Origin of the sequence: Candidatus Accumulibacter sp. ACC005, assembly GCF_907163215.1 — a bacterium.
Lineage (GTDB): Bacteria > Pseudomonadota > Gammaproteobacteria > Burkholderiales > Rhodocyclaceae > Accumulibacter > Accumulibacter regalis.
This window is the reverse complement of record NZ_CAJQUB010000019.1, coordinates 1-51,053: the sequence shown is the minus strand read 5'-3', so window position 1 is coordinate 51,053 and position 51,053 is coordinate 1. Positions and strand designations below refer to the sequence as shown.

Annotated in this window: 45 protein-coding genes and 6 pseudogenes; 18 read left to right on the top strand and 33 right to left on the bottom strand. The window is 62.9% G+C overall.

The window, feature by feature from the left end:
* Nucleotides 1-286 precede the first annotated feature (286 nt).
* Nucleotides 287-1,120 (top strand): annotated as a pseudogene (locus QZ613_RS21000) (FAD-dependent oxidoreductase); the annotation flags it as partial.
* 70 nt (nucleotides 1,121-1,190) lie between these two features.
* On the opposite strand, the gene QZ613_RS20995 reads toward QZ613_RS21000, so the two are convergent.
* Entirely contained in the window at nucleotides 1,191-2,510 is a 1,320-nt protein-coding gene (locus QZ613_RS20995) for a sigma-54-dependent Fis family transcriptional regulator (protein ID WP_291983966.1), read from the bottom strand.
* A gap of 251 nt (nucleotides 2,511-2,761) precedes the next feature.
* On the opposite strand from QZ613_RS20995, the gene petA reads away from it, so the two are divergent.
* The 3 genes from petA (at nucleotide 2,762) to QZ613_RS20980 (ending at nucleotide 4,808) form a co-directional block, all read left to right on the top strand.
* Nucleotides 2,762-3,382, top strand: a complete 621-nt coding sequence (gene petA / locus QZ613_RS20990; RefSeq protein ID WP_291983963.1) for a ubiquinol-cytochrome c reductase iron-sulfur subunit — start codon at nucleotides 2,762-2,764, stop codon at nucleotides 3,380-3,382.
* 83 nt (nucleotides 3,383-3,465) lie between these two features.
* Nucleotides 3,466-3,846, top strand: coding sequence for a NifB/NifX family molybdenum-iron cluster-binding protein (locus QZ613_RS20985; RefSeq protein WP_043564974.1), 381 nt, complete (start codon nucleotides 3,466-3,468; stop codon nucleotides 3,844-3,846).
* A gap of 5 nt (nucleotides 3,847-3,851) precedes the next feature.
* Nucleotides 3,852-4,808, top strand: a complete 957-nt coding sequence (locus tag QZ613_RS20980) for an MBL fold metallo-hydrolase (protein ID WP_291983961.1) — start codon at nucleotides 3,852-3,854, stop codon at nucleotides 4,806-4,808.
* 74 nt (nucleotides 4,809-4,882) lie between these two features.
* Here QZ613_RS20980 and QZ613_RS20975 read toward each other — a convergent pair whose 3' ends face one another.
* Nucleotides 4,883-5,443, bottom strand: coding sequence for a hypothetical protein (locus QZ613_RS20975; protein ID WP_291983959.1), 561 nt, complete (start codon nucleotides 5,441-5,443; stop codon nucleotides 4,883-4,885).
* Between the two features lie 239 nt (nucleotides 5,444-5,682).
* On the opposite strand from QZ613_RS20975, the gene QZ613_RS20970 reads away from it, so the two are divergent.
* From QZ613_RS20970 to QZ613_RS20960, 3 genes are all read left to right on the top strand, one after another.
* A complete protein-coding gene (locus QZ613_RS20970) occupies nucleotides 5,683-6,498 on the top strand; it encodes an alpha/beta fold hydrolase (protein WP_291983957.1) in 816 nt (271 codons plus the stop codon).
* 86 nt (nucleotides 6,499-6,584) lie between these two features.
* Nucleotides 6,585-7,259 carry a ZIP family metal transporter gene (locus tag QZ613_RS20965; protein ID WP_366144481.1) on the top strand — a complete coding sequence of 225 codons (675 nt, stop codon included), beginning with the start codon at nucleotides 6,585-6,587 and terminating at the stop codon, nucleotides 7,257-7,259.
* Nucleotides 7,260-7,262: 3 nt separating this feature from the next.
* The gene (locus QZ613_RS20960) at nucleotides 7,263-7,754 is read left to right on the top strand and encodes a DUF2202 domain-containing protein (RefSeq protein WP_291983953.1); all 492 of its coding nucleotides are present in this window, start codon (nucleotides 7,263-7,265) and stop codon (nucleotides 7,752-7,754) included.
* Here QZ613_RS20960 and QZ613_RS20955 read toward each other — a convergent pair.
* From QZ613_RS20955 to QZ613_RS20935, 5 genes are all read right to left on the bottom strand, one after another.
* Entirely contained in the window at nucleotides 7,706-9,409 is a 1,704-nt protein-coding gene (locus tag QZ613_RS20955; protein WP_291983952.1) for an IS66 family transposase, read from the bottom strand. The two genes, QZ613_RS20960 and QZ613_RS20955, sit on opposite strands and share 49 nt — an antisense overlap.
* A complete protein-coding gene (locus QZ613_RS20950; RefSeq protein ID WP_291983949.1) occupies nucleotides 9,406-10,284 on the bottom strand; it encodes a DUF4338 domain-containing protein in 879 nt (292 codons plus the stop codon). The genes QZ613_RS20955 and QZ613_RS20950 overlap by 4 nt, the downstream gene beginning before the upstream one ends.
* 39 nt (nucleotides 10,285-10,323) lie before the next feature.
* On the bottom strand, nucleotides 10,324-10,671 hold the full coding sequence (gene tnpB, locus QZ613_RS20945; protein ID WP_291983946.1) for an IS66 family insertion sequence element accessory protein TnpB: 348 nt from the start codon (nucleotides 10,669-10,671) through the stop codon (nucleotides 10,324-10,326).
* Nucleotides 10,668-11,087, bottom strand: coding sequence for a hypothetical protein (locus QZ613_RS20940; RefSeq protein WP_291983944.1), 420 nt, complete (start codon nucleotides 11,085-11,087; stop codon nucleotides 10,668-10,670). Before QZ613_RS20940 ends, tnpB begins: the two co-directional genes overlap by 4 nt.
* 385 nt (nucleotides 11,088-11,472) lie before the next feature.
* Nucleotides 11,473-11,760 (bottom strand): ferritin-like domain-containing protein, encoded by a 288-nt coding sequence (locus tag QZ613_RS20935; protein WP_291983942.1) that lies wholly within the window; start codon nucleotides 11,758-11,760, stop codon nucleotides 11,473-11,475.
* Between the two features lie 89 nt (nucleotides 11,761-11,849).
* Here QZ613_RS20935 and QZ613_RS20930 point away from each other — a divergent pair.
* The 4 genes and pseudogenes from QZ613_RS20930 to QZ613_RS20915 all read left to right on the top strand — a co-directional run.
* Nucleotides 11,850-12,067: pseudogene (locus tag QZ613_RS20930) on the top strand (ISAs1 family transposase); the annotation flags it as partial.
* 115 nt (nucleotides 12,068-12,182) lie between these two features.
* Nucleotides 12,183-13,406 (top strand): IS4 family transposase, encoded by a 1,224-nt coding sequence (locus QZ613_RS20925; RefSeq protein WP_366144410.1) that lies wholly within the window; start codon nucleotides 12,183-12,185, stop codon nucleotides 13,404-13,406.
* Between the two features lie 296 nt (nucleotides 13,407-13,702).
* Nucleotides 13,703-14,170, top strand: coding sequence for a DsrE family protein (locus QZ613_RS20920; protein WP_291983940.1), 468 nt, complete (start codon nucleotides 13,703-13,705; stop codon nucleotides 14,168-14,170).
* A gap of 192 nt (nucleotides 14,171-14,362) precedes the next feature.
* A complete protein-coding gene (locus tag QZ613_RS20915) occupies nucleotides 14,363-15,661 on the top strand; it encodes a thioredoxin family protein (protein ID WP_291983938.1) in 1,299 nt (432 codons plus the stop codon).
* Nucleotides 15,662-15,696: 35 nt separating this feature from the next.
* On the opposite strand, the gene QZ613_RS20910 is transcribed toward QZ613_RS20915, so the two are convergent.
* The 20 genes and pseudogenes from QZ613_RS20910 to QZ613_RS20815 all read right to left on the bottom strand — a co-directional run bounded on the left by QZ613_RS20910 (nucleotide 15,697) and on the right by QZ613_RS20815 (nucleotide 30,505).
* Nucleotides 15,697-16,218: a GNAT family N-acetyltransferase gene (locus QZ613_RS20910; RefSeq protein WP_291983936.1), complete on the bottom strand. Its 522-nt coding sequence runs from the start codon at nucleotides 16,216-16,218 to the stop codon at nucleotides 15,697-15,699.
* The gene (locus QZ613_RS20905; RefSeq protein WP_291983934.1) at nucleotides 16,215-16,496 is read right to left on the bottom strand and encodes a DUF1778 domain-containing protein; all 282 of its coding nucleotides are present in this window, start codon (nucleotides 16,494-16,496) and stop codon (nucleotides 16,215-16,217) included. Before QZ613_RS20905 ends, QZ613_RS20910 begins: the two co-directional genes overlap by 4 nt.
* Before the next feature lie 187 nt (nucleotides 16,497-16,683).
* Nucleotides 16,684-16,878, bottom strand: a pseudogene (locus QZ613_RS20900) (MBL fold metallo-hydrolase); the annotation flags it as partial.
* Nucleotides 16,875-17,606 carry a type 1 glutamine amidotransferase gene (locus QZ613_RS20895; protein ID WP_291983932.1) on the bottom strand — a complete coding sequence of 244 codons (732 nt, stop codon included), beginning with the start codon at nucleotides 17,604-17,606 and terminating at the stop codon, nucleotides 16,875-16,877. The pseudogene QZ613_RS20900 and the gene QZ613_RS20895, both read right to left, overlap by 4 nt.
* Nucleotides 17,607-17,954: 348 nt before the next feature.
* Nucleotides 17,955-18,120: pseudogene (locus QZ613_RS20890) on the bottom strand (SAM-dependent methyltransferase); the annotation flags it as partial.
* A 140-nt stretch (nucleotides 18,121-18,260) separates the two neighbouring features.
* On the bottom strand, nucleotides 18,261-18,503 hold the full coding sequence (locus tag QZ613_RS20885; protein ID WP_291983930.1) for a hypothetical protein: 243 nt from the start codon (nucleotides 18,501-18,503) through the stop codon (nucleotides 18,261-18,263).
* A gap of 167 nt (nucleotides 18,504-18,670) precedes the next feature.
* On the bottom strand, nucleotides 18,671-18,883 hold the full coding sequence (locus QZ613_RS20880) for a hypothetical protein (RefSeq protein WP_043568696.1): 213 nt from the start codon (nucleotides 18,881-18,883) through the stop codon (nucleotides 18,671-18,673).
* The gene (istB, locus tag QZ613_RS20875; protein ID WP_043568698.1) at nucleotides 18,880-19,632 is read right to left on the bottom strand and encodes an IS21-like element helper ATPase IstB; all 753 of its coding nucleotides are present in this window, start codon (nucleotides 19,630-19,632) and stop codon (nucleotides 18,880-18,882) included. The genes QZ613_RS20880 and istB overlap by 4 nt, the downstream gene beginning before the upstream one ends.
* Nucleotides 19,622-21,121, bottom strand: a complete 1,500-nt coding sequence (istA, locus tag QZ613_RS20870) for an IS21 family transposase (protein WP_043568703.1) — start codon at nucleotides 21,119-21,121, stop codon at nucleotides 19,622-19,624. The genes istB and istA overlap by 11 nt, the downstream gene beginning before the upstream one ends.
* An 820-nt stretch (nucleotides 21,122-21,941) precedes the next feature.
* The gene (locus QZ613_RS20865) at nucleotides 21,942-22,112 is read right to left on the bottom strand and encodes a hypothetical protein (protein WP_291983928.1); all 171 of its coding nucleotides are present in this window, start codon (nucleotides 22,110-22,112) and stop codon (nucleotides 21,942-21,944) included.
* Nucleotides 22,109-23,044, bottom strand: a complete 936-nt coding sequence (locus QZ613_RS20860) for an alpha/beta fold hydrolase (protein WP_291983926.1) — start codon at nucleotides 23,042-23,044, stop codon at nucleotides 22,109-22,111. The genes QZ613_RS20865 and QZ613_RS20860 overlap by 4 nt, the downstream gene beginning before the upstream one ends.
* A gap of 131 nt (nucleotides 23,045-23,175) precedes the next feature.
* Nucleotides 23,176-24,656 (bottom strand): annotated as a pseudogene (locus QZ613_RS20855) (IS3 family transposase).
* Between the two features lie 362 nt (nucleotides 24,657-25,018).
* Nucleotides 25,019-25,480: an SRPBCC domain-containing protein gene (locus tag QZ613_RS20850; RefSeq protein ID WP_291983924.1), complete on the bottom strand. Its 462-nt coding sequence runs from the start codon at nucleotides 25,478-25,480 to the stop codon at nucleotides 25,019-25,021.
* Between the two features lie 23 nt (nucleotides 25,481-25,503).
* A complete protein-coding gene (locus QZ613_RS20845) occupies nucleotides 25,504-25,983 on the bottom strand; it encodes a VOC family protein (RefSeq protein ID WP_034910380.1) in 480 nt (159 codons plus the stop codon).
* 130 nt (nucleotides 25,984-26,113) lie between these two features.
* Complete coding sequence (locus QZ613_RS20840) at nucleotides 26,114-26,524, bottom strand: YciI family protein (protein WP_034910378.1); 411 nt, start codon at nucleotides 26,522-26,524, stop codon at nucleotides 26,114-26,116.
* Between the two features lies 1 nt (nucleotide 26,525).
* Complete coding sequence (locus QZ613_RS20835; RefSeq protein ID WP_034910377.1) at nucleotides 26,526-26,969, bottom strand: VOC family protein; 444 nt, start codon at nucleotides 26,967-26,969, stop codon at nucleotides 26,526-26,528.
* Between the two features lie 19 nt (nucleotides 26,970-26,988).
* Entirely contained in the window at nucleotides 26,989-27,432 is a 444-nt protein-coding gene (locus tag QZ613_RS20830; protein WP_034910375.1) for an SgcJ/EcaC family oxidoreductase, read from the bottom strand.
* A gap of 86 nt (nucleotides 27,433-27,518) precedes the next feature.
* Nucleotides 27,519-27,911: a YciI family protein gene (locus QZ613_RS20825; protein WP_034910373.1), complete on the bottom strand. Its 393-nt coding sequence runs from the start codon at nucleotides 27,909-27,911 to the stop codon at nucleotides 27,519-27,521.
* Between the two features lie 95 nt (nucleotides 27,912-28,006).
* Nucleotides 28,007-29,294: pseudogene (locus QZ613_RS20820) on the bottom strand (RNA polymerase sigma factor).
* A gap of 596 nt (nucleotides 29,295-29,890) precedes the next feature.
* Entirely contained in the window at nucleotides 29,891-30,505 is a 615-nt protein-coding gene (locus QZ613_RS20815) for a tyrosine-type recombinase/integrase (RefSeq protein ID WP_291983915.1), read from the bottom strand.
* Nucleotides 30,506-30,609: 104 nt separating this feature from the next.
* Between QZ613_RS20815 and QZ613_RS20810 the strand changes: the two genes are divergently transcribed.
* Both QZ613_RS20810 and QZ613_RS20805 read left to right on the top strand, forming a co-directional pair.
* The gene (locus QZ613_RS20810) at nucleotides 30,610-30,867 is read left to right on the top strand and encodes a toxin HicA (RefSeq protein WP_291983913.1); all 258 of its coding nucleotides are present in this window, start codon (nucleotides 30,610-30,612) and stop codon (nucleotides 30,865-30,867) included.
* Entirely contained in the window at nucleotides 30,857-31,180 is a 324-nt protein-coding gene (locus tag QZ613_RS20805; RefSeq protein WP_291983911.1) for a type II toxin-antitoxin system HicB family antitoxin, read from the top strand. Before QZ613_RS20810 ends, QZ613_RS20805 begins: the two co-directional genes overlap by 11 nt.
* Nucleotides 31,181-31,732: 552 nt before the next feature.
* Here QZ613_RS20805 and QZ613_RS20800 read toward each other — a convergent pair.
* Entirely contained in the window at nucleotides 31,733-32,107 is a 375-nt protein-coding gene (locus QZ613_RS20800; protein ID WP_291983909.1) for a hypothetical protein, read from the bottom strand.
* A 390-nt stretch (nucleotides 32,108-32,497) separates the two neighbouring features.
* Between QZ613_RS20800 and QZ613_RS20795 the strand changes: the two genes are divergently transcribed.
* The 4 genes from QZ613_RS20795 to QZ613_RS20780 all read left to right on the top strand — a co-directional run bounded on the left by QZ613_RS20795 (nucleotide 32,498) and on the right by QZ613_RS20780 (nucleotide 36,068).
* The gene (locus QZ613_RS20795) at nucleotides 32,498-33,730 is read left to right on the top strand and encodes a 2Fe-2S iron-sulfur cluster-binding protein (protein ID WP_291983907.1); all 1,233 of its coding nucleotides are present in this window, start codon (nucleotides 32,498-32,500) and stop codon (nucleotides 33,728-33,730) included.
* Between the two features lie 3 nt (nucleotides 33,731-33,733).
* Nucleotides 33,734-34,309, top strand: a complete 576-nt coding sequence (locus QZ613_RS20790) for a hypothetical protein (protein ID WP_291983905.1) — start codon at nucleotides 33,734-33,736, stop codon at nucleotides 34,307-34,309.
* Nucleotides 34,306-35,067, top strand: a complete 762-nt coding sequence (locus QZ613_RS20785; protein ID WP_291983903.1) for a class III cytochrome C family protein — start codon at nucleotides 34,306-34,308, stop codon at nucleotides 35,065-35,067. Before QZ613_RS20790 ends, QZ613_RS20785 begins: the two co-directional genes overlap by 4 nt.
* A gap of 77 nt (nucleotides 35,068-35,144) precedes the next feature.
* Nucleotides 35,145-36,068, top strand: coding sequence for a cation diffusion facilitator family transporter (locus tag QZ613_RS20780; protein ID WP_291983901.1), 924 nt, complete (start codon nucleotides 35,145-35,147; stop codon nucleotides 36,066-36,068).
* A gap of 198 nt (nucleotides 36,069-36,266) precedes the next feature.
* Here QZ613_RS20780 and QZ613_RS20775 read toward each other — a convergent pair whose 3' ends face one another.
* The 3 genes from QZ613_RS20775 to QZ613_RS21255 are packed head-to-tail and all read right to left on the bottom strand — an operon-like array spanning nucleotide 36,267 to nucleotide 37,173.
* Entirely contained in the window at nucleotides 36,267-36,626 is a 360-nt protein-coding gene (locus QZ613_RS20775; RefSeq protein ID WP_291983899.1) for a hypothetical protein, read from the bottom strand.
* Nucleotides 36,626-37,015: a zinc-binding dehydrogenase gene (locus QZ613_RS21260; RefSeq protein ID WP_366144483.1), complete on the bottom strand. Its 390-nt coding sequence runs from the start codon at nucleotides 37,013-37,015 to the stop codon at nucleotides 36,626-36,628. Before QZ613_RS21260 ends, QZ613_RS20775 begins: the two co-directional genes overlap by 1 nt.
* Nucleotides 37,016-37,047: 32 nt before the next feature.
* A complete protein-coding gene (locus tag QZ613_RS21255; protein ID WP_366144482.1) occupies nucleotides 37,048-37,173 on the bottom strand; it encodes a hypothetical protein in 126 nt (41 codons plus the stop codon).
* Nucleotides 37,174-37,692: 519 nt separating this feature from the next.
* Between QZ613_RS21255 and QZ613_RS20765 the strand changes: the two genes are divergently transcribed.
* Nucleotides 37,693-38,199, top strand: coding sequence for an Hsp20/alpha crystallin family protein (locus QZ613_RS20765; RefSeq protein ID WP_291983895.1), 507 nt, complete (start codon nucleotides 37,693-37,695; stop codon nucleotides 38,197-38,199).
* Between the two features lie 107 nt (nucleotides 38,200-38,306).
* Here the strand turns inward: QZ613_RS20765 and QZ613_RS20760 are convergent, their stop codons facing one another.
* Both QZ613_RS20760 and QZ613_RS20755 read right to left on the bottom strand, forming a co-directional pair.
* Nucleotides 38,307-38,726: an Hsp20 family protein gene (locus QZ613_RS20760; protein WP_291983893.1), complete on the bottom strand. Its 420-nt coding sequence runs from the start codon at nucleotides 38,724-38,726 to the stop codon at nucleotides 38,307-38,309.
* A 400-nt stretch (nucleotides 38,727-39,126) separates the two neighbouring features.
* A complete protein-coding gene (locus QZ613_RS20755) occupies nucleotides 39,127-50,385 on the bottom strand; it encodes an Ig-like domain-containing protein (protein WP_291983891.1) in 11,259 nt (3,752 codons plus the stop codon).
* Nucleotides 50,386-51,053: the final 668 nt, after the last annotated feature.

Sequence of the window (51,053 nt, the reverse complement as noted above, 5' to 3'; positions counted from 1 at the left end):
GTGCTTGAAAATCCGCCGCCGCGATGCCAAGTACGAGATCAACATGAGCGCAACGCGCGCAGAATGCAAGACCTCCCGCTAGTCATCGGATTATGCGGCTGCGAACGCGGCGAAACAGTCGAGTCGTGTGGGCCGTTGGCCAAATCGTCAAGCGCATGACAGGTGCGACACGTACGGCGCGAGTGGAGGGCCTACGGAACGACGGTGGATCGTGTGGGATGTCGAGACCACGGATGAGGGTAATTATGGGGACATGGCGGTCGGCACCCCCCCCCCCCTCGATGCGCTCGTGATCGCCAGCGGCGGGCGCTTCATCAAGAAGCTGCCAGGTATCGAGCACGCCATCACACCCTGCGAAGGGATTGCTGCGGCCGAAAAGATCCGTGACCGCCTGCGCGCCATGCCAGGCGGCACCATCGCAGTGGGTTTTGGCGGCAACCCCAACGAACCCGGAGCGGTGCGCGGCGGCCCGATGTTCGAGTTCCTCTTCGGCATCGACGAGCAGCTCAAGCGCGAAGGCCGGCGGGAGAGGTTCGAGCTCGTGTTTTTCAATCCGTCGATGGAACCGGGCCAGCGCCTCGGCCCGAAAGCAGTGAAGTACCTGCTGGCGGAAATGGAGAAGCGCGGCATTCGCACCCACCTCGGCCACAAGATGCAGCGCTTCGAGGCCGGCCGGGTGGTCACCGAAGGCGGCGAGTTCGCGGCCGACCTAATCCTCTTCATGCCCGGTATGACCGGGAACCACTGGTTCGATCAGACCGAGCTGGCGCGTTCGCCCGGTGGCCTGCTGCAGGCCGATGCGCAGTGCCGCGTCGTCGGCACGCAGAATATCTATGTGGTCGGCGATTCCGGCAGTTTTCCTGGCCCCGAGTGGATGCCCAAGCAGGCCCACATGGCCGACCTGCAGGCTGCCGCTGCGGCCGAAAACCTGCTCGCCGGCCTGCGCGGACAGACGCCCAGCGCCACCTTCAAGGTCGAACTGATCTGCATCATCGACGCCATCGACCGCGGTACGCTAGTGTTTCGCAATCCCCGGCGCCAGATCATCCTGCCCTCGTCGCGGCTGTTCCATTGGGCCAAGCGCTTCTTCGAAGGTCTGTACCTGAGGAGATACCGATGAACAATCAGAGGAGCGCGATCGCCGTCACACCATGCAGCCCAGCGTGGAACGCCACAGGCCCTTAGTGCTGCTACGCATCCACCGTTTTCAGGCGACGGTAGAGAGTCCGTTCTGACAGGCCAAGGTGGCTGGCGAGCGCTTTCCGGCTGCCTTTGAAGTCGCGTACCGCTTCCTCGAACGACACCGAATGGCAATCGGGGAAGTCGTGCTTCGCTGGCGGCGGATCTTCGGCTGAGGTCCGCAATGGGCTGGCCGCCGCCAACTCCACTGGTAAGTGCTGCAGATGTATTTCATCGCCATCGCAGAGCAGGCAAGCGCGTTCGAGAATGTTGCGCAGTTCGCGCACATTGCCCGGATAGTGGTAGCCGCGCAGCCAGGCGGCCGCCTCCGGTGACAGGCGGCTGCGGAGGTGACTACCAGAGACGCGATCGAGCAAGGTCTCTGCCAGTAGCAGGACATCCTCACCGCGCTGGCGCAACGGCGGCAGGTGGATCGGGAAGATATTCAGCCGGTAAAACAAGTCTTGCCGGAAAAGACCTTCGCTCACCATTTCGGTCAGTGGACGATGGGTGGCGGAGACGACCCGAACTTCGGCCTTGCGCAGCTCCGGGGAACCCACCCGACGATAGGTGCCGGTTTCCAGTAGCCGCAACAGCTTGACCTGGATCGAGAGCGGGATATCGCCCAGTTCGTCGAGAAACAGCGTGCCGCCCGACGCCGCCTCGACCAGCCCGGTCGTTCGTGTCGTCGCACCGGTGAAGGCCCCTCGCTCATGGCCAAACAAGGCGCTCTCGAACAGCGTTTCCGGCAATCCCGAGCAATCAACGGCAACGAAAGGGTGTTTGGCGCGCCGGCTGAGCTGATGGATGGCATTGGCGACCAGTTCCTTGCCGGTACCCGACTCCCCCTGCAGCAACACGGAGGCGTCCGAAGGCGCCACCCGCGCGACCAGTTCCATCATCTTCACGAAGGCTGGCGAGCGACCGATCAGACCCTGGACGTCACCAAGACTGGATGCTCCCGGCAAGGGCTCCAGCTTCTCGACGTAATACACGATGGCGCCACTGGCGTCGCGGATCGGCGACAGCTCAATGTTCTCGAAGCTCTCGCCGCGCGACGTGTAATGAAGATGCAGCACACGCTCGCGCCGCCCCGATTGCAGGCTGCGCTGTAGCGGACACGACTCGCCCGCCTGATCGCAGGGCACCGTGTATCGATGCGACACCTCGAAGCACTTGCGGCCCACGACCTCTATTTGATCGACCCAGTTGGCTCGATAAGCCGCGTTTGCGGCCAGGATCCGATAGTCGCGGTCACACAGGATGTGCGGTTCGGGAAAGGTCTCCAGGAAGGAAACCAGTTCTGCCAAGAATGCTTGGTTGACTGCCATGGGATGTCACCAGTTTTGCCATATCCGCCAATTCGACTGCCAAATACTGCCATATCGGCAAGAGCCTGGCAAAAAAATTCGTCAGCGTTTGGGCGACCGACTCGCAAGCCCTTGTTTGTTTGCCGTTAATTCTCTTACTTGAAGGTTGGCACGAATCTTGATAAGTCTTTACTGATGTTTGCTCATTTCAGTCGGTAGAAAAATCAGCGAGACCGGCGATCGAGAAAAAACCACCTACCAGGGAAATCAACATGAACCAAATTGCCTGCCAAGGCGAATCATTCGTCGTCACCGACAGTCCGGTTCGTCGGCGGTGGCTGCTGGCTACCGCCGGACTCGGCGGCGCGCTGACCTTGACAGCAGTCGTTCCTTTCGTCGCCAGCCTGCTGCCTTCCGAACGGGCAAAGGCCGCCGGCGCGCCGGTGGAAGTCGACATCGGCACGCTTGCGCCCGGTGAAATGATGGTCGTCGAATGGCGCGGCAAACCGGTATGGATTCTGCACCGTACGCCGGAAATGCTCGCCTCTCTCGAGAAGGCCGAAGCGAGGCTCGCCGATCCAGGCTCGAAGGCACCACAACAACCGGACTACGCGCACAACCACCAGCGCTCGCTCAAGCCGGAGTATCTCGTCGCAGTGGGCATCTGCACGCATCTCGGCTGCTCGCCGAGCAAGGCTTTCGAGGCTGGCGACCCGGCTCTGGGCTCGGACTGGCCCGGCGGCTTCCTCTGCCCCTGCCACGGATCGACCTTCGATTTTGCCGGCCGCGTCTTCAAGGACAAACCGGCGCCGACCAACCTGGAGATTCCTCCCCACAGTTATCTCAGCGACAGCCGCCTCCTGATCGGAGGCGACACGCGCGGGCAAGTCTGAGTTCCCCGCCAATGACACCGCAGTCGCAACAGCACGCGGCCACTTCGTCATGACGCTACAAAACGCCTATGAAAGGACAAATCATGAAAATCGCAGTCACCAGCCAGAACCTCAAGACCATCACCGAGCACGCCGGCAAGTGCCGCAAATTCTGGATCTACGATGTTGAAAAGGGCGTGGTGAGCGGAAAGCGCCTGGTCGAGCTTTCCATCGAACAGAGCTTGCACGCCAGCCACCACCAGCTTGCCGAACCGCTGGCCGGAATCAATACGCTGATTACGGGCGGCATGGGCCCGGGGCTTTTCGAACGCCTGATGCAGAGCGGAATCCTTCCCGTGGTCACGATGGAGGAGGATCCCGATGCCGCGGTATCGGCGATGCTCGGCAATCGCCTCGAACGCTTGCCTGTTCCACGAGGCGGTCACTGCCATGAGCGCGGCCATTTCTCCCACGGCGCGAGGTAACGACAATGGCCACGACTTCTCCGAAGCTTGATATTGGCGCCCTGAAGCGCCTACGAATCCTCTGTGTCTCGGAAACCGGCTGGTTTGATACGGCCACTGTGTTCGACGACATCCGCGCCGCTGGCGGTGCCCAGACCGATCAATACGCCATCCCCTGGCCGCCGTTTGGATCACTGCACGCCGAGAACGCCGCCGGCTTCTCGGCGCTGCTGGAAGCCGAGGGACTCGATGGCAGCGTGCGCCGCCTGCTTTTCGATACCGGTTGGAACCCCGACTGGATGGACCGCCGCTTCGCCGAAGAGGGCATCGACCGCCTGCTCCAGGAGGGCAAGATCGAGGCCTTGATCGTCAGCCACGAGCATTTCGATCATTTCTGGGGGATTGGCTCGACGCTCAAGCACTGTCCGGATATTCCGATCTACCTGCCGGAAGGCTTCCATCCCGCCGGCCTGGAATTCATCCAGCAGCAGGGTCACACCCGACGCGTGATCACCGTGCCCAGCGAGCAACCGCTGGTGCTGCTTCCGGGTCTGGCTCTGGCCAGTTTCCCGATGAGCACGCTGTTACAGGTGCACGGGGAAAACGTCCTCTATGCCAACCTGCAGAATCAGGGTTTGACGATGATTACCGGCTGCGGTCACGGCGGCGTCCTCAACTTGCTGGACTATGCGCGTCGTACCTTCGCCGGTGGCGAGCACATCCACGCGATCTATGGCGGGCTGCATCTGTCGCCCCTGGAAGATTGGGACAACCAGCGCGACGAGATCGTCAAGGCCCTGGCCGGCTATGGCATCGCCAGGATCGGTTGCAACCATTGCACGGGGCGTACGGCCGTCGAGAAGATGCTGGCCAGCGGCTTGCCGGTACAGCGGGGAACAGCCCGAAACGGGTCACAGACCGATTTGTTCCTGGGTAACGGTGACGTGCTGGATCTGGGACAGGAACGTGCATCGGCCCCCTAAGCTTGCCGTATGGAATCTGGGGGTGGCGGCGCGAACCGCGTGCTCGAGGTGTTGCTCTGCTGCCTGAGTCCTGCTTACGCGTTCTTGAACAACGCTTCCAGCCATCGCAAGTCCTGCTGCAACAAGTCTCGATTGCAATCGCGCATTCCCTTGAAAGGAACGTCGATTCCTTGCTTGCGCAACTCCTCCTGGAGGATGCGCATCAAAACGCCCGATGGTGCGGCAAGGCGCCCCGGATCAGCCGTGTCGCACTGCACGTGGACGGCACAACCCGGGCTCTGCGAATTTCCTCCGAGGATGGCCAGCAATCGGCAGTGGTTGTTCTGGTAGTCCCGAAGTGTGCCGACCAGTTCCAGGCTGATCGCCAGGCAGCACTGGCAGCCTGCCGGGGTATCGAGCACTTCACGGATGGATTTTCCGGGCGGCCTCTCCCGGGAAAGGCCCATGAAACGCATCTCGGGGCAGGGAATCTGCACGATGCCCACGTCGTATTGCATGCAGAGTGTGAGGAGCGCTTTGTTGACTGCCGGATAGCTGGCGGCGCCGGCATCGCGGGCATTCTGGTTAAGGGCGCATTCGATGACTGCCACCAGTCGACGACTTCGCTGGTCGCGGGGAGAAAAACCCAGCGCCATGGCGATTCTATTGACTACAGACATTTTGACATTGGCGAGTTGATTGGCGGCACACAGCTGTCGGCTTCGGCATTACACCTGGCAGTGTAGCCGTTTCGGACAGCGGATCGCCGCCGGCACCCGTCACCTGCCATCCTGGTGGCCATGCCGCCGCGCAATCACTGGCACAGGACAGTGGCACATTTCCTGGCCGCAAGCCGAAACCCGGCGTGCAGCCTTGTGCTTTCTTTGGAATCCACATGACGTCTAGACGCATCCACACCCTGCACCGTCCGGCTGCCAGCCAGACATCACTTCCACCGTTGCTCTTTGTCCACGGCGCTTACGCCACGGCGCGCTGTTGGGACGAGTATTTTCTGCCCTATTTCAACCACCGAGGATTCGACTGCCATGCGCTGGACCTCTCGGGCCATGGCGACAGCGAGGGCCGCGAGCGGCTTGACCGGTTCGGAATCGACGATTATGTCGAGGATCTGACACAGGTCGCACAGGAACTGCCTGCACCGGCGATCGTCATCGGTCATTCGATGGGCACCGTCGTCGTCGAACGCTTTCTCGAACAGAATGCAGCGTGCGCAGCAATCCTCATGGCTCCGGTGCCTCCCGGGGGCATACTCGGCGCATCGATGAAAATTGCCCTGACCCAACCCGCTTTCTTCAGCGAACAGCTTCACCCTGCCGGCGGTGAGCAAAGCGCGCGCACGATGCGCGGCGTGTACTACTCAGGCGAGACCGAGATCGACGACCTGATGCGCTTCGCCGCTTGGTTCCAGTCCGAGTCCCGCCGCGCCATCCTGGACCTGTCACTGCTGGCGATGCGCCTTGGCAGGCGCCGGCCGACGCTGCCGGTTCTGGTCGTCGGAGGCGAGGCGGACGCGGTCTTCCCGCCTGCTCTGCTGGGCCTGACTGCCTTGCGCTGGCAAGCCGAAGCGGCGGTGATCCCGGCTGCGGGCCATACGCTGATGCTCGATGCACATTGGCAAGCGGCCGCCGACACCATGGCTGACTGGCTCGCCCGGATGCTGCCAGGCGCGACCGCGCAAGCGCGTGATTGACAGAGATTCTCAGGGGGGTCGGAATGTTGCCATGGATAGTCGGATTCAGCTTATTGGGCAGCGTCGGGGCTGTGGGAGGCGCGGCCTTGTTTCTGTTGTTTCCCGAAGGCATCCGAAGATGTCTCGTCCCGTGCCTGATCAGCTATGCGACGGGCACACTACTCGGCGCGGCTTTCCTTGGCATGATTCCCGCAGCCCTGAAACAGGCACCGGCAATTGCCGTCAGCGCGACAGTACTGGCCGGTATGGTGCTGTTCTTCATACTGGAGAAGCTTGTGCTCTGGCGCCATTGTCACGACAGTGGCTGCGAGGTGCATGGCCGCGCTGCGCCGCTTATCCTGATCGGCGACGCTTTCCACAACTTTGTCGACGGCATGGTGATCGCCGCAGCCTTCCTGACTTCGATTCCCCTGGGGATCGCCGCGGCGCTGGCCGTGATCGCGCACGAGATACCGCAGGAGGTCGGCGATTTCGCGATCCTGTTGGACAGTGGTTATGGCCGCCGGAAGGCGCTGCTGCTCAATGGCCTTTCATCAGCCAGCACGCTGCCCGGCGCTGTCCTGGCCTATTTCTGGCTCGGTGAAATGGGCGCCGCGGCGCCCTATATTCTGGCGCTTTCAGCAGCGAGCTTTATCTACATCGCCGCGGCCGACCTCATTCCGGGCCTACACCGACAGGTGAGCCCCACCGCTTCGGTGCGTCAGCTGATGCTGCTGCTCGCGGGCATCGCTACCATCGCCATTTTTCACCACGGAGGATGACTCGTGAACGACCTGTCCGAAGCAGAAATTCATGCCTTGAACGAGGCTCTCGACGATGAATACCGCGCCTGGGCAACATACGATCAAGTGATTGCCGACTTCGGCGACGTGCGCCCGTTCACCAACATCAGGGCGGCCGAAGCGCGCCATATCCAGGCGCTGTGCTCGCTGTTCGGTCACTACCGACTGCCCGTTCCAGGAAATCCCTGGAACCTGGAAACCGTTACGCGCTACGCCAGCCTGCAGGAAGCGTGCGAAGCGGGCGTGGTCGCCGAGATCGCCAACGGAGAAATGTATGATCGACTGCTGAAGGTGATCCGTGTGCTTTCGGCAACGCTGCAAACCCCCCGCAACCGCGCGCACGCCGCCCGAGCGCGGGGGCAATCTAGCTTCTGGAGGATGCTCGGGCGAGCAAGAAGAGCGGCGGGACCCTGCCGCTCGGCGACTCAGTCCGGCGCCGCTTCAGCCTCGGCGTGGGGCAGCGCCTCGGTGTAGTTCCAAGGCATCCACGCGGACGGATCGAGCGCAACGGTGGCCACATGGCGCTGCAGGGTGACGAGGTAGTCGAATGGCTCGATCTGGTGCAGTTCCGCGGTATGAATCAGGCTCATGAACAGATCGCCGACCCGCGCACCATTCAAGGTCCGATAGAACAACGCGTTCTTTCGATGCAGGATCGCCTTCTTGAGGATTCGCTCACAAATGTTGTTGTCAATTGGGGCGCCCGGCACGCGCAGGAAGAGCGTCAGCTTCTGCCAGTGGTTCTGCATGTACGAGATTGCCTGCCCGAGCCCCGAGTGAGGCTCCACGGCGTGTTCCGCGAACTGCCGGGCCATCCAGTCCTCAAGCGCCTTCATGCGTGGGGCGCTCTCCTCCTGGTGGAGGAGCAGGCGATCCGGTGGCGAAAGACCTTTCTGCCGCGCCTGCTGATCGGTGCGAAAGACCTCGCGTAGCGTCGTGAGGACGAAGGCGACTTCGTCGGGAAAGGCATTGGCCACGTCGACGTACTTGCGTCGCGCATGCGGAAGACAAGAAGCGGCCAGGGTCGGATGATCGCCCGGCTTGTTGCGAGACAAGCCATCGGACATCTGGATCGGCGGGTCCGTCGCCTCACGGCGGTCGAGCACCTCGGCGAGGTGTTCGCCGGCATGGCAGGGCCCGGTCTTGAACAACGCAATCGGACCGTGTGCCGTCTCGGCGACCAGCCCGGAAGTGAACACCCCGGTGCGATCCGCGCGGGCGCCCGGCGGCAGCGCCTCGGTGCGCGCCTCCTGAGTGAAGTTCAGGATGCGCATCGTCGTATCGTCGTTGTAGAGCACCGACCCCTCGGCCGCCTGCTCAGCCAGTTCCGCAAAGGCCGGCGTCAGACGTGCCGCCGCTTGCTGCACGACCTCCCACTGGGTCGCCGCCGGCAACGGGATGGCCAGCGCCTTCTCGAGCCGCTGAATGCGGTGGAACGGCAAACCGCAGCCGTACTTCAGGAGCGCGATCATCGCCGCGGCGGTCTCGTCGTATTTCGTCTCGCCGACCCCTGCCGGTGGCTCGGCAGTGAACACCGTGCCACAGAGTCCGCAGCGCAGCCGTTCCAGTTCATAGACCTGCGCGGCCAGGGGCGCTACCCCGGTCACGCGAACCAGCAGCGCCGGCTCTCGTCGTTGCCCGTACAAGCGACCCTCACAACCCGGCTCGGGGCAGGGATCGCCGTGCTTCAAGCTTGCATGGGCGACCGCGATGCGTGGTGCGCGGGGATAGTCCTCTGCCCCGTTGCGACCGTGCCCGGGGCGCTTCTTCTCGCGCCGCGGGTCCGGATCGGCCGTGCCTGTCGGCGCACCACCGGAGTCCGTTTCGCCGGCCGCTGCCGGCGGACTCGTCGGGGCGTCCGCCGGCGGACGCTCGCCCGTCTTCTCTTCCCCGAGAACCGTAGCCGTGCGCTCGCTCGGCGAGCCGAAGACGATCCGCTGCACCCGTGCCAGCGTGGTCTGCGTCGACTCGAGCTCGGCGGTCACCCGCGCGAGGGTGTCCACCGCCGCCTTGAGGGTGGCCTGCTCGGCCTCGGGCAACGCGCCGTCGCGGGTGCGCTCGACAATGGCGTTGAGCTCCTGAATCGGAATCTGTAGCCGCCGGGGCGGCTTCTGCCGGCGCCGGGTCATGCCAGCCCCCCGAGGCGGCGACGGAAGTCCGCATGCAACGGGTAGCCAAGGACTTGCTTGCGGGAACGGTTCGGGCGATGGCTCAGGTCGTCCTTGCCGCGACCGGTGGTCAGGCCCAGTTCCTGCCAGTTGGCCGCCCGGTAACAGGTCCCCGCGTAGCGCTCGGGATCGACAAAGGTCTCCAGATAATGCACCGGATGGCCATAGAGCGTCTGCCAGTCGGCGCCAATCCGGCGCGCGACGCGGCCGAGGAGATGCGAGGCCAGATGCGGAACACGCACCCAGGGCACCACGAGGAAGCGGCTCTGGTAGGCGATCTCATGCACATGCGCCCGGCGCACGGCCGGCGACCAGCCGATGAAGCGGTCACGGGGCGCGAGGTGGCGAGGCGCCGAGGTGAAGCCCAGACAGGCGAGCGGTCGCCCTTGGCTGAACGCCAGGTACTTGAGCTGCTCGCCGACACCCTGCATCGGGCCGAGGTAATGCGCCTCGGCGATCAGGTGATCGAAGAGTCCTTCCAGCGGCGTGCGGCGAACCGTGACCAGTTCGACGGGGCGCAAGGCGCGAAGATCCTGTTCCAGCGGCGAGCGGTCCACTGCCACCGGCGGCGGCCGGCGGCGGATAATGGCGTTGTTCGGTGGGCGGTGGCGGACTTCTGGCAGGCAGATGTGCTCGGCCCGGTGCAGGACGAGCAGCAGGCTGCGGCAGACCATGTCGCGCAGCGCACCATTGGGCTGGCGCCAGTCCCAGTGTTCGCACAGGCGCTGCGAGAATGCCCGGCGGCTGGCGGCGGGATGCGCTTTGAGCAGCGCGCGGATAGTTTCGAGGTCGCCGGCAGTGACCGTGCGGCCGCGGTAGCAAAGAATCGTGGACACGCAGACCTTTATACCGGCTCCGGACGTGGAACGCAAGCGTCAGGCGAGTGCCCGCCACTGCGGCATCCCCCCGGCCGCCGCGTAATCGCCTCCCGAGAGCAGCACCGCCAGGGCGTGCGGGGCGAGCACCTGCCCCGGCGACTCCCTGGGCCAGCAGCGGAAGCGGCCCTGCGACAAGCGCTTCTGACACAGCCAGAAGCCTTGACCGTCATAGACCAGGACCTTGACCGCCGTGTGCCGGCGGTTGCGAAAGACGAACAGGGCACCGCTGAACGGGTCTTCGGCCAGGACCTGACGCACGCGCCGGGCCAGGCCGTCGATGCCGCAGCGAAAGTCGGCCGGCTCGGCGGCGACCCATACGCGCAGGCGCGGGCTCAGCGCGATCACGGCCTTGTCTGCCACAGGCTGCGCGCGACCTCGGCGATCTCGCTGCTGGCCGCACGCGGCAGTTCGATGCGCAGCGCCCGACCGTGCCGGTCAGAGAGGACCAGGACGCACGGCGACGGGGCAAGCGGCAGGCCAAAGTCGAGTTCGACGAACTCCGCCGAGGGCGCCGATGAGCGCACGCCGGCGGCGGGTCGCTTGGCTGTGACTGTGCTGGCCAGCCGGCGCTTCAGGCTGGTGTAGTCGAGTTTCAGGGCAACGGCGACCTTGGCGATGCCGTACCGCTCGGCGAGTTCGATCGCTCGCGACCAGAGGTCTTCCGGGATACGCGGACTGCGCGGGCGGGTCTTCCGCCATTCAGCGAGGGCGGCCGCGGTATCGGCCAGTTGGGGGTCGGACAAGGGTAGGGACGGCGCCATCGGGAGGCCTCTGGATCAGTGAATACGGGCCTACCACGCTACCAGACCGCCTCGGCGATTTCATACAGCGTTGCCGAAAGGACACGGTGATCCAGCACCAGGACATTGTTGCCGTATTGCGTAATCTCCAGGACGCTTCGCAGCAGAGACACCTGGCTGCGTTTCGACGTTGTGCGCAACGTTCTGCGGGTTACGGACGGCGGGGACCTCGACCCAGCCGATAGCAGACTCTGGCGCGGCACGCTTGCAGCACGACGACGATCACCACCAAGCAACACCCGAGAGTGCCGTTGCGCGCTTGATCACATACCCTCGGGGTGCGACCACGGCTACCAGAAAGTCCTGCTGCCGACAACGACGGTTGAACGGCGATGGCTGGTTACGGCTACTTGTGCGCGATCGGCTTGTCGGTGAAGACGTAATCCTTCAGTTCCTTCGAAAACGCTTGATCCTTGCGACGGATCCACTCCAACACCATCGAGGCATGCTCTTTTTCCTCGTCTCTATTGTGTTCGAGAATCGCCTTCAGGTCTTGATCCTTGCAGGCATCTGCACGTTGGTTGTACCAATCGACTGCCTCAAGCTCCTCCATTAGAGACACGATTGCTCGATGCATGTCGCGCGTTTCATCAGATAGTTCTTCAACGGGTTCGTGGTAGCCAACACTTGACATGGACGTTTCCTCTCCGGTTGAGGTGCCCTTGGTTTTTCGTATTCCAAAGGGTGGTGGGTCATGCTACCTGTCTTTCCTGGTGCTGGGTACCTGACGCGCAGCGCATGAACAAAAGTGTTCGCCTGCACTGGCGTGTCGGGAACAGCCGCACTGGTGCATGGATGTGGTCTTTGGCGACGATCAGATGCGGGCTTGCACCGATTATGCCGCGCACAACTTGGCTGCCCTGCGCCAGTTCGTCGTAAATCTCCTCCGCCTTCCCCCGGTGAAGCGCAAGGGTGGCCTCAAGACAATCCTCTCAACTTAGCATAAATGCATAGCGGCGATCGTGGCTTGAATGGCGTTCATTTTCATTGCATAATTGAGCTGTAACGTATTGTTTATAAAGGGTAATTGCATGACGCCCTTCATATGCGAAAGTAATTAACGGACTTGCCAACTATCTGTTTTCACAGGAGTTATTGGAAGGCGCCCGTCTCAAGCCGAAGTATTTCACCCGCGACCGCACGCTCAGCTTCCCAACCGTCCTGACGTTCTTGCTGTCCGGCGTACAAGGTGCGGTCCAGGCTGAACTGGACCAGTTCTTTGCCAACCTGAGAAATCGTGCGGACTCGGTCCGCTTGGTGAGCGCCCAGGCTTTCTGCAAGGCGCGCTACAAGATTAGTGCTTTGGTGTTCGGTGACGTCAATCGAAAGTTGATGGACCTGGTCGAGGAGCATCTGCCGGTGCCGCGATGGCAGGGTCTGCGGATAGTGGCTAGCGATACCGCGGCGGTCCGGCTGACGACGATGAAAGAAGGTGTACGTTCGATCGTCACGGGCGTGGCGTTTGGCCTGTACTTGCCGGGAATTGAGATGTTCCTTCACTTCGCGTTGCAGCATGGCGCGTGTGACGAGCGCCAGATGCTCTTCGAGGTGATCGAGCGGCTGCAGGTCGACGACCTGCTGGTCCTCGACCGCGGCTTTCCTTGCCGCTGGCTGGCGGCAGCACTCACCGCGCGCGGGATCCCTTTCTGTATTCGCTGTGACATTTCCCGTGGATTCAGGGTGGTACGCGAGTTCATGCGCTCGGGGCAGAGCGAGCAGCTGGTGAGCCTGCGTGCGCCGAATGCGCGCGATGCGCAGGACTACGAGTGCCCGGCGACGCCGACAACGGTTCGCTTGGTGCGGGTGACCACGCCGAACGGGCGGCAACATGTGGTGATGACTTCGCTGCTTGACGCCGTCGCTTTCCCGGCGGCCGTCTTTGGCGCCTTGTACCACGGCCGTTGGCGGATCGAAGAAGCGTTTCGCCGGCTCAAGCATCGCTTGGGGCTCGAACATACCTCCGGCTTGTCCTGGCAAGCGGCCAATCAGGATTTCGGTGCCAAGGCCGTCTTCGACAACCTCAATGCCCTGGCTGCCTACGTCGCCACCGACGCGCATCTGGACGCCGATTCGCCATGGAAGATCAACCGTACCTTGGCGATCGACAAGATCAAGCGCCAGATCGGCCGTTGGTTGCTCGCCGCTGGTGCGACGACGCGGCGATTGAAGCCCCTCATTCACGAGATTGCCGCCAACCTTCAGAAGTTTGTCGCTGGCCGCTCCAAGCCTCGAACGCCGCAGCGAAAACCGCATCGCTACCACGCCTACAAGCCGGTATGACGGAATGCTAAGTTGAGAGGATTGGGCCTCAAGACTCAGCGCCTTATCGCCGCTACTTCCGATTCCTTCCGTGCCGAGCTCCTGGGTCTTTTATAAGATTTATGCGATTGTCCTGTCCTACCTGTAGGCGGTTTGTTGAGCTGAGGGATCTCGCCAGCGGAGCCCGAGGCCATTTCTCTCGTCGTAAAGCACAGGCCCGCCTGAAGGTCGGGGGCCACTCTTGCTGATCTGAGATGCGACAAGATGCCACACGACGATTGGTCGCTGGCCGGGCATACTTGGGATAGCCGTTCGTCGTGATTACCGACGATCAAATATTCCACCCGCTTTCCACGGAGGTAGGTATGCAGTTCTTCAAGACTATCTTGATGGCCCTGGCGCTCATCGTTTCCGGTTTGTCGAACCCCGTTTTCGCCGGGGATAAGGATCCCTTGTTCATCGCTTTATCGAGCGATGCGACACGGCGGGTTGGCCACGTTCTGCATTTTGCCGAGCTTCAACGCGCCAGAGGACACTCGTTGACGATTTGGCTGAACGAGAGCGGCATCCTTCTCGCGTCGAGGAAATACACGGAGAAGCATGCCAATCATCAAGCGGCGCTCGCCGAACTGATGAGCAAGGGTGCGACGGTATTGATATGCCACTACTGCATGCAGCAATTCGACGTCGAAGCGTCGGACTTGTTGCCGGGCTTCAAGATCGGCAGCCCGGAGCTGATTGGTAACGCCTTGTTCAAGGACGGCACCAAGACCTTGTCGTGGTGAGCGCCTGACCACGAGCCATCGGTTCTGGCACAGCATGGACCGGCGCCGGTGAAGAAGGAGAGAAGAAAGGGACTGGGCGGGATACGAATGACAGGCGCAGTCTGAAAGCTTCCACCGTGGCTGTCGAAGCTCGCGGCCGCGACGAGGCGGCATTCAGACAGCACGGCCGGCTCACTATCGGCAAGGTACGCGATGAGAACACGACTCACCGGCTTGCTTCGGGTCTTGCGCCTGATCTGCCTGCTCACTGTCGCCGCTGTCTATTGCTCGCCAGTCGCTGCCGATGCGTCGCTGTGGATCGACCACGACGCTGCCGGCGAACGGCAGGTGCATTTGTACTTCTTCTGGACCCGGAACTGCCCGCATTGCCAGGCGGCGACTCCGTTCGTCGAGGCGCTGTCGGCCCGCTATCCATGGTTGCTGGTGCACAGTGGCGACGTCAGCAGCGACGCGGAAGCGGCCAAGGCGTATGTCGCCATGGCGGAGGCTCTGAGTCAAGAAGGGAGTAGCGTTCCAGCCTTTATGTTCTGTGGCCGCATGACCGTCGGTTTCGATCGGCCGGAAGGAACCGGGCACGCGCTGGAGGAAGGACTGCGCTTGTGTCGCGAAACGGGCATGCCGGCAACGTTTGAGCCCGCTGCGGCAATGGCGCGGGTGCCGAGTGTCGATCTCCCGTTGCTCGGCAGGGTGACGGCCGAGCAGCTGTCGTTGCCAGTTTTCACCCTGATCATCGCCGGACTCGATGCTTTTAATCCCTGCGCCTTCTTTGTGCTCCTATTCCTGCTTTCGCTGCTCGTCCATGCCGGCAGCCGCCGACGCATGCTGTTCATCGGCGCCGTCTTCCTCTCCTTCTCGGGCCTGATCTACTTCGTGTTCATGGCCGCCTGGCTGAACGCTTTCCGCTGGCTGGGCGAGATCGCAATGGTTACGACGGTAGCAGGGATGCTGGCGATAATCATCGCGCTGATCAACATCAAGGACTATTTCTGGTTCAAGAAGGGGATCTCGCTGAGCATCTCTGACGCGGCCAAGCCCAAACTCTACCAGCACGTGCGCGGGCTGCTGCGGGCGGACAGCATGCCGGCGCTGACGCTCGGCACGGTTGCCCTGGCGGTGGCGGCGAATTCCTATGAGCTACTGTGTACCGCCGGATTCCCGATGGTCTATACGCGGCTGCTGACCCTGTCTGACTTGTCCCCCTGGCAGCACTACGCCTATCTGGGACTCTACAATCTGGTCTATGTGATGCCGCTGATGATCATCACCCTGGTGTTCACCTGGACCCTCGGCTCGCGCAAGATGTCCGAGAGCGAAGGGCGGTTCCTCAAACTGCTTTCCGGCAGCATGATGCTGGGACTGGGCGTTCTGCTGCTTGTTGCACCGGCGGCGCTCAACGATCTGCGCGTGGCACTGGCCTTGCTGGCCGGCGCGCTTGGTGGTTCATGGCTGGTGCACCGGCTGATGTGTTCTCGAAAATCGTTCTCGATCTAGTCGCCGCCAAAGGGCGCGTTTCGAGAACGTCTGCCTTAGCGTGCCTTGTTGTCCGTTTTCCGAGCGGAAAGAGCGGTTGCCAGGGGCAGGAACAGCGTCAGCGGAGAGTCGGGCAAAGCGATAAATCCATGATGCCGGTAGAAGGCCACTGCCGCCTCGTCTTTACCCTCTACCATCAGGGCATAAGCAGCGATCTCCGAGCGAGCGGCACGGTCGAGCGCATCGGCCAGTAGCGCACCGCCTAGACCTTGCCCCTTGAATCCCTGATCGACGGCCAAGCGGCCCATGCGTACCGCTGGCACGGTCGGGTAGCGCGGTAGCTTCTTGCCGGTGCTGGCCGGAAGATCGGCGAGCAACAGGCTTGCCGACGCCAAGGTGTAGTAGCCCGCGATGCGGTGCCCCTCAGCCAACGCGACAAAACAGGCGGCAACGCGTCGGCGAACATCCTGAGTGACGTGTTCCCGCAAGTAGCGGTCTAGCGGCTCGGAAGTACTGTTGAACTTCGTTCGGTCATGTGTCGCATCGAGCGGCGCGAGCCGGAACGGCGCGCTATTCACTCAGCGCGCAGCAGCTTGCTACGACGAGCGAAAGCACGTTCCAGGGCCGGCGACGGCGGAGGTGGCGACAGCAGCGCCTGAGCAAAGCACTCCTGATCGGCCATGGACAGGCGGATAACTTCGGCTTGCTCGATGGCGCGTTGTGCTGCGTCTTGAACGGCGGTGATCACGAAGTCGGTCATGGTCCGCCCCTGAAGTTCAGCAGCGCGCTTGAGCATCGAATGCAGATCGGTGCTGATCCTGGCTTCGAGGCGGGCGGTAGAAATGGCTGCGGGCATAGTCTTGTCCTCCTGACGATGAAAGTACGGCAGCCTGCCGTACTCGTCAATTTTACCTTATCGTACGATTTTTCCCGTTTCGTGAGCAGTTCCATTGTTGAGCCCGCTAAAGCCGTCAGTTCAGCGAAGAACGTCGCGGTGTTCATGGCCGCCGGCTTCTCGGCGACAGCGGTCGCCACGAACTGGTGTTAGCATGAGTCAGCACCACGAAATTGATGGATTCCGGGTCGAATGCGAACGGCTTGCGGTTGCGCGCCGGTGCCTCGCGCCTGCCCTGCACCATGCCGCAGTCCACCAGGAAGCGCGTGTCTGCGGTCTCAGCCAAGTAGCACGAACCGGTTAGTTCGCAGGGCTGCGCCGCGCCGAGAAGGGTGATGTTCATCTTGTTTCTCCACCCGCTGGAGCGATCCGTTCCGGGCTGTTTGTCGCCAGCCTGTCGAGCAGGTCATGCATGACACGATTGATGGCATCGAACCGGCTTGCGTCCGCAAGGATTTCCCGCGGCATCTGGATGTAGCGGCCTTGGACGAGTTCGTTGGCGCCGTGAGCGATTAGCTGTTGTGCGCTGTCCAGGGTCGTTTCCAGGTGAAACTGCAAGCCGACCACCCGCCCGTCGTAGACGAAGGCCTGGTTCGCGCAGCCGGCGCTGCGAGCGGCACGCACCGCGCCGGTCGGAATGTCGTAGGTGTCGCCATGCCAGTGGAACACATCGATTTGCCGTGGGAAGGCTTCAAACAGGCCGTCGCCAGAGACGGCTTCCGTCTTTTCGACCGGAAACCAGCCGATCTCCTTGTCGGCGTTGGCGTAGACCCTTGCGCCAAGCACATCGGCAACCAACTGCGCCCCGAGGCAGATGCCGAGCACGCGCCGGCCGGCGGCGATGGCCCGTTCGATGAAGCGCTTCTCGTTCACCAGCCAGGGGTAGTCAGCCTCTTCGTAAATGTTCATGGGGCCGCCCAACACCACCAGCAGATCCACCGTGTGCATGCCTGGCAGGGGATCGCCACGGTAGAGGCGCGTTGCGCCGAGTGCGTGCCCACCGCGCCGAATCCACTCCTCGATGCTTCCGAGTCCTTCGAACGGCACGTGCTGCAGATAATGGATGTTCATCGCGTTCCTCCTTGTCCCGCGCTGACGTTCCGGCGCGCCTGTTTCTCACCGAGGTCAGGTTTGAGCCGGTCATATACGAGGGGGTATGAAACCGGCTGCCCTTCCGAAACCGTGTGCCACGGAGGAGATGACGAGTTGTCCATTCCCGCCATCGATCTGCTAGCTCTGGACGAATTTCTTTTCGAGTGTCGTCATCTCGACCACCACCACGGCGCCTTCCCAGCCCGCGACGGCCACCCGCTGCGGCAGTCCGCCGCTGGCGGAAACGCTGGCGCCGCGAAAATCGTTGAAGAGGCGCTGACGTCAATCGCTCTCGTCGGCGATCAGCAGCCTTGGATCTTGATGGATGACCTCGAGACCCTGCTCGGCGATCCACACCGAGTTCCTGCCTTCGCCATCGGCGAGCGACAGCGCCCTTTGTCCCTCCTGCAGCAGTCTTGCCCGGTGTGCCAAGAAGCGGTTCTGTGCCAAACAAATATTGTTCGCCAGCTTCGTGGTAACGATTGCGCCACATCGCTTCCGGACTCATTGCACGAATCTCCCCGGTCATCGATCGTTGTGCTGAAACCCACAGCGCAGCATCCCAGAATGGTTTCGGTAGCCATCCGTGGCAGCAGCGAGCACGCCGCGTCTTCGCGCTTGCCGCGCTGGAAATCACCTCTCGGGCACTTCGATATAGTGCGCGGCGAGCCACTCACGATCAAGTTCCCAGCGCGCGTCCTTGATACCGGGCTGCGCGAGGACGATCGCGCGCGCTTCAGCCTGCACTTCGCCGAGCAGCGTTTGCGCGGCGATGAACGCCGGATCGTTGGCGTTCTTGGTATCGATTTCCGGATAGAGGACGGCCAGCGCCTTGAACGCCGGTACCTGGACGTTGCGCGGTGTACTGATGAACACCGTTTCGCCAGTGACTTTCAGGACCCGGAACTGGTAGGGGTAGCTTTTCAGCTTCGCGCTGTTAGCGGCTGAGTCGACCCGCAGAAATCTGGCGTCGACGTGATCGGTGTGACGTGAACGAAACAGGGGCCCGGCGGGCCCCTGCGTCTTGATGGTGTTGGGTTGGTTTAGAACGGCGGATCGGTGGTTTCGACGTTGCGGTCGGTCACCCGCAGCTCGCGGAAGCGGGTCTGCAAAGCGACCTCGTAGTGCGCCCAGATACGATTGCGTAAATCATCAAGCAACTCGATGACCGCCAGCGCCTGATCCGGCGACCAGCGAGAGTCGATGAGCAAGTCGAGGCCGTCCTGCAAACCGGAAGGTGGATGATAGGGCTTCACGTTGCCGCCTTCGCCGAGCGCTTCCTGGATCTGGCGGCTGCCTGTTCCTGTGCCTCCTTGCGCCGGTAGGAGTCCCCCTTGATGGCGAGAATCTCGGCGTGATGGACTAGGCGGTCGATCATCGCCACCACGCAGCTGGCGTTGGGAAACACCTCCGACCATTCCGAGAACGACTTGTTGGTGGTGATCAAAGTGCTCTTCTTCTCGTGACGCCGATTGATCAACTCGAAGAGCAAGTCCGCGTGACGGTTCGAGTAAGACAGGTAGCCGACCTCGTCGATGACGAGAAGATCGGGCGCCGCATAGCGACGTAGCCGATAGCGCAGCGCCGAGTCACTGTCCAGGCCGGCCAGATCGCCGAGCAACTGTCCGGCGGTGGCAAACAACACCGTGCGCCCCTCCAGGACCGCCTGATGCGCAATGTTCTGGGCGATCATCGTCTTGCCCAGGCCACTGCTGCCGACCAGGAGGACGTTGGTCGTCGCCTGCAGGAAGTCCAGGGTCATCAGTTCGGCGATCGCGCGCTGATCGCATTGCTGCGGCCAGGCCCAGTCGAAATCGGCCAGCGGCTTGAAGCGTCCGATATGGGCGCAGCGCAGCCGTCGTTCGAGCGAGCGGCGCGCACGCTCGCCTTCCTCCCAAGAGAGCAAAGGATCCAGCCAGGGCTGCTCGGCACACTCGGCCCAGTGCGCGAGGAGGCCGTGCAACTGCAAAGCGGCCGCGCGTCGGCGGCGGGCATCATTCGTCATCCGGCGTCCCTTCCATCAACTGGTCGTAGTCATCGAGCCTGTGCGGGCGCACCGGGACATCGCGCCGTTTCACATGCTCCGGCAAAGGCACCGCCAACGGCGGCGGTTCCGCCTTCGCCTGCCGGCGCTTCTCCAAGGCCAGGCGAACCGCATTGGGATGCGGCACGCCGCGCCCCAGCGCGTCGGCAATCGCCACCGTCAGTTCGGCCACGCCGTAAGCTTCCAGCAGCTCGGTCAGCGCGCGCACCGTGCGTCCCAGCGGTTCGCCGCGTTCGACCGCTTGCGTCAGCAGCTCGCGGCTTGTCGGCACCGCCTGCACCAGATGATCGGTGCCGCGATGCGCGGCGGCTTGATGCTTATGCGCGACCAGGGTCGCGATGTGCTCGGGGATTTCGATCTGTTGCCGGCGGTCATAACTGCGCCGATGGGTGGCGACCACGGTCTGGCCATCGAGGACGCGTACCTGATCCAGGCTGGCGACGACGCTGAGCGTGCGCGCCACGCAGGTATGCGGGATCGAGTAGTCATTCAGGTCGAAGCGCACGTACGGCGTCTTGCCGGCGCAGACGGCCTTGACCTCGTCGGTCGGGAAGGCGTTCCCGGGTAGCGTCAGCAGGCGCGTTCGCTCCTGCTCGAAAGCCTCATGCACCGTCAGCGCCTCGTCCTCCGGGCAGCGCCGCTCCCCGGCAGGCCCGATGACCCAGGCGTCGGCCTGTGCATTCAAATCGTCCACATCCGTGAAGCGGCGGCCGGCGAAGAACGCATCGCGGATAAAACGCACGGCCCTTTCCACGCGGCCTTTCTCATTCCCCCGCGCCACTGCCACGGGGCGCGGCTCGAAGCGGTAGTGACCGGACAGGGCCAGCAGTGTCGGGTGAAAGCGGATCACCGAGCCCTGGCGCTCAAGGACCGCGCTCTTGAGATTGTCGTACAGGGCGACCCGCGGGCAGCCGCCCCAGGCGGTCAGCGCGCCGACATGGCCCCGCAGGAAGTTCTCCATGTGGGCGCCGAGGTAGAAGCGCAGGAAGATCTGCCGCGACCAGGAGAGGACGGCGACGAAGGCCATCAGGGGCCGGCGTGCCCGACCGATCTCCAGGTGGCCGAAGTGACCCCAGTCGACCTGCATCTGTTCGCCCGGCAAGGTGCGCAGCCGTAGATAGGCTTCGGCTTTCGGCCGCGGTCGGTGGCGGGCGATCAGGTGCCGGAAGTGATCCGGGCGCCCCGGATAACCGCGGCCCTTGACCATGTCGTACACGCGGGAGGCACGTAGGCGCGGAAACTGCGTCAAGGTATCGAGGATGAATGGCAGGTAAGGATCGATCACCGAGGGCCGGCGAACCGGTCCGAGTGCCGGCAAGCCGGCTTGGGCGAGCACGCGGGCGACGCTGTCGCGATGCACTTGCAGTTGGGTCGCGATGGTGCCGATACGCCAGCGTTCGGCGTGGTAATAACGCAGGATCTGCGCTTCAATCTCGGGGCTGAGAGCCATGTCTTCTCCGGTCGGGTGGGTGACGGCGAATCCGACGCTGCAAAAAGTCCTGGCGCACCCCGTCCGGCAAGGGACGATGACAACGACAGCAGTGCCTTGGCAGAGGTGCGACCGGCAACGTCGGTTCGCAGGAGAGTTGAACAGGGGTGGCCCTGGGTGGGGAACCCTGATGCGTCACTTTCTGCTGCCGGCCCCGGTAACGGCGCTGGCGTTCGGCATGGGCGTGACGGCCGCGCAAGCTGTCTTGATAGCGGCCACCCGAGGCACGGACAGCCTGTCGGCGGGCCTGGTCGGCACAGCGCGCGGTGCAGTAGCGGTGGCCACGATCACAGTGGCTGCAAATGAGCACGGCTGTGCGGCAAGCGGCGCACAGGTAGCGTCTTCCAGAAAGATCCATTGGCCGTCCCGGCCAATGGGAATCTGACGGCGAGCTGCGCTTCGTGAAATACTAGGCAGGCAACGTCGCCGCTATGGGGGCTACGGGGCGCGGCATCGGGTCTGGCTTGGCGGTTGGGACCGATGTCGCGCCTGCCTTTCCACCGGCCGCCGGGCTTTCTACCGCATCGGCCACACGAACGCTACTGCCGCGCCGCTCATGCCGGGCCGCAGCTCACCTCCCGCTCAAACCCCGGGAAGTCGATACCCGACGGCGCTCAGCGATTCCTGGTTGCCCATTCCTGCCGCGCTTCGCTTGCCAGACGACGGGTTGCTGCGCAACCCGTCCGCCGGGAGCCTAGCCGGCGGCAAACCGGAAAACCAGCATATTCATGCTTGGCTGAAAGTCAAAAACCAAAGCAAACCAACGGCTCTTCCCACTTCATCAGGCCGTGGACGCCAGATTTCTACGGAAAGGCGACACCGTTAACATCGCGCTGCCCTGTGCAGCAATGGCCGCCGTCAGCTGGCGAGAGCGCGAATCAGGCGCACGGATTACCCAGTCGAGGCCAATGAGCAACAGCAGGATGATGATCATCCAGTAGCGCTTCTTCACCTTGCATCTCCTGTTGTTGGTGGCGAGAGTGCTTTGCCGTGGCGGTCGACGGTTGGTCTTGTGGCCGCGTCGAGAAAGTCGATTACCGTGTCGAAGTGGCGCTCCATTTCCGCGTACTGATCGTGGCTGCCGGGGATCAGCAGCAAGCGTACCCGCTCATCGCGGCGCCTGGCGAAAATTTCCTGCGCGGCGCTGACCGGTACTGTTTCGTCGTTGGTGCCGTGTACCAGGAGCACTGCACAGCTTGCCGTGCAGATGGTGTGGCAGGGTGCGATGTCCGCGAAACGATGGCCAATGACGTGCTGGACGTAGTACAGAATGTAGGCCCCCAGCGGCCAATAGGGAATCCGCCGCGCTTTCAGCCAGCGCCGCATGATCGCTGCCGGATCGGCGAAAGCGGCCAGCGTCACGGCGGCGACCAGGTCCTGTCGTTGGCTGGCGAGAAGCAAAGCCGCTGCCGCCCCTACGGAATGCCCGATGACACCGACTCGGCATGTATCGACGTCCGCCTGGGCGCGCAACCAATCGACCGCGTGCGCCAGATCTTCAGCAAAGCGAGGCAGTGAAGCAAAGGTATCGCCATCGCTGCGGCCGTGGCTGCGTGCGTCGAAGAAGAGCAGGGCGTAGCCTGCCGCGTGCAGGGGCTTGGCCAGCGGCAACATCATTTCGGCGTTGCCACCCCAGCCATGCAGGATTGCCAGTGCCGGTGCGCATTCGCCGGCCGGGATGAACCAGCCAAACAGAGTTTTTCCGCGCTCGCTGGAAATCGCCACCTGGCGCCACGGTAGCCCGTCGGGAACCCCGCTCTCGGCAACGCGCGGTGCGGCCAGGCTGCGGCGAATCAGGTAATTGATGGCGAGCAGGGCGACGACCGCAATCGACAGCAGGGCGAGCGCCGTAGAGATGCCTCCCCAGGTGCTTGCATCACGCATACTGGACGGCGCTCCCCGATTGCCAGACCGCATTGCCGCCGACGGCCGGGCTAGCCGACTTCAATCGCTTCGTCAGGGTTGGCAAATTGCGCCCGCGGAACGTGTCAATGACTTTGAGACACCGATGCACCTTAATTTAGTGAGCAATGATCGTCTGTTTTCGTCGGCGAGTTCTCCTGCTTGGGTGGGTTGATCCAGGCGGCGCTGGGCAGCGTTGGAGGTTGCGGGCAGTGGCCCTTGAATCGCCTCGGGTGAGCAGCGAAGGCAGTGTTCAGGGTGTCGGCCCGTTGCTCGAACAGCTGTGCAGCCTGGCCATGGTGGACCGCGGTCGGAGTCATGAAGCCGATGCCGGAATGGCGATGCTGTTCGTTGTACCACTGGAAGAAGCGCTGGCAGTGAGCGCGGGCTTCTTCGATGCTGCCGAAGCGCTCGGGGAAGTCAGGGCGGTACTTCAAGGTCTTGAACTGCGCCTCCGAGAAGGGGTTGTCGTCGGAGACGTAGGGGCGGCTGTGGGACTTGGCCACATCGAGGTCCACCAGGAGTTCTGCCACAAGCTTGGATCGCATGCTGGTCCCGCGGTCGGCATGGACCGTGAGCGTTCGTGGCTCAACGCCCTGTTTGGCGACGGTCTTGGCAATCAACTGCCTGGCCAGTTCGGCGCTCTCACGCGGCGCGATCAACCAGCCGACGACATAGCGGCTGAAGATGTCGAGGATCACGTACAGCTGGAAGCAAGTCCACTTGAGCGGCCCCTTGAGCTTCGTGATGTCCCAACTCCAGACCTGATTCGGTCCGGTGGCCAGCAGTTCGGGTTTGAAGTAGGCAGGATGAGTAAGCTGATTACGCCTTTCGCGTGCTTGACCATCGGCGGCCAGCAGGCGGTACATGGTGCGCACCGAGCCCAGGTAGCGGCCTTCGTCGAGCAGGGTGGCGTAGATGCTCGGCGGCGCGCAGTCGGCAAAGCGCTCGCTGCACAGCACGTCGCGCAGCGCCTGCCGCTCAGCAGGGCTGAAGGCCAGCGGTGGCGCCGGTCGCAGCGATGACGTCAGCGGCGAAACGTTCAAGCGCCGCCGGCGCGCGTCGTCGCGATAGACCGTACTGCGAGGGATCCGCAAGGCCGCGCAAGCGGGTGCCAGCCCAACCTCTGGCGCCAGGACATTGACGGCGTGCATCAGGATCTCCCGTCCGGCGTGTCGTCCGTCAGCTGCCCCAGCAGCATACAAACTTTTTTTTGGACATCGATGATGGTGTGGGCCTGGGCGAGTTGGCGACGCAGGCGGTCGTTTTCCCGCGTGAGCTGCTCCAGCCGCCGCGCTTCGGCCAGCGCCGGGTCGGCCTTGCGCCCACGCTTTTGCGGTTCGAGTGCGGCCCGTTCGATGCTCGCGCGCCTTTTGCGCCAGGTGGCGAGCAGGGAGGAATAGATGCCCTCCCGCCGTAACAGAGCGCCAATTTCACCCGTCTTGGTGCAGTGGTCAGCGAGGGTCAGGATGCGCAGCCTGTCGGCACTGGAGAACTGGCGGCGGCGCGCCGTCGCCACCACCTCGGGGTCCGGCGGCGCGATGGATGACGCGTTTCCAGTCGCCCTACGGGCTCCTTCCAACGCATCATCCATCGCCAGTGCGGCTTGTCCGTTCATCAGATCCTTCGTGTCGTTTGCCATGATGGGAACCTACCTTTCTACTCTAATTTGTCAGGGGTAGGTGTCTCAGGTCATATTGGCACAGGGGGCGCACGGAATGCGGCTCGCTTCTCGAGCACTGTGCGGTTCATGAGCGGTCCTTTCGCTGGTTCGGCGCATAAGCGTTGCCCTTGGCATCGTTTCTGATACGGTTCCTCGAACTCATCCTGCCTCCTCTCTCGGTAACCCTTGGCTCGGTCCAAGTCGATACGCATCGACCGGACAGTTCAGCAAGCAACTGTACGAATCGCGTCCTGTCTCGCCCGGTTCGGCTTTGATGATGCTCATGAACGGGCTCAGCTCTTCGCCTCCACGTGCCGGCTAAAACTGTTTAGGAATGCCTGCCAGCCATGTCTCTGGAGTTCTGGTGGATTCTCGGTCTCAGCGTCAAACGTCTCCGTGACGAGAAATCCCCCGGAGCGGGCAACAAAGCAGGCCTGCACCTCTCGGCCGTCGCTCATCTGGTACTGAATGAGCTTCGTCGCGACGATCCGAGTGTCCGTCCCCTCGAAGTCGAAGCCGGAGGTTCCATTCTTCGCCTCCATGCGCGACCGGAACGTACCGCCCTCGCGGAAATCGACGGCCCTCGCTTTGGTGTGCCACGTTTCGTCCGCGGCGTTCCATTGCACGATGTCTGCTGGGTTGTTCCAAGCAGCCCAGACTTTGTCCAGATCGACGCGAACGAATGCCTCGACGGTGACTTTCATGGCCTTCTCCTTGGCGTAATGCAGCGTGCGGATGGCGCCGAAACAGGTCATCGTCCGCTTCGCCGACGTCCGGATCAGCCGCGTCGGGCGGCTTCGATCGCCGCGATGTCGATCTTTCCCATCGCCATCATGGCCTCGAAGGCGCGCTTCGCCGCTGCTCGATCCGGGTCGGCGATGGCGTCTGTAAGGGCCCGTGGTGTGATCTGCCACGATAGTCCCCACTTGTCCTTGCACCAGCCGCACGCGCTCTCTTGACCGCCGTTTCCGACAATCGCGTTCCATAGGCAGTCCGTTTCGGCCTGGTCCTCGGTCGCGACCTGGAATGAGAATGCCTCGCTGTGCCTGAAGGCCGGACCGCCGTTCAGGCCGAGACAAGGGATGCCCATCACGGTGAATTCGACCGTCAAGACATCGCCCTGATTGCCCGAGGGATAATCGCCGGGCGCACGGTGGACGGCACCGACCGAACTGTCCAGGAATGTGTCCGCGTAGAACGTCGCGGCATCCAACGCGGTACCGTCGTACCACAGGCAAATCGTGTTCCTGCTGGCCATCCGAGTTCTCCAAGGGTGTATGGGGCATGAGTCCTCTTGGCGTTCCCGACTGACGCCATGGGCACAGGGGTGCAAGAAGCGCCGCGTGTGCCTGAGGAGGCAACCGGGGCAATCCGGGACCGCGCCGGCTTCAGTGCTGCGTCCGCATGGCTTCCAAGCCTTCGGCCGCCTTCTGCACGTCGGGCGGAAAATCCGACATCTCCTGGACCTGCCGGATCTCGATGATCTCGTTGGCCGACATCGGGGCGCGCGATGCCCAGGCGACGGCCTCCTCCTTGGACTTCACGTCGATCATCCAGTAGCCGCCGAGCACCGCCGTGGTCTCGATGAAGGGGCCGTCGGTGACGGTTGGCTTGCCGCCGGAGAAGGACACGCGCGCGCCCATGGACGGCGGGTGCAAGCCGTCGAGCGTGATCAGCACGCCGGCGTTCTGCAGTGCCTCGTTGTACTTCATCATCGCCTCGACCGCCCTCGCGTCGGGCACTGTTCCGGGTGGTGCCTTCTCGTAGCCCTTCGGGATCACCAGCATCATGAAGCGCATATCAATGACCCTCCTTGTCGGCCTCGCAATTGATCATCCAGGGCACGCCAAAGCGGTCGGTGCACATGCCGAAGCAGGCTGCCCAGAAGGTGGCGCCGAGTGGCATCTGGATCGTGCCGTTGTCGGCAAGGGCGGCGAAGATGCGCTCGGCCTTGGCGATCGAGTCGACATTCAGCGAGACCGAGCAGCCCTTGATGCCCTCGTACGGAAACTGAGGGCCGGTGTCCGAAGCCATCAGCGTCTGGTCGCCGACAGCGAGACAGGCATGCATGATGCGGTTCCCGTATTCGGCGGGAATCGGTCCGCAACCCGGCTGACCGTCTTCCCCCGCGGGGGCGTCGGCGAAGCGCAGCATGGCCTGGAGGGTGCCGCCGAGGCATTGCTGATAGAACTTGAAGGCCGCATCGCACTGGCCGTCGAAGATAAGATAGGCGTTGATTCGCATGGTGTTCTCCTTGGCGGTATCAGGGTTCCAGCCACAGCGCGGCGTTGCTTTGCGGGTCGAACGGGGCGGAGAAGTGTTCGTGAACGATCCGCCACCGGCCATCCTGCTTGCGCAGGCAGGAAGTCATACGCATCCAGCCCGACATTTCCTTTCCGTTCGGGCCGGTGCCGCCGCAGCGGTTGAGCGCGTGGGCGAAGGCCAGATCCGCGTCGGCGGTGATCTGCAGGTCGTGGATCTCGAAGATCATCGCGCCGGTGCACATAGACATGCAGGTGTCCCAGTGCTTGCGGTAGGCGTCGCTCCCCTTGAATTGCAGCTGCGCGATGGCGTCGAAGGCGACGATATCCGGTGCGTAATTGGCGAAGATGCGCGCGACGTCGCGGGCGCGCACGGCCTCCGCCCAGTCTTCCAGTGTGTTGCGGATTTCCGTCTCGCTGAGTGCGACGGTGGATCTCGTGTCCATGGTGGGTCTCCTTGGGGTTGGATGCGGCGCCGGTGTGCGCCCTCGTGGTCGACCGGCGCTTGGCCGGATCGCCATCGTTTGTCGTGTCAGCAGGTGGACGCCTGCGTGTCGAAGCCGAGCGCGCGCACGGTCTGCAGGTCCTCCGCAACCGGTCGAACCTCGACGCATCCGAAGCGCGCGCCCGGAATGCGCGCGGCAACCTGGATGGCTTCGTTCAGGTCCCGCGCCTCGATCAGGTAGTAGCCGCCGAGTTGCTCCTTGGTCTCGACCCAGGGGCCGTCGGTGACCGAGATCCGGCCGTCACGCACGCGCACCGTGCTGGCGGCATCGGGCGGCAAGAGCCGGTTGCAGCCGACGTAGTGGCCGCTGCGCCGGATGGCGTCCGTGAACTCCCGGTACTCCTCGAAGTGCTTGTCCGCATCGGCGCGGGGCATCTGCTCCATGACTTTCTCTGCACAAATCAGGCACAGGTATTTCATTGTGGGTCTCCGGGTGAGGGCGGAAGTCGGGCTTCCGTACTTCTGGTCGAACGGCGCAACGCGATATCGACATCCCGACGAAAAAAAATTCGACGTCACGGTCCGAGCGCTGCGAGCCGCCGTTTGAGGAAACGCTGTTCCGGCCGTTGCCGCGTCAGCGCCAGGGCCCGCCGGTAGGCCGCGCGTGCCTCGTCGTTGCGGCCCAGTCGTCTGCACAGGTCAGCTCGCGCTGCGTGGGCGAGGTGGTAGTCGGCAAGCTCGCCGCGCGTCAGGATCGCGTCGATCACGGCCAGGCCGGCCGCCAGCCCGTCGCGCATCGCCAGGGCAACGGCGCGGTTGAGCTCGACCACCGGCGAGGGGTAGCGCTGCAGCAGCAGGTCGTAGAGGCCGACGATCTGAGCCCAGTCGGTTGCGGCAGCGGTCGGCGCCTCGGCATGTACCGCTGCGATCGCGGCCTGCAGCGCGTAGGGACCCGCGGGGCTGCACGCGAGCGCGTGCTCGACCAGCGCCGTGCCTTCGGCAATCAGATCGTGCCGCCACTGCGAACGGTCCTTGCTCGTCGAGCAGCACGAGATCGCCGGCCGGCGTCGTGCGCGCCGCGCGGCGTGACTCCTGGATCAGCATCAGCGCCAGCAGCCCGATCGACTCCGGCTCGGGGAGCTGCTCGCTGAGCAGTCGGCCGAGCCGGATCGCTTCGGCCGACAGTTCGGCGCGCGTCAGCGAGTCGCCGGCCGATGCCGAGTAGCCTTCGCTGAACACGAGGTAGATCACCCGCAGCACGCTGTCGAGGCGATCGGGCAGTTCCGCGCGGGTGGGCACGGCATAGGGGATGCGCGCGTCGCGGATGCGTGCCTTGGCGCGCACGATGCGCTGCGCGACGGTGGGCGGCGCGGCGAGGAAGGCGCGCGCGATCTCTTCGGTGGTGAGGCCGCACACTTCGCGCAGCGTCAGCGCGATCTGGGCCTCGGGGCTCAGGATCGGGTGGCAGCAGGTGAAGATCAGCCGCAGGCGGTCGTCCCCCACGCTGTCGGCGAGGCTGTCCATCTCGCCGCCGCCTTCGCTTGCGGGGTCGGGCCGGTCGTCGAGATCCTCCACGAAGTCGAAGCGCGCGCGTCGGCGCAGGGCGTCGACCGCCCTGAAGCGTCCTGTCGACACCAGCCAGGCACGCGGATTCGTCGGCATCCCCTGCTCGGGCCACTGTTCGAGCGCGGCGCGAAAGGCGTCGTGCAGCGCCTCCTCGGCGAGGTCGAAGTCGCCGAGGAGGCGGATCAGCGTTGCAAAAACGCGGCGCGAATCGGTGCGGTAGATCTCCTCGAGCTTCGAACGTACGGCGGCCGTCAGGGCTCGCTGTTCTGTCTCCGATGACGAATCAGGAAAGACCATGCGGGGCATCTCCATTCGTTGAAGGACAAGCCTTACACTACTCCTCCATACCCAACGTCGGGTAGAGCCGCATCAGGCATGTCCCCCTGAAATGACTTGGGCAGCAGTGCATCCAGAACTTCCCAAACGGTCGCAACGTCTGAAACAGACGGGGGTTCTACCGATAATGAACTGCTCAGCGTTCACCTGTACGACCGCGGGGTCTGCGGCCGCGCTTTAGTGCCGAGTCAATCAAAGGCTCTAGCGGGCATTCGAGCGCGCGCTTACAAATGCCGGCATTGCGAAATAGGCTACGCCGCGCACTTGGCGCCCTATCTTCGCGACCGCCGTGCTGCAAATCTGCTACGGCATTCGCACGGTGCAGGAGAGCAGCTACTGGGTCGCTCTACCGTCTCCACCGCCATGATCTACACCCAGGCGACGGCACAGGTGGGCGCCCTCCGATTGACGCTTTGCTGCACAGAAGCACTGACTGCCCCCTATCGGGCGGCGCTCCGAAATGACCGCTTCTGGCCGATTTTACGCATTCAGGCTCGCGCCTGAAAGTGGCCGCACGGAACCCTCGACGAGCAACGATGCGGCCTGAACTTGGAGCGCTAAATTTCAGTTTGCTCGGAGATCTCCAGCGCGTCATCTACGTCGATTCCGAGGTATCGAATCGTGCTTTCCAGCTTTAGGTGGCCTAGCAAGATCTGCACGGCCCGCAGATTCTTCGTCCGTTTGTAGATCAGGGTCGCCTTGGTGCGTCGCATGGTGTGTGTGCCATAGACCGTCGGATCGAGGCCGATGGAGGCAACCCAGCGATGGACGATGCGGGCATACTGACGCGTGGAGAGATGAGGTGACGTGGAGAGGCGGCTCGGAAACAGGTATTGCTCCGGCCTCAATTTCCCCCTCTCCACCCACGCGGTGACGGCGACCCTCGTCGGTTCGGTCAGCTCGAACTGGACTGGCCGTTGGGTCTTTCGCTGCACAACCATCGCCCGCGTCAAAACTTGGCCGCCATGCGCAATATCGCGGACGCGCAGGTTCACGAGATCGCAGCCGCGCAGCTTGCTGTCGATCGCCAGGTTGAACATCGCCAGGTCTCGAATGAGACGCGCGTTCTGAAGCTGAATTCGGATCGCCCAGATCTCCTTCGGCTTGAGTGGGGGCTTCGGCCCGATCAGCTTGCCTTTGTTCCAGGGTTCCCGACTGTGAGTGGCTTCCATTTCAGACTCCTTCGTAGTTGATGGAAGTCTGATTGTTCTGCCGGGGATGCAAATTTCCCAGTGATGGGCTTGAAGAGTGGTGCCGCTATTGGTACCATTTATCCATGGCATCTATCCAGAAAATTATCGATCAAATGAGGCGCGAGCCGGCGAACGTCCGGTTCGGAGATCTCATGAAGGTTTGCGAGGAGCACTTCGGGAAGCCGCGCCAATCGGGTACGAGTCATGCGATCTTCAAAACGCCTTGGGTGGGCGATCCCCGGATCAACATCCAGGACGACAAAGGCAAGGCGAAGGGGTATCAGGTTCGGCAGGTGCTAACGGCAATTGACAAGTTGGAGGAGATGCGCAATGAACGTTGATCATTACACCTACCGTGTCACCTGGTCGCCCGAGGACGGCGAGCACGTTGCCCTGTGCGCTGAATTCCCGTCGCTGTCGTGGCTCGCAGCGACGCCAGAGGCAGCGTTAGAGGGGATCCGTCAGGTGGTATCCGATATCGTCGCCGACATGACAACGGCTGGCGAGACCGCTCCTGTAGCTCTGGCGGAAAAACACTACAGCGGTGAGTTCCGTGTCCGAATTCCGCCAGAAGTCCATCGCTCATTGGCCATGCAGGCGGCTGAGCAAGGCGTGAGCCTGAACAGGCTGGCCAGTGCAAAGCTGGCTGGCTGACGGCTGCGACGTTCGCTAACGATCTGGCTACACCTTCCGCCAGGTGGTGGTGGGCTGCTTTCCGCGCGGATGCTGGAGGAGTCCTATCGGCCATCAACGGACCTGGCGCCTGAAAAAAAATCAGCCGGCGCGAACGGCAGGTAACTGATCTCGAACCGGCCGTCCGGTTGCCTGCGGACTCGGGCAGGTCGTCGGCCAGAGCGGCCGTTGGCGGCACATGGCGCGGACGGCCGGTATGGATTATTTACCGGACGCATGGGAAGAAATCCGGCCGAACGGCTGCTTCGATGTTGTCGCTACACCTGGATCCGACCCCAACCTGCCTGATGACGTTTGCAAGTGCCCTGGCGGCTTACTCATCATAGAGCGGCCGGCCGCAGAGACCTGTTGTCGGCTGAGACCAAGAGACACGTTGACCAGCGCGTGTCGCGCAGGGTCACCAGCCCCGCTGTCGATCGCGGGCGTTGGCGTTGGCGTTGGCGAAACAAGCCTGCCAGCCCACCGCTTTGCCGGCGGGTAGTGGCACTTGGCAGGCGGTGAATAATGCTCAGATCAGAGACCTCGACCACCACCAGGCCCCATTCCACCGCCGCCTGGACCCATGCCGCCGCCCCCTGGACCCATGCCGCCACCTCTGGCCGGAGGTTCGTCAGGTAGGGTCACACCACGCGCCTTGGCACGCTCCTGCATCTGCTCGTGATGTTCCTTGCGGAGCTGATCTCGTTCCTCCGTCGTCTTCGTGGCCCGCATTTTGGAGCGATACGCCATCTGCTCTTCTTGCGTCATGAGTTGGCTGCCATAGACCTGCTCCTGCTTCGGTACTTGCGCCTTTTCCTTGGACGGTTGCGGATCGGCAGCCAATGCGTACCCAGCAGACAGTGACAAAGCGCTTACCAAGGCAGATAGAACCAACGTTCTCCGTTTCATGATTCACTCCTGTGTTGGGTTGTCTGGAGCGGATGAGAGCGTAACCACCGCAACCCTGTTCAGTGGTCGTGCCTGATCTTGCAAGATGACAAGTGCGGAGATGGTTCGCTTCCCGCTGACGCGAGACACCCTTCCCGATGGGCCTTCAACTCGCCGCCAACACAAGCCTGCACTTATGCCCCGCTTACCTTGGTGATGCCTTCGTTCAGGCCCTGTTCACCTGCGATCAGTAATATCACTGTAACCGACATGGAGAAGGAATCAAGGTGTTTCCGATGACTAGCCGCATGGGCAGCGTGACCACCATCCGGGTGATGGTTTCCGCTTGTTCTCCGAGAGCATAGCAAGATGACTTCACTCCACTTGCTCCTCTGGATCGTGTCGGGAATCGTGCTGCAGGTGGCCATCTATCTGGGTATCGGCTTCTACCGTCACTGGTACGAGTATCAGGCCTTGCGCAGCCGCGCGGTGGAGTTCAACCTGCCTGTCAAGGCCCCTTTGGCGACGGCAGACGATGCGTTGGCGACAGCTTCCTGGCCAGGGTTCCGGACGTTGCGGGTTGAACGCAAGGTCGTCGAGGATATCGCGGAGTCGGTTTGCTCTTTTTACCTCATGCCGGAAGATGGGCAGGTGCTGCCGCCGTTTCTGCCTGGACAGTTTCTGACCTTCCGCCTCGATGTGCCGACGACGACGGGGGGGACCGAACAGATCACCCGCTGCTATTCGCTGTCCGACGCACCTCGCCCCGACAGCTACCGCGTCTCGATCAAACGGGTATTGCCGCCAGAGGGCAGCCAACTTCCAGCAGGGCGCTCCTCCAGTTTCTTCCACGATCAGGTGGCTGTCGGCAGCCTCCTCCAGGTGCGCGCGCCCGCTGGACACTTTCATATCGATCGCAGCGACGCACCGGTAGTTCTGATCGGTGGTGGCATCGGCATCACACCGATGCTGAGCATGTTGAACTGGTGCCTCGCCGAACAAACCGGGCGCGAGGTCTGGCTCTTCTACGGTGTGCGTGACGGCAGCGAGTTGGTGATGCGAGCCCATCTCGAGGCTTTGGCGGCGGCACATCCGAATTTCCACTTGCGTTTTTGCTTCAGCAAGCCGCAGCGGCAAGAAGTCGCCGGGCACGATTATCATCACCGGGGCCGCGTCAATCTCTCGCTGTTGCGCATGGAGTTGGCCCTCAAGCCCTACCACTTCTACATCTGCGGCCCCGCCCCGTTGATGGAAAGCCTTGTCCCTGCGCTCGACGATTGGGGCGTACCAGACGCCCATATCCACTTCGAGGCCTTTGGCCCCGCGTCGGTCGTCCGCAAGCAAGCCGCAACAAGCACGTCCACGACGCCACCCGCGACGGACGATGCCGATGTCGTCGTGACCTTCGCGCGCTCTGGCAAGCAGTTGCCGTGGCAAGCCACTGCCGGAAATTTGCTCGCATTCGCCGAGGCCAACGGTATTGCGGTCGATTCCGGTTGCCGGGCCGGCGGCTGCGGTACCTGTCAAACGACGATCCGTACGGGTGAGGTGGCTTACCGGCAACCGCCAGATTTCGATCCTGAACCGGGCACCTGCCTGCTCTGTGTCTGCGCGCCCAAGAGCAGCGTTACGCTGGAGGTATAGGTAATGAGCTCACTCTGGCGTCAGCACGTCCTCCCCTTCTCCTTGTTGGTAGGTCTGCTCGCTGCAGCTACCCTGGCAGGCGACTACTTGCTCCATCGACTGAATCTGGTTTGGGTAGGCCGCTACATGGGCATTCCGGGGACGATCCTGATCATTGGCTCGCTGGTCTATTCGCTGCGCAAGCGAAAATACATCACGACGGGAAACACAAAGTCCCTGCTTACCCTGCACGAGATCGGCACCTGGCTCGGCTCGCTGATGGTGTTGATCCATGCCGGTATTCATTTCAACGCCATCCTGCCCTGGCTGGCGACAGTGGCGATGGGCGTGAATGTGATCAGCGGCATGGTCGGCAAGCTGTTGCTGGATCGCTCACGCCGCCATGTGCAGGGTCAGCGCGACCGCTTCCAACTTCGCGGTCTGTCGCGGTCTGAAGCGGAACAGGCCGTGTTCTGGGATGCCGTTGCACTCGACGCAATGACCCAGTGGCGGAAGGTGCACATCCCGATATTCATCGTCTTTGCCACCTTGGCGCTGGGCCACATCATCAGCATTTTCCTGTTCTGGGGCTGGATATGAGCCGTATCGTCAAGATCATTCTGGCGGCCAATCTGATCGCGTTGGCGATTCTGGCTTTCGTCTATCCGCAGTTGATGGTCGCACCAGGCAAGCTGATTCCCGGTCACAAGCAACTGGAAGCCGATTGCTTTGCCTGTCACACGCCCCTCCTGGGAGCCAGCTCCGAGCTGTGTATCAGCTGTCACAAACCGGCTGATATCGGTCGCCTGACAACCGTCGGCTTGCCGATCACCAAGCCGCTCACCACGACCCCCTTCCACCAGAAACTCGCCACTCAGGACTGCGTCGCTTGCCATAGTGATCATGCGGGAGTGAAACGTTTCCGGCAGCAAGGGCGTTTCAACCATGCCTTGCTGAAGAAGGACACGCTCCAGCAGTGCCAAGCTTGCCACAAGGCACCTGCCGACTCTCTGCACCAACAGATCAGCGGCAACTGTAGCCAATGCCATAACCAGGAGAAATGGCTACCGGCAAGTTTCGATCACAGTAAGTACTTTGTCCTGGACCGCGACCACAACGCGCGCTGCGTGACCTGCCATCTGGGCAATGACTACAGTCGCTACACCTGCTACGGTTGCCACGAACATTCGCTGGCCAAGATCCGTCGCGAGCATATCGAGGAAGGCATTCGTGATTTCGACAATTGCGTCGAGTGTCACCGAAGCGCCGACGAACATGACATCAGAGGCCGCGGCGGTGAACGAGACGGCAAGAAGGACGGGAAACGCGGTCGCAAGGATCACGATGACGATGACTGATCTGGTCGTGCCCGCGCCCTCCAGGTACGAGCGCTTATCGGCCTGCTGGCCAACATCATCGTGAAGGAACCCGAGTAATGGAAAGCGCTGCCACACTTCCCCCGTCGTTGACACGCTACGCCTGGCTGTCCATCGCGGCGGCGATTGCCACCATTCTGCTGAAAGGCCTGGCGTGGTGGTTGACCGGTTCGGTCGGGCTATTGTCTGATGCCATGGAGTCATTCGTGAACCTCGCAGGGGCCTTGATGGCGCTCTGGATGCTGACTCTGGCGGCGCGTCCCGCGGACGACAATCACGCCTACGGCTACAGCAAGGCTGAATATTTCTCCAGCGCTTTCGAGGGTTGCCTGATCCTGTTGGCGGCCGTCAGCATCGGATATGCGGCTATCGTTCGCCTGATGAATCCCCAGTCGCTCGAAGATGTGGGGATCGGGTTACTAGTTTCTGTGGTCGCCTCCGTGATCAATCTGGCGACCGCGAGAATCTTGATGACGGTGGGCCGAGAGCACAATTCGATCACTCTGGAAGCCGATGCGCATCACCTGATGACCGATGTGTGGACCTCGGTGGGTGTCATTGCCGGCGTCGGCCTGGTCTGGCTGACCGGCTGGCTTTGGCTCGATCCGGTCATCGCCCTGCTGGTTGCGGTGAACATTGTCTGGACCGGTTTGCAGCTGATGCGACGTTCGGCCGCCGGTCTGATGGACGTCTCGCTACCGATGGAAAAAATTGAGCAGATCGAAGCGCTGTTGGCGGGGTATCGCGAGCAGGGATTGGATTTCCACGCCCTGCGCACCCGCCAGTCAGGCAGTCGTACCTTCGTTGTCTTGCACGTCCTGGTACCGGGGAACTGGACGGTACACGAAGGCCACACTTGGGCGGAGCGCATCGAGGTTGAGATCCATCACTTCTTGCCACGCGCTCACGTCACGACCCATTTGGAACCCTTGGAAGACCCCGTGTCAATGATTGATCAAGAGCTTGATCGTCCGAGGTTCTGACCAGGCCAGGGCCAGCGGTTGGTAAAGAGAAGCGGCTCGTTACTGATCAGTAATCCGCCGTTCGAGCGCCCTGGTTTTTTGGTGACACGATGTCTCTTCCTGGCCGGCTGCCGACCGCGGCCATCCTACGCCCACTCGCCGCGCCCCTTTAGCGTGCGACTTTTCCGTTGCGTGAGCTGATGACCCCATGTAAGGCTGCTAGCGAGGACGCCGCGTACCCATCAGGCGCCGGATATAGTCGGCAACGACCAATAACTGGCGCCGATCCAGCCGCGCTATGATGTTGCGGATCATTGGCGCCATGATTCGGGTGGCGCCGGCTACCCCGAGATTGGCCGATTGCTGTACGACGAAGCCGACCTTGGCCAGCAGGAGTGGCTTGAGAAAGCAGTAGTCCATGCCGCTGTTGGTCAGTTCCACCACCAGATCGCCTAGCGCAGCGCGGTGCACCGTCGGGTCTTCGGCATGCTCGAGCGTATCCAGAAGCTGCACGGTCCTGGCGTGCAGATCCTCGGGATAGGAGATGTGCAGGGAGTGTGGCTGAGCAGCGCGGGGCATCAAATTCTCCTTAGACAATCGCCGATCCCGCAGGCCAGGGTCAGCCGCGGCTGGCCAACGACCACTCGCTCCGACCTGGCCCATTCCGGCGTCGTCAGGTAATTGATTCCGGCATCCGCGCCGAGGGCTTGCGCGCGTGTCAGCTTCGCATCGCTCGACGAAATGATCGTCACGTGCGCGCCGAGCAGCTTCGCGAACTGCAGTGCAAACAGCGCCACACCGCCGGTTCCCTGCACCAGTACGCGCGATCCGGGGTCGAGCGTGTCGTAGGTGACGACCGCGCTCCACGCCGTAAGCGCCGCCCAGGGCAGCGTCGCCGCCTGCTCGTCGGCGAGATGAGCGGGCACCTTGACGACGCCGCTTTCCGGTAGGCAGACGAGATCGGCCATCATCCCGTCGGCCGGCCCGCCAAGCGTCTGTGTCAGACGCTCGAGGTCGGGGGCGCCGGCCAGCCAGCCCTGGTAGAAGCAGTGCATGCCCGATTGCCGACGCGCACCCGGCTCACCCCCGCACCGACCTCGACGACTTCGCCGACACCGTCGGAAATCGGAATCAGCGGCAGTGTTCCCGGTAAACGACCCGTAGCCGCGATTCGGTACGACCAGGTCGCGGTAGTTCAACGAAGCCGCCTTTATCCGCAGCAACACCTGCCCCGGTCCGGGCTGCGGATCGCGCCGACTGGCCAACTGCAGGTGGTCCATGCCCCAATCGTCCTTAATTTGGAAAACTCTCATCGCGCGCGCTCCTGCCGAGGTTGAAGGCGCCCACGCGGTTGCTTGGTGCTCGCCGTTCAAGTCATCATCGTAGGCGCCGCCAGCGCCTCGTTCCACCTGATCGCCATCGGTTGTTCCTTCAACATGACGACAGACGCTATTTTGTCAGTAGGGACTTGAAAACCGCGAGCGCTGCCATAAACTGACCATTGAAGCGACGCGGCCCTGATCCGCCCACGGAGGTCATCGAAGACACCTACGCCGTCGCGCTGGATATACCGGAGGATACGCATCTGCGGCCGCGGCACTCCTCTTTTCAAGCACTTCAAACGCGCCAGACATGGAGGTCAACCATGAGTATGGAATCCATAAAGGAGGGCGTCGGCTCTCTGTGGCAGAACTTGGCCGAAGGCTGGCGACATCTCACCCACTCTGCCTCCGGAGCCATTACCCACTTCACCTCAGGGGAGAATACAAGCTTGCCGGCGCAGACCGAGGTCGATGACGCCTACTACTTGCCAACTCGTGGCTGGGCGATGCTGGGGAGCAATATGTTCGAGGACGACAAACGCTTGGTGGTACGTCTGGAAGTGCCAGGCATGGACAAGCAGGCGATGAAGGTCGAAATTCGGGACGACGTTCTGGTCGTTTCCGGCGAGAAGCACTTCGAGCGGGAAACGACCGAAGGCCGCTATCGAATGCTGCAGTGTGCCTATGGCAGTTTCCGCCGCGTCGTGCCCCTGCCGGTTCGAGTACTGGCTGACGCCTCGAAAGCGACCTACGAAGGGGGCGTCCTGAGGATCGAGTTGATCAAAGCGGAGCCCGGCACGGCGAAAGTTCACACCATCAAAGTCGCCTGAGCGAGGCCGCAACGGTAGGGCATTTACCGGGAGGGCTCACCGGACAGATGTCTTGATGAGTCCCGCCCGCTTGATCCGTCGCTGGCGATAGCTGTCGCGTTCAACGCCTACGTGATGGTCAGTTTCCGAGTCGTAGAAACGGTCTTCTTGGGCAACGACAACTCGAGAACACCGTCCTTGTAGTGCGCTTCCGACTTGCTCTCGTCGACATCCTGTCCCAATGCAAATGAACGCGAAACCTTGCCGTAATAGCGTTCGCTGCGCAGCACTTTGGTGCCCTCTTTGACCTCTTTTTCTTTCTTGGTTTCGGCGCTGATCGACACCTGGCCGCCGTCAATGGCGACGTGAATATCCTCCTTGTTGACACCCGGTATTTCGGCATGCACGGTGTAAGCCTTGTCGTCTTCCTTGACATCGAGCTTGATCTGGATGTCCTGTTGTCCGCCAGCGCGAACCGGACGCATCCAGAAGCCGCGAAAGAGATCGTCGAAGGTGTCGTCAGAGTCAAAGCGAGTGATGTTGGCCATTTCCTTCTCCCTGAAGAACCGGGGGTTCCCGGCACCACTTTATCCTATACGTTGCAATGGTTATTGCAAGAAAAGAGCCCCAGATCGACCTGGCAGGCAAGGCTGAAAACACCAGCTTCAGGCAATTGGTGGCGGCCGCTTTCAGCTTCGAGCAGTCATCCGACGCGGCTACACACGGACAGCAACTCGGCCATAGCCGCCGTTCGCAAGGACGGGGTTCTTCGACCAGCGCACCCGTTTTGAATGTCCGCTTTCGCTATTTCTTGCGTTCGCTGATCCCGGCCCGAAGCACCGTATTGGCGACGAAGTAACCTCAATGTTTGGCGGCCCCCAGAAACGGGGTCCAATTTGTTGTGTGCAAGGCTGCTCCCACTTCCCCCGAACAGGCTGCCAGCCAAGATCAACCGGGTACAACCAGCAGGCTGAGATCGGTCGGGTTGTACACTGCGTGGTAGGTAACGCCGTCACCTGCGTCTAGATCTTGGAGCACGGAAAAATTGCCGATCCTGGAGCCATACGTCATCACTCGGAATGCCTCTCCCAGCGGCGGCACGTAGTTCCCGGCAAGCCACAGCTTGATCGTACCATCCAGGTATAGCTCGCCAGAAACACTGAGCCGACCGAACGCGCTTGTCTCAGAACCGGCGATGCCAATCTGAACGGACCCGTTGATGTTGTTAATGAAGCTGTTCGTGACATTGAATAAACTGCCCGCCTGGACGTCGATTGTGCCGGAATTAACGATAGTGGATACCGTAGCAGTGGCCCCGGAAAGGACAGAGAAAATTCCGTCATTGCGGAAGCTTGCCGCTGACACACTGATCGTGCCTGCGGCAGCCTCGATCCGTCCACTATTAGTCACACCAGCACCGGTAATACTAATAGATTTCCCTGCTGCATCGGCGCTGATCGTGCCCTCATTGATAATCGCCGAATTTGCCTCGATCGTGCCGTTGTAGCCACCCGCACCGCTGTGCACGGTGATTCCGGAACTTATCGTCAGCGCCTGGCTCGCGTTCAGATTCGCACTGACGACGTCAATGAATGGCCCCGCGAACACGATTTCCCCGTCGCCGCCCAGTGTCTGCGAGTCGCCCTCGAAGCTCAGGACGGTGTGCCCCGAGGTACCGTTCAGGTTCACCTTGTGACCGTCGGCGAGCGTTAATCCGTTCTGCACGGTTAGCAATGCGCGGTCGTTGACCGTCACATCCGTTTTCAACGTCACCCCGCTCAGCTGGCCTCTGCCGGCAGTCATCACCTCCAGTCCAGCGCCCGCATTGGCGCTTATCGTTCCCCCGGTGATGGTCCCGCCCGCGAGAGTGAGAACGCCGGTTACTGCATTAAGGTCCAGAATCGCGCCAGTGTTCTCCAGAGTGCCGCTCAGCACGATGGTGCCGCCGTCGTTCCGTAGTGTGCCGAACTGGTCCGTACTATGGGTGCCGGCGAGATTGAGCGTTCCTCCGTTGCTCACCGCAAGGGTGCCGTTGTTGGTCAAGCCGTTGCCGGTCACGTTTACTCTGCTTCCAGCCGCGTCCGCGGCGATCGTGCCCTGATTGATTACCGTCGAGTTCGCCTCGATGAAGCTGTACTGGCCGCCCGCGGCGCTCGTATGTACCGTGACCCCAGAACCAATCGTCAGCGTCTGGCTCGCGTTCAGATTCGCACTGACGACGTCAATGAATGGCCCCGCGAACACGATTTCCCCGTCGCCGCCCAGTGTCTGCGAGTCGCCCTCGAAGCTCAGGACGGTGTGCCCCGAGGTACCGTTCAGGTTCACCTTGTGACCGTCGGCGAGCGTTAATCCGTTCTGCACGGTTAGCAATGCGCGGTCGTTGACCGTCACATCCGTTTTCAACGTCACCCCGCTCAGCTGGCCTCTGCCGGCAGTCATCACCTCCAGTCCAGCGCCCGCATTGGCGCTTATCGTTCCCCCGGTGATGGTCCCGCCCGCGAGAGTGAGAACGCCGGTTACTGCATTAAGGTCCAGAATCGCGCCAGTGTTCTCCAGAGTGCCGCTCAGCACGATGGTGCCGCCGTCGTTCCGTAGTGTGCCGAACTGGTCCGTACTATGGGTGCCGGCGAGATTGAGCGTTCCTCCGTTGCTCACCGCAAGGGTGCCGTTGTTGGTCAAGCCGTTGCCGGTCACGTTTACTCTGCTTCCAGCCGCGTCCGCGGCGATCGTGCCCTGATTGATTACCGTCGAGTTCGCCTCGATGAAGCTGTACTGGCCGCCCGCGGCGCTCGTATGTACCGTGACCCCAGAACCAATCGTCAGCGCCTGGCTCGCGTTCAGATTCGCACTGACGACGTCAATGAATGGCCCCGCGAACACGATTTCCCCGTCGCCGCCCAGTGTCTGCGAGTCGCCCTCGAAGCTCAGGACGGTGTGCCCCGAGGTACCGTTCAGGTTCACCTTGTGACCGTCGGCGAGCGTTAATCCGTTCTGCACGGTTAGCAATGCGCGGTCGTTGACCGTCACATCCGTTTTCAACGTCACCCCGCTCAGCTGGCCTCTGCCGGCAGTCATCACCTCCAGTCCAGCGCCCGCATCGGCGCTTATCGTTCCCCCGGTGATGGTCCCGCCCGCGAGAGTGATCAATTCGTGTGCAAGCAGCGTGTCACCGATCCGCAATGTTCCACCATTGATCACAAGCGGGTTGAACGTCGTAAGCGTCTCAATATGCACCGATCCGTTGTTCAATGTGATCGTCGAGTTGGGATCTGCAGTGATCAGGACCACATCCGTAGCCGTCGGAAGGCGTCCGCCCTCCCAATTGGACGGGTCATTCCAATCGCCGCCGGCCGGGTTGGTCCACTCGATGGTCGCCTCGACCACCTGAAAGCTGCTGACGATCTGGCCCGCTGTGCCGAAGGTATTCCCCGCACGGTCGGCGACCTTGTCACCATCAATGACCATGCGATAGTCGCCGAGCCCTAGCGTCGGCATCGTCACGATGACCGATCGCCCGTTGGCGCTCAACCCCGCGTCGATCGGTACGATCGCCTGATCGGCGGCGTCCAGCAGGCGGAGGTTGTCGACGTTAACCGTGGTGGGGTCCAGCGCCTCAGAGAAGAGCAGGCGAACTGTCCGGAAGTTGAGGCCGTGGCGTGTGCCGTCGTCGACGTTGCTGGCGATGATCCTCGGCGGGAACGTATCGGCGACGAGTTCCACCACCAGCGGGTCGGACAGCACCGTGTTGCCGCCGGTGTCGGTGGCGCGCGCCTGCAGCGTGACCACTGAGGTCCCCGCAGCGATCGTCGGTAGCGCCGCGCTCATATCCCACGGGAACGAGACATCGTTGAAAATCACCGTGCCGTCGACCAGCAACTCGGCGTTACGCACTTGCTGGTCGTCATTCAACGTGGCCATGAGCGAGAGTAACGATCCCTCCTGAGCCTGGAATCCCGGCGTATTGGGATCGGCATCCGCGGTGGTGATGGCAAGCGTTGCCGTGGGCGCAACACCCTTGTTGTCGAATGGCAGGTAGTTGATCACCTGCAGCCCGCCGATGCCATCCGCGACGAACGCGATACCGGCACCGATCGCGACGCTGCTCGGTGCTGCGGGCAGCGTAAAGCCGGTCAGGAACTGGTCGGTTCTGCCCGGGTCGCGGACATCGAGCACGTCGATACCGTAGATCGCTTCACCCCGCGGCCCGCGCAGGGTACCAACCGCGACGGCCAGACCGGAACCGTTAGCAGCGATCGCGTGGCCTTGCACATTGGCGGCGTCCACGCCGCTCAGCAGCGCAAGCGCGTCGGGGTTCGACACGTCCACCGTAACGAAGCCGCCCTGGATGTTGTTGCCGGCGCCGACATAGGCAATGCCATTGCCGACGAAAAGCTTGCCGCTCCCCGCGGGTAGGGCGAGGGAGCCCCGCGCCTGCATCCCTAGACCGGCGATGTCGACAGCACGCAACACGCTAGTGGCGTCGAGTGCGTAGAGGGTCCGGCCTTCGCGAGCGAGTCCGGTGATATCGCTGCTGCTCAACGTCAGGACCTGCAGAAGCTCGCCGGTCTGGAGGCTGTACGACTCCAGACCGTTGATGGCGGCGACGTAGGCGATGCCGTCGATCACTTCGACTTGGGCCGCTGGGACATTGATCGTCCCTGTGAGCTTCGGCGCGAGCCGGTCGGAGACGTCGACCATTTGCAGGCCGGTCGTCGTCGCGACGGCGGCAATGCCGAGGCGGGAATCGACTGACACGTCGACCGCGTCGCCTGGGAGGTCAAGTTGACTCAATATGACTGGGTTTTGGAAACTTGAGGCATTGACGATTGCCAAGCCGTGCCCCCCTGTTGCTACGAATGCAGTTTGGCTGGCGACGCTTTGCACTGCCCCCTCGAGGATGATTTCCTTTATTGGGCCGGCAAGTTGCATCGTGGCGATGGTGCCGTTGGCGAAAGGTCGGCCGCCAAGTGGATCCGATCCTTGTGCGATTTCCGCCGCGTCGCTCAGTCCATCATTGTCAGTGTCGCTGCAATAGGAATCTGATCCTATGACGAACTCGCCAAGGTCAGGGATGCTGTCACGATCGGCATCCGGACCGCCGCGCATGCTCAGTAAGACCTGCTGCTCGTGCACTGAGCCGCTCATCCCCGTGGTGCCGGAGACTACGGCCGTACGATTTTCTGAAGCGCGGTACAGGTAGAGATTATACTTTTGAAATTCCGGAAGAAAAACTGAAATTTTGCCTTTGGCATCGGAAATTCCGGCCAGTTCCGAGCCGTTTTCGAGCAGGTAACGATAGTAGACGCGTGCGTCGGTACTGATGCCACGACTGTTTGAAAAATAGACAAGGTCCTCGTCGGGGAGTGTATCAATAGAAGCTGCGGAGGCTGAATTCGCCATCGTGTAATCTTTTTGCTTGCTGATAACGGATGAGAAGTCGTGTGCCAACTCTGCAAGAGATGTTGATCCGTTAATTGACCGAACCCGTTCCGTCCTAACAGGTCGCACCACAAAATGGATTCCGACCTCCTTGGAGTGTGTTCCGCCGAGAGCATCAAAAAGAAGGCCGATTGATAGGGTCACATCTGTTTGGGAGGGTTTGCTCAGCGGCAGCCTAACCTCGGGTGTCTTCAAGTCAATGTGAGTCGCGTAAGGCGACCTTATGTCAAGTGGTTGTCCCAAGAAGTTCCCGACACCAAAAGGCAAGCTGGTCAGCCATCCCTTAGTAATCTTTATTTGTGCTCCGAGGAAAGCATCGCCCTTAAACTGTGCTTTGACTGTGCCTGTACGCGATGGGTCTAATCCTTTTATCTTGATCTGGCCACCCACGTGGCCGTACGCTATCGCACCGAGTTTCGCGTCGAACGTCGCAACATCCATATCTATGTATGGCTTCCAATGGGACCATTCGGGGATTAGAAATCTGAAAGTCCGTATTGTTGTATCAAATGGAAATGGTTTTGCAGGAACCGTAAACTCCCAATGCCAAGCACTAGGCAAGCCATAGAATGAGAACGATGCAAAGTTTACCTTGGCAGAGAGTTCGAGAGGTATCCAACTTCCGCCGATAGTCAGTCCGGCCTCATACAGGTCGGGCTCGTCGTCGCTGTCGTCGTAGTAATCGTCGTCCAGCCCATCGTCGTCCAGCCCGTCGTCGTCAAGCCCATCGTCGTCCAGCCCATCGTCGTCAAGCCCGTCGTCGTCCAGCCCATCGTCGTCCAGCCCATCGTCGTCCAAACCGTCGTCGTCCAAACCGTCGTCGTCCAAACCGTCATCGTCCAAACCGTCGTCGTCAAGGCCGTCATCGTCCAAACCGTCGTCGTCAAGGCCGTCATCGTCTAGCCCATCATTGTCAAAGCCATCTGCATCGGGCAACCCGGTGTAGTCGTCTAGTCCGTCGTCGTCTAGTCCGTCGTCGTCTAGTCCGTCGTCGTCCAGCCCGTCGTCGTCCAGCCCGTCGTCGTCCAGCCCGTCGTCGTCAATTCCGTCATCATCGATGCCGTCATCGTCAATCCCGTCATCGTCAATTCCGTCATCGTCAATACCGTCATCGTCAATTCCGTCATCGTCAATTCCGTCATCGTCAATTCCGTCGTCGTCCCAACCATCGTTGTCCTTGCCGTCTCGGTCTGTGACGCCCTCACCGTCATCGTCGCGAGGGTCCGTATGATTCTGTGTGCCCAGCGGTGTCACCCCATGCCACCCCGGCTTCGTAATCCCTTGCCCCGGATCGGTCGTCACCGACTTCCCATCCGCCGATACCGTTGCTGTCCCCTCGATCACGAGCCTCCCAGTTGTGTGATCGAACGACAGGAAGTTCAACTTTGTCCCCGGCGCCGCATTGAACACATTCGGGAAGGTGATCTCCAGCGGTGTCGCAAACGCCGCCACTCCCGGCGCCTGGATCGTGATGTCGAAGGTATGCTGCAGCACCCCCGAAGGCAGCATGTCGCGCACCAGTTCGGGCGGCACGGTGCTGATCCCCACCTGGCCAGCGCTCATCACATTGCCGTCGGCATCGATCAGCGTTCCCGGTTGCACTTCGAGCTTGAGCTGCGCGCGCTGCTCGGCGGTCAGATTCGGTGCCGAAGCCGCATCGACGCCGACCTCGGTGGTCGTGCTGTCGCTCACCGTCTGCAGGATCGACGTCTGCAAGCGCGGCAGGTAGACCTCCTGGCGCTCCTCGTTGGCCGCCATCGTCTCACGTGTACCCATGCTGCCCATGACGGTGTTGTCGTAGCCAACCTCGATCGTCAGATCGAGCACCATCTCGGGGTAGAAAGCCCCGCTGGGGGCGTTGCTTGCCGTGCGTCCGTCGATTGCCAGCTTGACGTTGCCGGCCGGCACCTGGTCGAGGTGGAAGAAACCGTCGGCGTCGGTGTAGACGACGTTGCCTTCCAGTCCGAGGATGTAGACCTTGGCACCGGCAATGGGATTGAGGAAGACGTCATCCGCCGTGTGCAGCACGCCGTCGGCACCGGAGCGGATGTCGTCGAAGGTCATCGGCTTCAGGTCGTCGCCCGGATCAAGCAGCCGGCCGGTGATCGTCGTCCCGGCGATCGGCGTGACGCTGACCGTCGTGAAGCGGTACACGAAGCTGCCGCCGGCCGTGCCATCGCCGTCGGCGTCGAGCGCCTGGCCGCCGTTGGCTGCGCGGATGGTATCGCCAACGACGTGGACGCTGATCGTCGATGCGCCAGGCATCGGGTTCTGCAGGAACAGCCAGGCGAAGCTCCCGTCGGCGGCGGGGACGATCGTCGCGGCGAGCCTGGCGCCAGTCGTGTCGGTGGCGTAGAAGTTGCTGCTGTTTAGAGTCGTCACGTCCACCGGCCTCGAGAAGAAGACCTGCGGCCGGAAGGTCGCGCCGACGTCATCGGCGCCGCTGCTCGGCGTCACGCGGGTGATCGTCAGCGGGATCAGTTCGGGCAGCGTCAGGTTCAGCGTGCTCACCGCCCGGTTGCCCGCGGCGTCGCTTGCCTCGAGGGTCAGCGCATGCGCACCCGTAGCCAGTTTCGCAAGCTCGAAGGCCGTATCGAACTGCCCGGTCGCGGCGTCGAACGGCACCGGCATCGGCTGGCCGCCGTCAAAGGCGTAGGTGAGCCGGATCAGCGGCGAGCCCGTCGGATCGGCGCTCCCGGCGAGCCTGGAGGCAGCGCTCAGAGCGTCGCCATCGGCGATGCTCGTCACGCCGATCGCCGGCGCTCGGGTATCGAGCGTGAAGTCGAGCGTGAGCGGCGCGCTGCGGTTGCCGCGCGCGTCGGTCGCGGTCAGCGTCAAGGTGTGCAAGCCGTCCGTCGAACCGTCGAGGGCGAACGCCGTTCCCACAGTGAAGCGTCCTTCGCCGTCGAAGACGATCGAAACCGGGCTGTCGGCGTCCAGCGCGCCTTCCAGCGTCACGACGCCGGACAGCGCATCGAGCACGCGCCCACTGATTTCGATGTTGCTGGCGGTAACCAGCCCTTCGGCCTGGTCGAGCAGCAAGCGCGGCGCCTGCGTATCGGCGCCGGCACCAAAGACATCGAGGACCTGTTGGCCCAGCGCGCGGCCAGCCGCCAGGCCGGCCTGGTTGCCGTACTCGAAGTGGATGCCGCCGTAGATGCGGCTGCGCCCCGCTTCCTCGGCAGCGTCGTGGATGTTGGCATAGCTGCGCTGAACGCCGGGGAGCCCGTCCGAACCGATGGTGAACGCGGCGTTCTGGCCGAAGGCACTGGTGAGGATGGCGTCGGCTGCGCCGCTGTAGGTCGAATGCCCGGAAACGTACTCGGGGAACGGCGGGTTGATCAGCAGCGGCGTCCATTGTGCTTCGGCCGTGGTGGCGTCGTTGCCGTCGACGTCGGCGGCGCGGATGGCGGTGATCGGCCGCCAGGCGCTGTAGTGGTACTTGGCGTCCCAGGCGGTAATCGTCGCATCGGCGAGCGCGACGTTGAGCTGGGCGAACAGGCGCGCGTTGGCGGCCAGGCTGTTGCCACTGGCGGTGGCCAGCGTCGCGGCGATCCGGTTCCAGTGCCCGGGTGGCGTCGCGGTGCCGGCGCCGTCGGCCCAGAAGAGTGCGCTCTCGGTTTGTTCGGCGCTGCGCGTGTTGTTGGTGGCGCTGCCCAGCGCTTTGACCTCGGCGAAGTCGGCGGTATAGGTCGCCGAATCGAGCGCCGGCGGCGGCGCCGGGCGGAAGGCGCTCGGGCTGCTCATGGCAAAGGGCTGCAGCGTCGCCCACTGTGGCAGCAGGGCGACCGCGTACATCGGAGCGGTGGCCTGCCACTGGCCGGGAAGCGTGCCGCCGTTGAAGTCGACGAAATTGTCGAAGCCGTCGCCGCGGCGCAGGGTGATGACGTCGTCGGCGATCGAGCGTCCGAGCGCGACGGCGTCGGTCTTCGCCACGCCATCGGGAATGCCGGCAAGCGCGGCGGCGAAGGCGGCGGCGAAGTTCGTCTGTTGTGCCGGGTAGAGGTAAGAAAGCAAGCGCTCGGCGGCGGCGGCGATCGCCGCTTCGAGCGACGCGCCGGCCGGCGCGCTGCGGCTGACGTAATAGCCAGGCGTGCCTTCGAAGGCGCTGACCGTATCGAGAACGGCGATGCTGAGCATTGCCAGACCGCGAGTGGCCACCGGCGGCGTACTGGCGTCGAGCTGGATTGCCGCCAGGGCGATGTCGTTCCACTGCAGCACGGCGTCGCCGCTGCTCTGCGTGGCTCTGCGGTGCACCAGCAGACTAGTCTGCGCGGCGTTGCCGGCAGCATCAATCGATCGCAGCGTCAGTGTGTTGTCACCGAGGGCGAGAGCGACGTCGGGCAGGAAGAAGCTGCCGCTGTTGCTGGCGACACCATTGGCGCCGGTTTCGAGCAGCAGCAGATCGGTGTTGGCTTCGGCGCTGCCGACCAGCGTCACGCGCGCGGCTTCGGTGTCGCCGTCGCCGACGACGCCAGTGTCAGAGGCGAGGGAGAGCCAAAAACCTGGCGCCGTCGGCGCCTGCGTGTCGAGCGCAAACGTCACGCCGCTGGTGGCGATGTTGCCGACTGCATCCTCTGCGCGCAGGCGAAGCGTGTAGCTCCCGTCGGGTAGCGCTCCGCCGTTGATCAGCGCCAGTCGCGGCGCATCGAGCGTGAAACTGCCATCGACCTGCACGCTGTCGAGCACGTCCACGAAAGTCGCCGGGTCGGTTCCGAAGCCGACCCGTAGCACCGTGACGGCCGTGTCGTCGGTGGCCACGCCAGCGATCGTCGGATCGGAGGTGATGCCGTCGCTGTTGCTGCGGCCGCTGTCCATCAGGAGCCCGGCGGCCAGCGTCGGTGCGGTGTGGTCGTCGATTGGCGGTTCGACGCGGATAACGCTCAGCGTCGATTGAGCGCTGTTGCCGGCGGCGTCGTGGAGGATAATCGTAAAGGCGTTCTCACCCAACGCCAGCGGCTGGTCGACGAAGCTGAAGGCGCCATTGGCGTCGGCGGTCGTTCGCTGGCCGCCGAGGTTGACGCCGATGCCCGCTTCGCTCAGCCCGAGCAGCGTCGCCACGCTGGCGCTGGTTTCCAGGTCGCCGAGCGCGCCAGTGTCGGAGGCGGGATCGAGGCCTATGCTGGCCAGGACGGGTGCGGCGGTGTCGAGAGTGAACGCGAGTTCGCCGATCGTCGACGTATTGCCCGCCAGGTCGGACGCGAGCAGGCGCAGCGTGTGCTCACCGTCGGGCAGCGCGCCGCCGTTGATCGTCGCCAGCCGCGCGGCATCCAGCGTGAAGCGGCCATCGGCCTGCAGCGCATTGATGATGCTCGTGAAACCCGCCGGGTCGTTGCCGAAGCCGGCGCGCAAGCTTGCCAGCAAGCCGGTCTCGTCGACGAAGCCGGCGATCGTCGGATCGGAAGTGATCCTGTCCTCAGCCGATACGCCGCTATCGTTGGCCAGTTGCACATTAACGGCCGGTGCCACGGTGTCAACGGTGATCTGCAATTCACCGGCCGAGCCAACGTTGCCGGCGGCGTCGCTTGCGCTGGCGGTGAAGTGGTAGCGGCCATCGATGAGCGGATCCGAAGTGAACGCTGCAACCGGGCCGAGCAGCCCCTCGGCCACCAAGGCGCCATCACGGAACAGCGAGAGTTCGCTGTCAGGCTCCGCGGTGATGATCAGCCTTGGCATCGTGTCGTTGGTAATCCCGTCGGTCGCGCTTGCCCCGCTATCGCTGGCAGTGGCCAAATCAAGCAGCGGCGCCTTGGGTGGCACTGTATCGATGGTGATCTGCAGCGCGCCGGCCGCGCTCAGATTGCCCGCCAGGTCCTCGGCGGTCGCGCTGAACGTGTGCTCGCCGTCGGCCAACGGATTGACCGTGACATCGCCGCCGGGACCAGCCAGGCTGGCGAGCGGCGTGCCGTCCTGGAACAGGCGCAGGATGCTGCCGCCCGCGCCGGTGAGTGACAGCGTCGGCGTCGTGTCGTTGGTCAGGTTGTCGCTGTCGCTCGAGCCGCTGTCGCTGGCGTCGGTCAGGTCGATGACCGGCGCAGCGGGCGCGACGCTGTCGAGGGTGAAGGCGAGTTCGCTGATCGGCGAGGGGTTGCCGACGCTGTCGCCGGCGATCACCCGCAGGGTGTACGCCCCGTCGGGCAGTGCTCCGCCGTTGAGGGTGGCCAGGCGCGCGGAATCGAGGGCGAAGCTGCCGTCGCTCTGCAGACTATCAAGAATGCTCGTGAAGCCGGCTGGGTCGCTGCCGAAGCCGGCGCGCAGCGAGGCGATCGCGCTTTCGTCGCTGACCGTTCCGCTGATCGCGGCGTCATTGGTCACTCCGTCGTTCGCGCTGGCGCCGCTATCGTTGGCCAGTTGCAACGTCACGAGCGGACCGCTGGTGTCGGCGCCGGTACGGGTGAGCGTCAGGTCCGCCAGGCGGCTGTTGCCGGCGCGATCGGTGGCGCGGGCGCTGAAGGCGTTTTCGCCGAGCAGCAGGGCGAGGCCGGCAAAACGCACCTTGCCGGCGGCGTCGGCGACGGTATCGGCCAGTGTCTGGCCGAGCGAGTCGAGCAGTTCGACGCGCGTGCCCGCTTCGCTGCTGGCCAGCAGATCGACTGGCGTGGCGGTCGTCTGCCGGTCACCGGGCTGGCCGGTGTCAAAGGCCGGATCGAGTTCCAGGCTGAGCAGCGGTGCGCTGCGGTCGAGCGTGAAGGCGACGTCGGTCGGCGCTGACGCGTTGCCGGCGGCATCCTCGGCCAACAGGCGTACACTGTGGCTGCCGTCGGCCAACGTGCCGCCAGCGAGGCCGTCAAGCAGCGCCGGGGTGAGAAGGAAACTGCCGTCGGCCTGCAGCGCGCTGCTCAGGTCGACCAGCGTCGGTGTCGTACCGGGGTCGAGCGCCGCCAGTAGGCGGGCCACGCCACCGGCATCGCTGGCCTGGCCGGCGATGCTCGGGTCGCGCGTGAGGCCGTCGCCCGCCGAATCGCCGCTGTCGTTGAGCAGACCGGCGACGAGGGTCGGCGCGGTCAGGTCGGGCGGCGAGCTGGCGAGCTGGCTGAGGCTGTTCGGGCTGACGACAGCGCCGTTAATGCGCACACTGGCCGGGAAGGCCGGGACGACGATGCGGGTATTGCCGGTCAGCTGCCCGCCGACCAGCAGTTCCTGAACGCGGTTAATCGGGCTGCCGACCTGCTGGTCGTCGCCGTCGAAGTAGGTGCCGTTGCGTGGGTCGAGGCCGACGACGATCAGGCTGTCGTCGATGTCGCCGCTGACGCGCACGCGTGCCAGCGTGCCGGGGCCGAAGGTGTCGGCAGCGCTGCCCGTTCCCCCGAGGACCGCGTCACTGCCAAGGTTGGCGCCGATGCGCAGGGTCATCCTCTGCAAGTTGCCGCCGACCTGCAGGATCTGCAGCGCGGCGGCCGCGAACTGGCCGGAAGCGTTGCCGCGGATGGCGAGCT

Coding starts and splice junctions, on each gene's coding strand:
- QZ613_RS20800 (WP_291983909.1), bottom strand. CDS start 32,107: ATGAAACGGAGAACGTTGGTTCTATCTGCCTTGGTAAGCGCTTTGTCA.
- QZ613_RS20940 (WP_291983944.1), bottom strand. CDS start 11,087: ATGGCGCCGTCCCTACCCTTGTCCGACCCCCAACTGGCCGATACCGCG.
- QZ613_RS20780 (WP_291983901.1), top strand. CDS start 35,145: ATGGAAAGCGCTGCCACACTTCCCCCGTCGTTGACACGCTACGCCTGG.
- QZ613_RS20975 (WP_291983959.1), bottom strand. CDS start 5,443: ATGGCGCTGGGTTTTTCTCCCCGCGACCAGCGAAGTCGTCGACTGGTG.
- QZ613_RS20825 (WP_034910373.1), bottom strand. CDS start 27,911: ATGAAATACCTGTGCCTGATTTGTGCAGAGAAAGTCATGGAGCAGATG.
- QZ613_RS20805 (WP_291983911.1), top strand. CDS start 30,857: ATGAACGTTGATCATTACACCTACCGTGTCACCTGGTCGCCCGAGGAC.
- petA (WP_291983963.1), top strand. CDS start 2,762: ATGAACCAAATTGCCTGCCAAGGCGAATCATTCGTCGTCACCGACAGT.
- QZ613_RS20815 (WP_291983915.1), bottom strand. CDS start 30,505: ATGGAAGCCACTCACAGTCGGGAACCCTGGAACAAAGGCAAGCTGATC.
- QZ613_RS20970 (WP_291983957.1), top strand. CDS start 5,683: ATGACGTCTAGACGCATCCACACCCTGCACCGTCCGGCTGCCAGCCAG.
- QZ613_RS20895 (WP_291983932.1), bottom strand. CDS start 17,606: ATGAACATCCATTATCTGCAGCACGTGCCGTTCGAAGGACTCGGAAGC.
- QZ613_RS20935 (WP_291983942.1), bottom strand. CDS start 11,760: ATGTCAAGTGTTGGCTACCACGAACCCGTTGAAGAACTATCTGATGAA.
- QZ613_RS20905 (WP_291983934.1), bottom strand. CDS start 16,496: ATGCCCGCAGCCATTTCTACCGCCCGCCTCGAAGCCAGGATCAGCACC.
- QZ613_RS21260 (WP_366144483.1), bottom strand. CDS start 37,015: ATGGCCGATCTCGTCTGCCTACCGGAAAGCGGCGTCGTCAAGGTGCCC.
- istA (WP_043568703.1), bottom strand. CDS start 21,121: ATGGCTCTCAGCCCCGAGATTGAAGCGCAGATCCTGCGTTATTACCAC.
- istB (WP_043568698.1), bottom strand. CDS start 19,632: ATGACGAATGATGCCCGCCGCCGACGCGCGGCCGCTTTGCAGTTGCAC.
- QZ613_RS20850 (WP_291983924.1), bottom strand. CDS start 25,480: ATGACCTGTTTCGGCGCCATCCGCACGCTGCATTACGCCAAGGAGAAG.
- QZ613_RS20785 (WP_291983903.1), top strand. CDS start 34,306: ATGAGCCGTATCGTCAAGATCATTCTGGCGGCCAATCTGATCGCGTTG.
- QZ613_RS20985 (WP_043564974.1), top strand. CDS start 3,466: ATGAAAATCGCAGTCACCAGCCAGAACCTCAAGACCATCACCGAGCAC.
- QZ613_RS20790 (WP_291983905.1), top strand. CDS start 33,734: ATGAGCTCACTCTGGCGTCAGCACGTCCTCCCCTTCTCCTTGTTGGTA.
- QZ613_RS20810 (WP_291983913.1), top strand. CDS start 30,610: ATGGCATCTATCCAGAAAATTATCGATCAAATGAGGCGCGAGCCGGCG.
- QZ613_RS20955 (WP_291983952.1), bottom strand. CDS start 9,409: ATGACCCGGCGCCGGCAGAAGCCGCCCCGGCGGCTACAGATTCCGATT.
- QZ613_RS20760 (WP_291983893.1), bottom strand. CDS start 38,726: ATGGCCAACATCACTCGCTTTGACTCTGACGACACCTTCGACGATCTC.
- QZ613_RS20830 (WP_034910375.1), bottom strand. CDS start 27,432: ATGGACACGAGATCCACCGTCGCACTCAGCGAGACGGAAATCCGCAAC.
- QZ613_RS20845 (WP_034910380.1), bottom strand. CDS start 25,983: ATGGCCAGCAGGAACACGATTTGCCTGTGGTACGACGGTACCGCGTTG.
- QZ613_RS20765 (WP_291983895.1), top strand. CDS start 37,693: ATGAGTATGGAATCCATAAAGGAGGGCGTCGGCTCTCTGTGGCAGAAC.
- QZ613_RS20835 (WP_034910377.1), bottom strand. CDS start 26,969: ATGCGAATCAACGCCTATCTTATCTTCGACGGCCAGTGCGATGCGGCC.
- QZ613_RS20860 (WP_291983926.1), bottom strand. CDS start 23,044: ATGCGTGATGCAAGCACCTGGGGAGGCATCTCTACGGCGCTCGCCCTG.
- QZ613_RS20840 (WP_034910378.1), bottom strand. CDS start 26,524: ATGCGCTTCATGATGCTGGTGATCCCGAAGGGCTACGAGAAGGCACCA.
- QZ613_RS20980 (WP_291983961.1), top strand. CDS start 3,852: ATGGCCACGACTTCTCCGAAGCTTGATATTGGCGCCCTGAAGCGCCTA.
- QZ613_RS20775 (WP_291983899.1), bottom strand. CDS start 36,626: ATGCCCCGCGCTGCTCAGCCACACTCCCTGCACATCTCCTATCCCGAG.
- QZ613_RS20995 (WP_291983966.1), bottom strand. CDS start 2,510: ATGGCAGTCAACCAAGCATTCTTGGCAGAACTGGTTTCCTTCCTGGAG.
- QZ613_RS20915 (WP_291983938.1), top strand. CDS start 14,363: ATGAGAACACGACTCACCGGCTTGCTTCGGGTCTTGCGCCTGATCTGC.